Source organism: Halorussus vallis (assembly GCF_024138165.1).
Lineage (GTDB): Archaea > Halobacteriota > Halobacteria > Halobacteriales > Haladaptataceae > Halorussus > Halorussus vallis.
The window spans coordinates 2889450-2945488 of sequence record NZ_CP100000.1; the positions used below are offsets into that span (position 1 = coordinate 2889450).

Annotated in this window: 54 protein-coding genes and 2 tRNA genes (2 of these 56 cut by a window edge); 31 read left to right on the forward strand and 25 right to left on the reverse strand. The window is 64.7% G+C overall.

The annotated features are described in order from the left end of the window. Window positions 1-432 carry the 3' portion of a helix-turn-helix domain-containing protein gene (locus tag NGM07_RS14580; RefSeq protein ID WP_253512869.1) on the forward strand. The gene continues 246 nt to the left of window position 1, outside the view, so only the last 432 of its 678 coding nucleotides appear in the window; the start codon falls outside the window, past its left edge; its stop codon occupies window positions 430-432. Window positions 433-495: 63 nt separating this feature from the next. Here NGM07_RS14580 and NGM07_RS14585 read toward each other — a convergent pair whose 3' ends face one another. Further along, on the reverse strand, window positions 496-3945 hold the full coding sequence (locus NGM07_RS14585; RefSeq protein ID WP_253512870.1) for a M14 family zinc carboxypeptidase: 3450 nt from the start codon (window positions 3943-3945) through the stop codon (window positions 496-498). A gap of 140 nt (window positions 3946-4085) precedes the next feature. Further along, entirely contained in the window at window positions 4086-6917 is a 2832-nt protein-coding gene (locus NGM07_RS14590; protein ID WP_253512872.1) for a S8 family serine peptidase, read from the reverse strand. Between the two features lie 162 nt (window positions 6918-7079). Between NGM07_RS14590 and NGM07_RS14595 the strand changes: the two genes are divergently transcribed. Then, window positions 7080-8540: a winged helix-turn-helix transcriptional regulator gene (locus NGM07_RS14595; protein WP_253512874.1), complete on the forward strand. Its 1461-nt coding sequence runs from the start codon at window positions 7080-7082 to the stop codon at window positions 8538-8540. Between the two features lie 40 nt (window positions 8541-8580). Here the strand turns inward: NGM07_RS14595 and trpB are convergent, their stop codons facing one another. Next, window positions 8581-9744, reverse strand: coding sequence for a tryptophan synthase subunit beta (gene trpB / locus NGM07_RS14600; protein ID WP_253512876.1), 1164 nt, complete (start codon window positions 9742-9744; stop codon window positions 8581-8583). A gap of 254 nt (window positions 9745-9998) precedes the next feature. Between trpB and NGM07_RS14605 the strand changes: the two genes are divergently transcribed. Continuing rightward, window positions 9999-11468, forward strand: a complete 1470-nt coding sequence (locus NGM07_RS14605; RefSeq protein WP_253512878.1) for a hypothetical protein — start codon at window positions 9999-10001, stop codon at window positions 11466-11468. A gap of 30 nt (window positions 11469-11498) precedes the next feature. On the opposite strand, the gene NGM07_RS14610 is transcribed toward NGM07_RS14605, so the two are convergent. Then, window positions 11499-12656: an NAD(P)/FAD-dependent oxidoreductase gene (locus tag NGM07_RS14610; RefSeq protein ID WP_253512880.1), complete on the reverse strand. Its 1158-nt coding sequence runs from the start codon at window positions 12654-12656 to the stop codon at window positions 11499-11501. Between the two features lie 520 nt (window positions 12657-13176). Between NGM07_RS14610 and NGM07_RS14615 the strand changes: the two genes are divergently transcribed. From NGM07_RS14615 to NGM07_RS14630, 4 genes are all read left to right on the forward strand, one after another. Continuing rightward, complete coding sequence (locus NGM07_RS14615) at window positions 13177-14724, forward strand: alpha,alpha-trehalose-phosphate synthase (UDP-forming) (protein WP_253512882.1); 1548 nt, start codon at window positions 13177-13179, stop codon at window positions 14722-14724. Window positions 14725-14795: 71 nt separating this feature from the next. Next, on the forward strand, window positions 14796-15701 hold the full coding sequence (gene otsB, locus NGM07_RS14620; RefSeq protein WP_253512884.1) for a trehalose-phosphatase: 906 nt from the start codon (window positions 14796-14798) through the stop codon (window positions 15699-15701). A 216-nt stretch (window positions 15702-15917) separates the two neighbouring features. Next, complete coding sequence (locus NGM07_RS14625) at window positions 15918-16820, forward strand: hypothetical protein (RefSeq protein ID WP_253512886.1); 903 nt, start codon at window positions 15918-15920, stop codon at window positions 16818-16820. A gap of 122 nt (window positions 16821-16942) precedes the next feature. Next, a complete protein-coding gene (locus NGM07_RS14630; RefSeq protein ID WP_253512888.1) occupies window positions 16943-17239 on the forward strand; it encodes a hypothetical protein in 297 nt (98 codons plus the stop codon). Between the two features lie 74 nt (window positions 17240-17313). On the opposite strand, the gene NGM07_RS14635 is transcribed toward NGM07_RS14630, so the two are convergent. Further along, a complete protein-coding gene (locus NGM07_RS14635; protein WP_253512890.1) occupies window positions 17314-19269 on the reverse strand; it encodes an ABC transporter ATP-binding protein in 1956 nt (651 codons plus the stop codon). Window positions 19270-19424: 155 nt separating this feature from the next. Then, entirely contained in the window at window positions 19425-19694 is a 270-nt protein-coding gene (locus tag NGM07_RS14640; RefSeq protein WP_253512892.1) for a DUF7538 family protein, read from the reverse strand. 93 nt (window positions 19695-19787) lie between these two features. Here NGM07_RS14640 and NGM07_RS14645 point away from each other — a divergent pair. The 4 genes from NGM07_RS14645 (at window position 19788) to lipP1 (ending at window position 23521) form a co-directional block, all read left to right on the forward strand. Continuing rightward, a tRNA-Val gene (locus tag NGM07_RS14645) sits at window positions 19788-19861 on the forward strand. A gap of 343 nt (window positions 19862-20204) precedes the next feature. Next, window positions 20205-21686 carry a glycoside hydrolase family 43 protein gene (locus NGM07_RS14650; RefSeq protein WP_253512894.1) on the forward strand — a complete coding sequence of 494 codons (1482 nt, stop codon included), beginning with the start codon at window positions 20205-20207 and terminating at the stop codon, window positions 21684-21686. A 136-nt stretch (window positions 21687-21822) separates the two neighbouring features. Continuing rightward, the gene (locus NGM07_RS14655) at window positions 21823-22479 is read left to right on the forward strand and encodes a dihydrofolate reductase family protein (protein ID WP_253512896.1); all 657 of its coding nucleotides are present in this window, start codon (window positions 21823-21825) and stop codon (window positions 22477-22479) included. Between the two features lie 94 nt (window positions 22480-22573). Beyond that, the gene (lipP1, locus tag NGM07_RS14660) at window positions 22574-23521 is read left to right on the forward strand and encodes a LipP1 family hormone-sensitive lipase (protein WP_253512898.1); all 948 of its coding nucleotides are present in this window, start codon (window positions 22574-22576) and stop codon (window positions 23519-23521) included. 90 nt (window positions 23522-23611) lie between these two features. On the opposite strand, the gene NGM07_RS14665 is transcribed toward lipP1, so the two are convergent. Together NGM07_RS14665 and NGM07_RS14670 are read right to left on the reverse strand one after the other, a co-directional pair. Then, the gene (locus tag NGM07_RS14665; RefSeq protein ID WP_253512900.1) at window positions 23612-24640 is read right to left on the reverse strand and encodes an NADP-dependent oxidoreductase; all 1029 of its coding nucleotides are present in this window, start codon (window positions 24638-24640) and stop codon (window positions 23612-23614) included. Window positions 24641-24756: 116 nt separating this feature from the next. Next, a complete protein-coding gene (locus NGM07_RS14670) occupies window positions 24757-25551 on the reverse strand; it encodes a helix-turn-helix transcriptional regulator (RefSeq protein ID WP_253512902.1) in 795 nt (264 codons plus the stop codon). Between the two features lie 222 nt (window positions 25552-25773). On the opposite strand from NGM07_RS14670, the gene NGM07_RS14675 reads away from it, so the two are divergent. From NGM07_RS14675 to NGM07_RS14685, 3 genes are all read left to right on the forward strand, one after another. Then, on the forward strand, window positions 25774-26757 hold the full coding sequence (locus tag NGM07_RS14675; RefSeq protein WP_253512904.1) for a DMT family transporter: 984 nt from the start codon (window positions 25774-25776) through the stop codon (window positions 26755-26757). 71 nt (window positions 26758-26828) lie between these two features. Further along, window positions 26829-28064 carry an ornithine cyclodeaminase, nickel-pincer nucleotide-dependent gene (locus NGM07_RS14680; RefSeq protein ID WP_253512906.1) on the forward strand — a complete coding sequence of 412 codons (1236 nt, stop codon included), beginning with the start codon at window positions 26829-26831 and terminating at the stop codon, window positions 28062-28064. Window positions 28065-28149: 85 nt separating this feature from the next. Beyond that, window positions 28150-28941: an HpcH/HpaI aldolase family protein gene (locus tag NGM07_RS14685; protein WP_253512908.1), complete on the forward strand. Its 792-nt coding sequence runs from the start codon at window positions 28150-28152 to the stop codon at window positions 28939-28941. A gap of 40 nt (window positions 28942-28981) precedes the next feature. Here NGM07_RS14685 and NGM07_RS14690 read toward each other — a convergent pair whose 3' ends face one another. The 4 genes from NGM07_RS14690 to NGM07_RS14705 all read right to left on the reverse strand — a co-directional run bounded on the left by NGM07_RS14690 (window position 28982) and on the right by NGM07_RS14705 (window position 32534). Beyond that, complete coding sequence (locus tag NGM07_RS14690) at window positions 28982-29359, reverse strand: hypothetical protein (RefSeq protein ID WP_253512910.1); 378 nt, start codon at window positions 29357-29359, stop codon at window positions 28982-28984. Between the two features lie 86 nt (window positions 29360-29445). Then, the gene (locus NGM07_RS14695) at window positions 29446-29802 is read right to left on the reverse strand and encodes a hypothetical protein (RefSeq protein WP_253512912.1); all 357 of its coding nucleotides are present in this window, start codon (window positions 29800-29802) and stop codon (window positions 29446-29448) included. Between the two features lie 122 nt (window positions 29803-29924). Beyond that, on the reverse strand, window positions 29925-30659 hold the full coding sequence (locus NGM07_RS14700; protein ID WP_253512914.1) for a sensor histidine kinase: 735 nt from the start codon (window positions 30657-30659) through the stop codon (window positions 29925-29927). Between the two features lie 39 nt (window positions 30660-30698). Then, window positions 30699-32534 (reverse strand): PAS domain S-box protein, encoded by a 1836-nt coding sequence (locus NGM07_RS14705; protein WP_253512916.1) that lies wholly within the window; start codon window positions 32532-32534, stop codon window positions 30699-30701. Window positions 32535-32708: 174 nt separating this feature from the next. Here NGM07_RS14705 and NGM07_RS14710 point away from each other — a divergent pair, with 174 nt between their 5' ends. Both NGM07_RS14710 and NGM07_RS14715 read left to right on the forward strand, forming a co-directional pair. Continuing rightward, on the forward strand, window positions 32709-33308 hold the full coding sequence (locus NGM07_RS14710; protein ID WP_253512918.1) for a hypothetical protein: 600 nt from the start codon (window positions 32709-32711) through the stop codon (window positions 33306-33308). 203 nt (window positions 33309-33511) lie between these two features. Further along, a tRNA-Phe gene (locus tag NGM07_RS14715) sits at window positions 33512-33585 on the forward strand. 358 nt (window positions 33586-33943) lie between these two features. Here NGM07_RS14715 and NGM07_RS14720 read toward each other — a convergent pair. Further along, window positions 33944-34735 carry a hypothetical protein gene (locus NGM07_RS14720; RefSeq protein ID WP_253512920.1) on the reverse strand — a complete coding sequence of 264 codons (792 nt, stop codon included), beginning with the start codon at window positions 34733-34735 and terminating at the stop codon, window positions 33944-33946. 234 nt (window positions 34736-34969) lie between these two features. Between NGM07_RS14720 and NGM07_RS14725 the strand changes: the two genes are divergently transcribed. From NGM07_RS14725 to NGM07_RS14735, 3 genes are all read left to right on the forward strand, one after another. Continuing rightward, a complete protein-coding gene (locus NGM07_RS14725; RefSeq protein ID WP_253512922.1) occupies window positions 34970-35437 on the forward strand; it encodes a hypothetical protein in 468 nt (155 codons plus the stop codon). Window positions 35438-35694: 257 nt separating this feature from the next. Beyond that, window positions 35695-35958: a hypothetical protein gene (locus tag NGM07_RS14730; protein WP_253512924.1), complete on the forward strand. Its 264-nt coding sequence runs from the start codon at window positions 35695-35697 to the stop codon at window positions 35956-35958. A 108-nt stretch (window positions 35959-36066) separates the two neighbouring features. Further along, on the forward strand, window positions 36067-37854 hold the full coding sequence (locus NGM07_RS14735) for a hypothetical protein (RefSeq protein ID WP_253512925.1): 1788 nt from the start codon (window positions 36067-36069) through the stop codon (window positions 37852-37854). Between the two features lie 354 nt (window positions 37855-38208). Here NGM07_RS14735 and NGM07_RS14740 read toward each other — a convergent pair whose 3' ends face one another. Next, window positions 38209-39756, reverse strand: coding sequence for an outer membrane protein assembly factor BamB family protein (locus NGM07_RS14740; RefSeq protein ID WP_253512927.1), 1548 nt, complete (start codon window positions 39754-39756; stop codon window positions 38209-38211). Between the two features lie 313 nt (window positions 39757-40069). Here NGM07_RS14740 and NGM07_RS14745 point away from each other — a divergent pair, with 313 nt between their 5' ends. Beyond that, the gene (locus NGM07_RS14745; protein WP_253512929.1) at window positions 40070-40711 is read left to right on the forward strand and encodes a hypothetical protein; all 642 of its coding nucleotides are present in this window, start codon (window positions 40070-40072) and stop codon (window positions 40709-40711) included. Between the two features lie 199 nt (window positions 40712-40910). Here NGM07_RS14745 and NGM07_RS14750 read toward each other — a convergent pair whose 3' ends face one another. Then, window positions 40911-41936 (reverse strand): tyrosine-type recombinase/integrase, encoded by a 1026-nt coding sequence (locus tag NGM07_RS14750; protein ID WP_253512931.1) that lies wholly within the window; start codon window positions 41934-41936, stop codon window positions 40911-40913. A gap of 116 nt (window positions 41937-42052) precedes the next feature. Between NGM07_RS14750 and NGM07_RS14755 the strand changes: the two genes are divergently transcribed. Then, on the forward strand, window positions 42053-42391 hold the full coding sequence (locus NGM07_RS14755) for a hypothetical protein (protein ID WP_253512933.1): 339 nt from the start codon (window positions 42053-42055) through the stop codon (window positions 42389-42391). 82 nt (window positions 42392-42473) lie between these two features. Here the strand turns inward: NGM07_RS14755 and NGM07_RS14760 are convergent, their stop codons facing one another. From NGM07_RS14760 to NGM07_RS14775, 4 genes are all read right to left on the reverse strand, one after another. Beyond that, complete coding sequence (locus tag NGM07_RS14760; RefSeq protein WP_253512935.1) at window positions 42474-43124, reverse strand: hypothetical protein; 651 nt, start codon at window positions 43122-43124, stop codon at window positions 42474-42476. A gap of 169 nt (window positions 43125-43293) precedes the next feature. Next, complete coding sequence (locus NGM07_RS14765; RefSeq protein WP_253512937.1) at window positions 43294-43659, reverse strand: SH3 domain-containing protein; 366 nt, start codon at window positions 43657-43659, stop codon at window positions 43294-43296. A 230-nt stretch (window positions 43660-43889) separates the two neighbouring features. Then, window positions 43890-44291 carry a DUF2892 domain-containing protein gene (locus NGM07_RS14770; RefSeq protein WP_253512939.1) on the reverse strand — a complete coding sequence of 134 codons (402 nt, stop codon included), beginning with the start codon at window positions 44289-44291 and terminating at the stop codon, window positions 43890-43892. Between the two features lie 115 nt (window positions 44292-44406). After that, a complete protein-coding gene (locus tag NGM07_RS14775) occupies window positions 44407-44985 on the reverse strand; it encodes a hypothetical protein (RefSeq protein ID WP_253512941.1) in 579 nt (192 codons plus the stop codon). Between the two features lie 158 nt (window positions 44986-45143). On the opposite strand from NGM07_RS14775, the gene fer reads away from it, so the two are divergent. Then, window positions 45144-45890: a ferredoxin Fer gene (gene fer / locus NGM07_RS14780; RefSeq protein ID WP_253512943.1), complete on the forward strand. Its 747-nt coding sequence runs from the start codon at window positions 45144-45146 to the stop codon at window positions 45888-45890. A 42-nt stretch (window positions 45891-45932) separates the two neighbouring features. Here the strand turns inward: fer and NGM07_RS14785 are convergent, their stop codons facing one another. Continuing rightward, the gene (locus NGM07_RS14785) at window positions 45933-46382 is read right to left on the reverse strand and encodes an RDD family protein (protein ID WP_253512945.1); all 450 of its coding nucleotides are present in this window, start codon (window positions 46380-46382) and stop codon (window positions 45933-45935) included. Between the two features lie 122 nt (window positions 46383-46504). Between NGM07_RS14785 and NGM07_RS14790 the strand changes: the two genes are divergently transcribed. Continuing rightward, a complete protein-coding gene (locus tag NGM07_RS14790) occupies window positions 46505-46900 on the forward strand; it encodes a hypothetical protein (protein WP_253512946.1) in 396 nt (131 codons plus the stop codon). A gap of 78 nt (window positions 46901-46978) precedes the next feature. Here NGM07_RS14790 and NGM07_RS14795 read toward each other — a convergent pair whose 3' ends face one another. After that, the gene (locus NGM07_RS14795) at window positions 46979-47149 is read right to left on the reverse strand and encodes a hypothetical protein (RefSeq protein WP_253512948.1); all 171 of its coding nucleotides are present in this window, start codon (window positions 47147-47149) and stop codon (window positions 46979-46981) included. Between the two features lie 165 nt (window positions 47150-47314). On the opposite strand from NGM07_RS14795, the gene NGM07_RS14800 reads away from it, so the two are divergent. The 5 genes from NGM07_RS14800 to NGM07_RS14820 all read left to right on the forward strand — a co-directional run bounded on the left by NGM07_RS14800 (window position 47315) and on the right by NGM07_RS14820 (window position 51769). Continuing rightward, the gene (locus tag NGM07_RS14800) at window positions 47315-48760 is read left to right on the forward strand and encodes an MATE family efflux transporter (protein WP_253512950.1); all 1446 of its coding nucleotides are present in this window, start codon (window positions 47315-47317) and stop codon (window positions 48758-48760) included. A gap of 278 nt (window positions 48761-49038) precedes the next feature. Further along, on the forward strand, window positions 49039-49233 hold the full coding sequence (locus NGM07_RS14805) for a cold-shock protein (RefSeq protein ID WP_253512952.1): 195 nt from the start codon (window positions 49039-49041) through the stop codon (window positions 49231-49233). Between the two features lie 193 nt (window positions 49234-49426). Then, a complete protein-coding gene (locus tag NGM07_RS14810; RefSeq protein ID WP_253512954.1) occupies window positions 49427-50095 on the forward strand; it encodes a hypothetical protein in 669 nt (222 codons plus the stop codon). A gap of 113 nt (window positions 50096-50208) precedes the next feature. Then, a complete protein-coding gene (locus NGM07_RS14815) occupies window positions 50209-50997 on the forward strand; it encodes a creatininase family protein (protein WP_253512956.1) in 789 nt (262 codons plus the stop codon). 76 nt (window positions 50998-51073) lie between these two features. Next, entirely contained in the window at window positions 51074-51769 is a 696-nt protein-coding gene (locus tag NGM07_RS14820) for a carbonic anhydrase (RefSeq protein ID WP_253512958.1), read from the forward strand. Between the two features lie 206 nt (window positions 51770-51975). Here the strand turns inward: NGM07_RS14820 and NGM07_RS14825 are convergent, their stop codons facing one another. Further along, window positions 51976-52206, reverse strand: coding sequence for a HalOD1 output domain-containing protein (locus NGM07_RS14825; protein ID WP_253512960.1), 231 nt, complete (start codon window positions 52204-52206; stop codon window positions 51976-51978). A gap of 167 nt (window positions 52207-52373) precedes the next feature. Next, on the reverse strand, window positions 52374-53051 hold the full coding sequence (locus NGM07_RS14830) for a helix-turn-helix domain-containing protein (protein ID WP_253512962.1): 678 nt from the start codon (window positions 53049-53051) through the stop codon (window positions 52374-52376). Between the two features lie 238 nt (window positions 53052-53289). Here NGM07_RS14830 and NGM07_RS14835 point away from each other — a divergent pair, with 238 nt between their 5' ends. Next, window positions 53290-53484 carry a cold-shock protein gene (locus tag NGM07_RS14835; RefSeq protein WP_253512964.1) on the forward strand — a complete coding sequence of 65 codons (195 nt, stop codon included), beginning with the start codon at window positions 53290-53292 and terminating at the stop codon, window positions 53482-53484. 157 nt (window positions 53485-53641) lie between these two features. Beyond that, on the forward strand, window positions 53642-54310 hold the full coding sequence (locus NGM07_RS14840) for a TIGR00266 family protein (protein WP_253512966.1): 669 nt from the start codon (window positions 53642-53644) through the stop codon (window positions 54308-54310). An 82-nt stretch (window positions 54311-54392) separates the two neighbouring features. Here the strand turns inward: NGM07_RS14840 and NGM07_RS14845 are convergent, their stop codons facing one another. Together NGM07_RS14845 and NGM07_RS14850 are read right to left on the reverse strand one after the other, a co-directional pair. Next, window positions 54393-54869: a hypothetical protein gene (locus tag NGM07_RS14845; RefSeq protein ID WP_253512967.1), complete on the reverse strand. Its 477-nt coding sequence runs from the start codon at window positions 54867-54869 to the stop codon at window positions 54393-54395. A gap of 118 nt (window positions 54870-54987) precedes the next feature. After that, on the reverse strand, window positions 54988-55827 hold the full coding sequence (locus tag NGM07_RS14850) for an aldo/keto reductase (RefSeq protein ID WP_253512969.1): 840 nt from the start codon (window positions 55825-55827) through the stop codon (window positions 54988-54990). A gap of 141 nt (window positions 55828-55968) precedes the next feature. On the opposite strand from NGM07_RS14850, the gene NGM07_RS14855 reads away from it, so the two are divergent. After that, window positions 55969-56039, forward strand: the 5' end (the start) of a protein-coding gene (locus NGM07_RS14855; RefSeq protein WP_253512971.1) for a hypothetical protein. It continues 808 nt past the right edge of the window; 71 of the gene's 879 nt are visible here — the first part of the coding sequence; the start codon lies at window positions 55969-55971; its stop codon lies off the right edge, out of view.

The following is a 56039-nucleotide window of genomic DNA, read 5'->3' on the forward strand; positions in this document are numbered from 1 at the left end:
CGCTGGGTCGAGACGGTCGCCGAACTCGTCGACGAGATCGTCGACCAGCACGGCACCGTGCTGGAGGCCTCGGCGGCCGGCGGTTCGTGGTACTTCGAGATTCGGTTCACCGAGCAGTCGCAGGTCGAAGGGTTCAGCGAGCACTTCGACGAGAAGGGCGTCCGGTTCGAACTCCAGCAGTTGAGCCGACCGGAGGACCCCCGACAGGCGACCTACGGTCTGACCGAAGAGCAGCGCGAGACGCTCGTCAAGGCGCAGGAGGAGGGCTACTACCGCATCCCGCGGGAGGTCTCGGTCGCCGAACTCGCCGACTACTTCGGCATCTCCTCGAACTCCGTCTCCCAGCGACTCCGCCGCGGGTGCGACTCGCTCATCAAGGAGACGCTCGTCTTCAGTAGTAGCGACGCCGACGCGGACAGCGACGAGGACTGAGGTTTGGAGCCGAGAGCGCCGCCCGTCACCGCCGACCGCCGTCGATGACTCTCGTTCGGGGAGTCACAGCCCCGTGTCGGCCGCCAGCACGTTGTTTCGGTCCGTCGTCGCCGGAATCTCGACCCAGTTGTCGCCCCCGTCGAGACTGTACTCGACGGGACCGAACTCGTAGGAGTTCGTCCCCGTCAGCGAGGTCGGCGCCTCCGCGAAGTACGTCCGAGCGCCGTCCTCGACCGGGTTCTCGAACTCCACGTACCTGACGTCGCCGTCGGTGTACACCGTCCGAGGGTCGCCGCCCGCGACCGACCACTCGGCGGGCAGGCGGTCGCGGACGAGCGCCTCCGCGTTGCCCGCGACCGATATCTCGACCCGATTCGTCTGCCCGGCGGTGAACAGGTCGCCGTCGTCCGAGCGAGTCGCGGTCACCGACGGGGCCACGTCGAACGACCCCGCGTCGCCGAACGTCCCCACGAGGTCGCCGTTCACGTAGCGGTTCTGCTGGTAGCCCAGCGCGTTCGTCAGCAGGGTGTGGCCGAAGAAGGCGACCGTGTAGTCGAGCAGGCCGAACGGGTGGAGGTTGCCCTGGTAGGCCGGCGGGAGGAGGCTGCCGACGACGTGGACGCCCGTCCCGTCGTCGCGGCCCGCCGTCAGCGACCCGACGCTGACCTTCCCGGCGGTCTCGCCCGCGACGGTGCCGCCCGCCGCGTCGAAGGCGTCGTGGTCCACGAGGGTCATCGGCGCCTGGTCGCTGGTCGAGTAGCCGAGCGGCGTTATCTTCCAGAGCTCACGCTGGATGGGCCGGGTGCCCTCCATCAGTTCGTGGCCGGGATACTTCTGCTCGACGTTGGCGATGTAGAAGGTGTCCTCGGTCACGTGCCCGTGGTCGATGCCCGCGGCGAACTCGTTGTCTATCGGCCCGAGCAGTCGAAGCCCCGAGTCGGTCAGCACGAGGTTGCCACCGTCGGCGACGAACGAGTCGACCGCGTCGACGTAGTCGGCGTCGCTGACGGCGTCGTCGTGGATGACCACGAGGTTGTCGTAGTCGGCGGCCGCGCCCGCCTTCACGTCGGCCACGGTGAGCGCGTCTATCGGCGCGTCGGCGTACGCCGCGTAGTCCTCGAAGTACGCGAACGGCGACACCTCGTAGGAGCGCTGTTCGTAGCCCAGCGCCGCCTTCGGGTCGGGGTTGCGCTCGTCGCTCTGGAGCGTACCGAACCGGACCGCGACCGCGCCGTCCTTCGCGTCCATCAGGCTGGTCGCCTCGACGGTCCACTCGCCCGGTTCGGGGTCGTCGACCGTCCACTCGGGCGTCCCGACGACGCCGTTCGTGCCGCCCTCGCCGTCGGTCGGGTCGTGGCGCCTGACGACGTTTCCGTTCGGATTCTTCAGTTTGAACGCGTGGAGCGTATTCGGCTGGGAGTGGACCGCCACCGAGAGGCTGTCGACCTCCTCGCGGACGCTCCGGTAGAGCTCCGTCACCTCGCCCGGACCGAGCGTCGCCGACTGCTCGGTGGTGTCCCGCGAAGTGGACTTCTCGCGGTAGTCGTAGTACGTCGCGTCGACCGTGTAGTCGGCCGCCGCGTTGACGTACGTCTCGACCACGAACGCGTACGTCTCGCCGGCCGTCACGCCCGCGCTTAGCGTCTCGGGGTTGTCGGCCGTCGCCGAGGTGGCGACGCGGTCGCCGTCGGCGTCTTCGAGGTGGAACTCCAGGTCCTGGCCCGGCGGCGTCCACGACAGCGTCGCCTCGACCCTGTCGGCGTCGGCGTCGACGGTGAACTCGTGGCGCTTCGTCGCGGGCGTCGCGGGCGTACCGGGACCGATGGTGCCCGAGAACTGCTCGCCCGCGTCCATCTCGACGAACCCGGTGCCCGGATTCTCGACGAACGAGAGGTCCGACGACGACCGGGTGAGCGAGTCGGTCGCGACGTACGCGGTCGAGCGCCCGTCGGTTTCTATCTCGGCGGTCGTGTTCTCGGTCGCGTACCGCGCGACGGTCTTGATGGCGGTGTCGTAGCCCACCACCTGCATGTTCACGAGTTCGGGGTCGTAGACGTTCGACCCCACCATGTGGGAGTAGGCCATCTCGAAGTCCATCGTCGTCATGTCGAGGCCGCCGAGTTCCTCGGGCTGAGCCATCCAGTCGAGCCAGCCGCCCGAGACGGTGTAGCCGATGGTGTCCCAGATGCCCGCGTAGTCGAACGCCTCCTCGGGAAGCGTCTCGAAGCCCAGCGCCTTCGGGTTGAGCTCGCCCGTCAGCGTCCGCTGGGCGTCCGCGAGCGTGGTCCACTTCGACAGCGCGTCCTCCAGGGTGGCGTCGATGCTGCGGTTGAACTCGTAGAGTTCGTGGAGTTGGCCGTGGTCGAACTGGTCCTGGCTGATAAGGCCCAGCACGAACTTCGAGGAGGTGAGCGCGCCGTGGAGGTCGACGCCGTATTCGAGGTTCTCGTAGCCCCGGAAGTGCTCGGCGATGGCGAGCAGGTCAGGCACCCGCTCGCTCGCGTAGTCGGGGACGTCGGAGTCCACGCCGGGTTCGTCGTCGGCGAGGTTCGCGCCGAGCGGTTCGGCCGGGTAGTGGCCGGGGTCGATCCAACCCACGGAGGGCGCCTGGCGGTTGGTGTCGAACACGCCGTCGTTGCCGCGCTCGTAGAACGGCACGACGGGCGCGCCGCCGTCCGGACCCATGAGCTGCCACCCGCTCTCGTACTGGGGGTGCTTGGCGACCCAGCCGTCGGCGTTCGCGTAGACGAACACGACGACGAGGTCGTCGAGCAGGTCGGCTATCTCGCCGTCCTCACCGGTCAGCACGTCCTCGACGAACCGCGAGCCCGCTTCGGCGCCCGCCCGTTCGAGTCCGTGGAGCGAGAGGCTGAACATCACCTTCTGCTTCTCGCGGAAGGCGGCCTCGTCGTTCACGTCGTTGGTCAGTTCGGCGACGTAGATGTCCTTCGGGTCGTCCTCGCCGGTGACGTAGTTGTAGTGGCCGGGGCTCTCGCCGATGGAGTAGAACTTGAGCCGGTCGGGGTGCTGGGATTCGAGGTGCTTCATCCCGTCGACCATCTGCTCGTAGTCGATGAAGCCCGTGCTCCGTCGGGGTTCGGGGAAGACGCCGTCGGGGTACAGTCCCAGCCGCCAGAACGGGTTCGACCCCGGCGAGTGGCTCAGTCGCTCGGCGACCGCGAGGTCGAGCACGTCGCCGACCTCCCCGGTCGTGAGTTTCGCGTGGGCGTGGGGCTTGCCGGAGGCGGTCGTGCTCCGGTAGTCGACGCCGAGCGCGTCGAGTTCCGCGAATCCGGTTTCGTCGGCGAACCGTATCAGGGTCGCCGCCGCGTGGTCGTCGGCGGTGTGGTTGACCACGAACTCGTAGCGTTTCGTCATCTTGCTCGACGCGAGTTTCGTCTTCGCGCCGGCCGCGCCCGGCAGCGAGAGCGCGCCGGCGGTGGCAGCGGTGAGCCGGGCGAAGTCCCGGCGGGTGATGTCGGTACTATCGGGGGAGTCGTTTCGGTCTGTCATGGCTGTCGTTCGGTCTGTCGTCGCTGTCGTCCGGACGTCGTTGCGGTCGTCCGACGCCGTCGCAGCGGTCGCGTTTTGGAGTGCGTTTCGCACGGACGGGGAAGGGGAAACACAAGGGGATGGAGGGGGTGACGGACGTCTCAGGTTTCCGTGTCGGTCCCGGCGACGACGTTCGTGTCGCTGGTGCCCGAGAGCTGGACCCACGTCTCTCCGTCGGTCGAAACCTGCACCGGGCCGAAGCTGTAGGCGTTGCTCTGTTCGGTCGAAGCCGGCGCCTCCGCAAAGTAAGTCGCCGATACGTCGCTCGCCTCACCGAGGTAGACGTACTGGACGTCGCCCGCCTGCTCGACGCGCTCGACGTCTTCGCTGTAGCTTTCGAGGACGTCCCACTCCGGCGGCACCGCGTCGCGGACCCGCACCGACTCGCTGGCGGTGACCGAGACATCGACCTGGTCGGTCTGGCCGCCGGTGAAGGCGTCGCCGTCGTCGCTCCGCGTCCCCGACGCCGTGAACCCCTGGACGGTGGCGGTCGAGAGGTCGAAGTGGACCTGAACGTCGTCGCCGTTGACGACGCCCGGCACGTTCACCAGCTTCGCGACGACGTAGTGGACGCCGCCGTCGGTGGTGAACGTCGCCGAAGCGTCGCCCTGTAGGCCCTGGGCCCGGGCCACGACGTTCGGCTCGCCGTTCTTCGCGGGGTTCTCGGCGTCGTAGACGAACAGGTCGACGTGGGGCGAGCCTTCGGCCGCGCCCTTGTCGCCGCCCGAGAGGTGGCTGAAGGTGACCGAAACCTCGTAGGTGCCCGCGCCCGCGTCGAGGTAGCCCGCGGCGGCCCGCTCGTCGTCGGGGACGTTCAGGCCGACCTCCTCGCCGGTGGTGGCTCCGGGCGCGAGTTCGCGCGTCACGGCGTCGATGGCCGGCCCGGGGTTCACCCGGCCGTAGCCCTCGAAGGGGTCGCGGCCGCCGAAGTCGTAGGTCGGGGCCTTCGCGCGGTGGTACGGCGCGGCGGTGAGCGCGGTTTCGGTCGCGGTGGCGAGCAGCACCTGCTTCAGCCGCATCACGTCGCCGAACTTCGAGTCGTCGGGCGCAGGCAGCGCGATGGCGTCGGGGGCGTCCTCCTCCATGGCCTGAGCGACCAGTCCGGAGACGCCCGTGGCGTAGGGCGAGGCCATCGAGGTGCCGGCCTTGCCGGTGTAGTCCCGAATCGCCGGCTGTTCGTCCTCGGGAGTGTCGGCCTGCCCGGCCTTCGCGGCGTTGGCGAGGTCGGTCAGCGTGCCGCCCGGCGCGGTGACGTCGGGTTTCATGTACGCGCCCCCCTCGTCCTCGTCTACCGCCCCGATGCCGCCCGAGGAGTAGCCCGAGATACCGTCGAGTGGGCCGGTCGCCACCACGGAGACGGCCTCGTCGGCGACCGCCGGCGAGCCGTTACCGTTCGCCGGCGTCGCGGCGTTGCCCGCCGCGGCGCAGGTCAGGATGCCGGCCTCGGCGATGTCCTTGATGACGCCCGGAATCCGGTCGAGGGTGCCTGCGGCAGCGCCCAGGGGCAGGCCGCCGACGTAGCCCCACGACATGTTGACCGTCCGCATCTCGAAGAGGTCGGCGAACTCCTGGGCGTGCCGACCGAGGTCCTCGGTCGGCGCCGAGAGCCCCTGCAGGCACACGATGCTCTGGTCGGGTGCGAGTCCGGTGTGGAGGCCGACCTCGCCGCCCGCACTGCGGTCGGCGACCGTCTCGTCCGGGTCGCGGAACGCGCCGACGGTGACCGTCTCGACGTAGGCCGCCGTCGCCTTCTCGCCCTCCGCGGTCTGGACGTAGACGGTGTAGGTCCCCGACCGCTCGGCGGGCGCCTCCACCACGTTGTTGTCCCACTCGCTGGCGTCGCTGGTCGCGGTCGAACTGTCGAGGGTCCGGCCGTCTGGTCCCTCGATACGCATCTCGATGAGGTCGCCGTAGGCCGACCCGAAGACGCCCGTTCCCGCCTCCGCCTCGACCTCGTAGCTCAGGTAGTTACCCGTCACCGCCGACAGCGCCGACCGCGGCGCGTCCGATTGGACGCTGTCGGAGTCGACGGCGCTCGCCCGACCCGTCCCGGCCATGATGGACGAGCAGTGGCTCCCGTGGCCGTCGGGGTCGCGCGGTCGCTTCCGCAGGCCGTAGCGGGAATTCGGGTCGTACCAGCCGACCGCCTTGGGGGTGTCGGGCGTCGGTTCGTCGCCGGTTCCCTCGAAGACGACGCTCGGGTCGTAGGTCTTCACCGTCCCCTCGATCTCGTAGTAAGTGCCCGAAATCTCGTAGTTCGTCGTCGTGTTGATGTACGCCTCGACCGCGAACCGGTACGTCCGCCCGGCTTCGACCGGTGCGGAGAGTTTCTCGGGCATGCTGGCCGTCGCGGCCCGGGCGGCCGTCTCCCATCGCCCGTCGACGCGCTCGTCCAGTCGGAACTCCAGGTCGTTCGACGCGTCGACGTTCGGCGACCACGACAGTTCGGCGTCGAGTTCCTCGACGCCCGAAGGTGCGGTGAACTCGTGGTACGTCTCCTCGCCGGTGGCGAAGGTTCCCGGCCCCATGGTGCCCGAGAACGATTCCGTGTCGCCGGTCTTCGTCCGGGTGACGTCGTTCTCGTCGGGCTTGGTCAGTTTCACCTGGCCGTCCTCGACGAACGCCCGGACGCCGTTCCACGGCCCGAGGTCGGGGTGGCGCACGTCCTGTCCGCTGTCGGTCAGCGCGAGCGTCCGGTCGGGGCGCCCCCGATAGCCGCGGTCCCAGGCGTGCTGGGCCTCCCGCGCCCGCCAGTTCCGGAACCGGCCGTCGAACGCGTCGCCGGCCGCCGCGCCTCGCCCGACCCCGAGTCCGAGCAGACTCGCCGCGCTCGCGGTTCCGCTCGCCTGCAGAAACGTACGCCGGGTGACGCCGTCGTAGTTCGCTTTCTCGTCGTCGGCTTCGCCGTCGTTGGTCCGGTCGTCCCCTGTCATGTGTTGGTTCGTAACACCGTACTATTACAATCTAGATACTGGGAAAATGGCTTTTGGCAAAACCGTCCAAACGTCTTGACTCAACGGAACTTTCCACAACAGTACCGACAGCTACCCTACTATTTTTGGTCGTTCCCCGCGTGGTACCGAACGGTTGGTGTGATGGCACGATGTACCATGCGAGTCGCGCTGGCGGTCGTCCTCCTCGTCGCGGTCTGGTCCGCGCTGGCGGCGGCCGCGCCGAACGCACCGGAACGCCTCGACGCGACCGGCGTCCGGTCGAACGATTCAGTCGACGTCGACGCGACCGACGACGCGACGACGCTACTCGGCACGACGACCGCCGAGCCATCGCTCTCGCCGGGGACGGAAACGCCGACTTCGGAGACGACGGTCCTCGATACGACGGTTTCGGAGACGACCGTTTCCGACACGACCGTCCTCGACGCGACCACGACGGTTCTCTCCTCACCTACGAACGACACCGAGACGACGCTGCCCTCGACCTCCTCGCTCGCGGACTCGACGAACTCGACTCTCGCCGACCCGTCGCTCTCGACCCCGACCGGACCGAGTACCCTGTCGACCGAATCGTCCGGGTCCGCCGACGCCGACCTCACCGCCGGGACGAACCTCCTTGCCGGTCGACTCGACGGTGGGGAGTTCGACAGCGGGAACCTCGACAGCGGGAACCTCGACGGGTCGACTCCCGTCGGTGGCGAGACGGTCACCCTCGGCGACCGTCTCGCCACCGACGCGGCGGGCGAAGACGAACGAGGCGCCGAAACCGCCGGGTCCGAAGGGAGCGACGCCGGGAACCAGGACTCGGCGGACCACACTGTGAGCGCCGGAGTCGACGCGGGTGTAGTTGCAGATAGGCCCGACGAACCGGCCGCCCCGCGCTCGGCCGAGCGCGAGGCGGCCGACGGCGACGGGACGCCGATTCCGGCCATCTCCCCGCGGACGGGCGGTGCGGTCGGCGTCGGCGCGCTCGGGGCGGCCGCGCTGACCGCGTACCTCTCCGACGGCGTCGGAACCGTCTCGGGGGCGACGTCGGGCGCACGTCCCGCGGTCGAGGCCGCTCGCGCCGGGTTCGGCCGGTTCCGGCGACTGGTCGCGCCGTTCCGGTACAGCCGACACGACGACTCCGACCCGCTCGAAAACGAGACTCGGGCCGCGCTCTACGAGACCGTCGAACGCTCGCCCGGAACGTACCTCTCCGCGATTTCGGAGCGCGCCGACGTGTCGCTTTCGACCGCGCGTCACCACCTCGACGTCCTCGAATCGGAGGGGTTCGTGACGGGCGCCAAGGTCCGGGGAAAACGCCGGTTCTATCCCGCGGACGTCGACGACGCGGAACTCGCCGCGGCGCTCGAAGACGAGGGCACCGCGCCGGTCCTCCGGGCGCTCGCCCGTCTCGGCCCCTCCCACGGCGGTCGCCTGGCCGACGACCTCCGGAAGGACCCGAGCACGGTGTCCCACCACCTCTCGCGTCTCGAAGCGGCGGGACTGGTCGAGCGCGAACGCGACGGTCGGGCGGTCGTCAACCGCCTGACTCCCGAAGTTCGGGCGGCGCTCGGCGGGGACGAATCGGACGCCGACTCGCGGACCGTCGCCGACTGAGGGGACGACTCGACCGTCCGAGCCGGATTTTCGCGACCGACTACCCGAGGTCGAACATCTCCGCGGCCTGCTCCATGTCCTTGTCGCCCCGGCCGCTGAGGTTGACCAGAACCACGTCGTCCTTGTCCATCCCGGCGGCGACCTCCTTCGCGAGCGCGACGGCGTGGCTCGACTCCAGCGCGGGGATGACGCCTTCGAGTTCGCTCAGTTCGCGGAACGCCGCCAGCGCGGCGTCATCGTCGACTGCCCGGTAGTCGCAGCGCCCCACGGCCCGGAACATGGCGTGTTCCGGCCCGACCGCGGGGTAGTCGAGGCCCGCCGACACCGAGTGGACCTCGGTGTCCTCGTTCAGCGTCCGGGTCTTCATCCCGTGCATCACGCCGTCCTCGCCCTCCGAGAGCGGCGCGGCGTGCCTACCCGACCCCTCACCCTCGCCGCCGCCCTCCGCGCCGTAGAAGTCGACGTCGTCGTCGCGGAACGCGTGGAACAGTCCGATGGCGTTCGACCCGCCGCCGACGCAGGCGACGGCGGCGTCGGGGAGTTTGCCGGCCTGCTCGCGAATCTGGTCGCGGGCCTCTCGGCCGATGACCGACTGGAACTCCCGGACCATCCGCGGGAACGGGTCCGGGCCGACGGCCGACCCCACGAGGTAGTGGGTGTCCTCGACGTTCCCCGCGAAGTCTTCGAGGGCGGCGTCGACGGCGTCGGCGAGGCCCGAACCGCCGCGGGTGACCTCGTTGACCTCCGCGCCCAGCAGGCGCATCCGGAAGACGTTCATCTCCTGGCGGCGGGCGTCCTTCTCGCCCATGTAAATCTCGGTGTCCAGGTCGAGGAGCGCCCCGACCATCGCGGTGGCGACGCCGTGCTGGCCCGCCCCGGTTTCGGCGATGAGGCGGGTCTTGCCGGCCTCCTCGGCCAGCAGTCCCTGGCCGAGGCAGTTGTTTATCTTGTGGGCGCCGCCGTGGAGCAGGTCCTCGCGCTTGAGGTAGATCTGAGCGCCGTACTCCTCGGAGAGTCGCTCGGCGTGGAACACCGGGGTCGGGCGACCCGCGAAGTCCCGTAGGAGGCCCCGGAACCGCTCCCGGAAGGCGTCGGTGTCGTGAATCTCGTCGAACGCCCGCGCGAGCCCTTCGAGGGGTTCTTCGAGGGGTTCGGGGACGTGGCGGCCGCCGAACTCGCCGAACTGAGCGTCGTCGTGGGGCATGTTCCGTCTTTGAGCGTCCCACGGATATAAATGTACGACTATGGGTATCAGCCGACGTAATTGGGGGCCGATAGTGGAGTATCCGAAAACCGGTCGACGAGCGGTCCGATGACGGTAGCCTACCGACATTCTATCGGGTGCTGATCGGATACCGTTTCGATTGGCCGCCTCGACCCAGTCGCTCGTTCGGTAGCGCCGGCGTCACCGACGAACGTGCGCCAAAGCTTATACTATCTCGGTCACTTCGCGAGGTTGTGAGAAAGCCCTCCACGACGCGTCGACGACTCCTCGCGGGCATCGCCGGCGCCGGCGTCGGTTCGCTCGCGGGTTGCACGTGTCCCGGCGTGAACTTCGACGTTCAGCTACGGGTGGACGTCGTCGAGATAGAGCGATCCGGCGACGGATACGTCGGTCGCGCTGAGGTCCGGACTCCTCCTCGCCCGTGGGACGAGGAGGACGCGAACGAGTACGGAGCGTCGTACGACGACGTCACGTTTCTGGGCTACGACCCGGTTGGCAACGAGACCGTCCGGGTTTCTTTCGGCGAATTCGACCCCGGAACGACCAAACGCCGAACGTTCCGCTCCGCGAGTTTCCCTCTTGTCGTCACCGCGGCGGCCGCGGACGCCAGCACCTCGTCCACTGAGTGTACCTTCGTCGTTACGGGTGCGCAGGTGTGCGGATACCTCGGCTACTTCGACGGGGACGGTCGGGCCGCCGAACGAAGCGGTCACGTCTGGGAGACGCTCCGCCGAAGGGAACTCGACACCCCGCTTCCACCGGATGACCGTGTGTTCGAACGACTGAAATGCAAACACCGCGTCGCGATCCAACCGCATCCACCTCGCCCGCTCGCGAACGGGTCCGACGAGGGCCCGAATCCGGACCTCTCGCTGGTGCCGAACGCCGACTCGTGGGCGGGTCGTCGAATCCCGTTTCCGACGGTTCGCGAGACGTACGAGTTCGGTGCTGGCCGTCGGGCGAACGACGAAGAACTGAGACAGTACGAGGAGTGGGACGCGACGGTTCCGTTCGAGCGCTGTCCGACGGCGATTCGAGAGGCGATACGCGACCACCGACCGATCGGATGGGTGGCCGAATCGGAGTTCTTCGACGGCGTTAGCCGGTTAGAGGGCGAGACGGTCGACGGCCCTGGTCGGTTGCCGACCTGCAACGAGGAGAACGTCTCTTGCGGCGACAATCGGCGAGCAGACTGTCGCGACGGACCGCAGTTCAGGGGCCGATACTTTAGACACCTCCGATATTTCACCGAGTTCGAAGGCGAGGCGTATCCGGTCACCGCTACGTACCAAAAGCGCTGGTTGTCACCGGACGCCCCCGACGACCTCCCGCCCTGCACCGAACGGCGGGAGGAGCAGTTCGAACTCGAAATCGTGCCCGGCTTGAAAGTCCGGGACGAACTCGAAGCGGCCGTGGTTCCGGACTGGATTCGGGGGCACATTCGGAACTACGACGGGATAGGTCGATACTCGGTGCCCCGGGAGAAATGGGAACGAGCGATTTCCATACTACAGGGCCGGTCGGAACCTCAGTTACCGGGGTGTCGGTGGTCGAACGTTCACTGTAACGCCGATTCGAAGGTTCACTGCGGCGAAGGGTTTCGGGAGGCCATCTACTGGACGGCCATCGACGAGGTCCACTGGAGCCTCACGCTGACCTACGAGTGGCGAAACCTTCCGAAGGAGACGGCGAGCGACGAGTGACCGGCAGTCACCGCTCGGGTCCGTTTGCAGTCACGCCACGTTCCGCTCTTCCAGCAGGTCGTCGTCCTCGAAGCGCTCGCTTCCCAGCCCCGAGACGTCGACCAGCGACGCCTCGCCGTCCAGCACCAGTTCGGCCACTATCCGCCCCGTCGCGGGCGCGTGCTGGAAGCCGTGGCCCGAGAACCCCACGGCCTGCACGAACCCCGGCACCGTCTCTTCGAGAATCGGGTGGTGGTCAGGCGTCACCGCGTAGAGGCCGGCCCACCCGCGCCGAATCCGGGTTTCGGGGCCGAAGTAGGTCGCGCAGTCGCCCGCCCGCTCGACGGCCTCGGCCGCCCAGTCGAGGTCCAGTTTGCGCTCGAAGGCGTCGGGGTTCCGGTCGGCGTCTTCCTCCTCGCTCGAGAAGTGGCCGCCGACCAGCGCCGCGCCCTCGCGCTCGGGCCGGAAGTACGACCCCGTGTCGAGGTCGATAGTCAGCGGCACGTCCTCCGGGAGAGGCGTCTCGGGGTCGGCGACGAGCATCTGCCTGCGTCGCGGCGCGACGGGAATCTCGACGCCCGCCGACTCGGCGACCCGCCGTGCCCACGGTCCGGCGGCGTTGACCACGAAGTCGGTTTCGAGGCGGTCGCCGCCCGCCGTCACGCCGACGACCGCGCCGTCGCCGTCTCGCCGTATCCCGGTCACGGGGGTCTTCGTTCGAATCTCGGCACCGGCCTCGCGGGCGGCCTCGGCGAACCCCTGGAGGGCGAGGTGCGGGTCGGCGAAGCCGTCGGTCGGTGAGTACGTCGTGGCGACGAACGCCTCGGCCCGGAGTTCCGGGCAGTGTTCGCGGGCCTCTTCGGGCGAGAGGAGTTCGCTCGGCACCCCGCGGTCGTTCTGCATCGCCACGTTCGCCTCGAAGGCCTCGGCGGTTTCGGGGTCGCGGGCGACGAAGAGGTAGCCCGGTCGCCGGTACTCGATGCTCGTGCCGAACCGCTCCTCGAAGCGCTCCCAGACCGCCACGCTCGCCCGCGAGAGGTCGACGTTGACCGGCGTCGAGAACTGCGAGCGGATGCCGCCGGCCGACCGCTCGGTGCTCCCGCCGCCCAGCGACCCCTTCTCGAAGACGGTCACGTCGGCGCCCCGGTCGGCGAGGAAGTACGCGCTCGCCAGCCCCACGATTCCGCCGCCCACTACCGCGACACGCATCGACCGCCCTCCTGGCACATGAGTCACGGTACCCCCCGGCGAGGATTAACGCTTGCCCCGGTCGCCGGGTTCCGTCCCGCGTTTACGCCCCGTTTAACCGAAACCGCGTGCTCCTCGGACACGACGGATTACCGACCGTTCACCCGGTTCATGCCGTTGTTGCGTGCGCTCTCCCCGTGCGGCGACGGTTCGGCGCGGAGTTCCAGTGTCGGTCGGTACCCGGCCGCCTCGTCTTCGCCGCCGTGTCCGCACGCCACCCCCTCAGCGTTCGCTCACTGTCCCCGGCACGTCGGGCGTCTCTCCGCGCATATGCGCGGAACGTTTCGCTCTTCGACTCGTTCGACGTAAGGGCCGATTACCCCGGGACAAAGACCCCCTAAACGCAGGACGGAACCGTTCCGTCGGCTAAACGATCCTGAACGGACGACTACGTTATCACGCTGACTACGTAACCGATAACAGCGAGAACCGACGCCGGGCCGCGGTCCGTCGCGGGTCGGCGTGGGAGAACTACTACAGAATGAACACAGACACTACAGGGGCAACCGCCGAATCCGCAGCGGCGACCGTCGAAGCCGTACTCGACGGTCGGGAACTCGTCGTGGTTTCGAACCGCGAACCGTACAGCCACTGCCGCGAGGACGGGGAGGTTTCCGTCGACCGCCCCGCGGGTGGGTTGACCGCCGCGCTCGACCCGGTGATGCAGGCCGTCGAGGGGACGTGGGTCGCGTGGGGCGACGGCGACGCCGACCAAGAGGTCGTCGACGAGAACGACCGCGTGGCCGTGCCGCCCGAAGACCCGTCCTACGACCTCCGACGGGTCTGGCTCGACGACGAGCAGGTCGAAGGCTACTACCGCGGATACAGCAACCAGGTGCTCTGGCCGGTGTGCCACTACGACACCGCCAAGATGGAACCGGAGCCGGAGTTCTGGCGCCAGTACCGTGAGACGAACGTCGACTTCGCCGAGGCTGTCGTCGAGGAGGTTCCCGAAGACGGCGTCGTCTGGTTCCAGGACTACCATCTCGGACTCGCGCCCCGACTCGTCCGCGAGGAGCGCCCGGAGGCGTTCCTCGCGCACTTCTGGCACATCCCGTGGCCGTCGTGGGACACGTTCCACGCCTGCCCGCAGTACGAACGACTGCTCGACGGTCTGCTGGCCAACGACGTCGTCGGCTTCCACACCGAGTCGTACGCCCGCAACTTCCTCGACTGCGTCGAGCACGCGACCGACGCGACCGTCGACAGAGGGTCCCGGAGCATCTCCTACCGCGGCCGGCGCACCTACGTCCGGTCGTTCCCCCTGGGCATCGACGCGGCCCGCTACGCCGAACTCTCGACCGACCCGGCCGCCGACGACTACTGGGAGAAGTTCCGCGAGGAGTACGGCGTCACCGACGACACCCGCCTCGCCATCGGCGTCGAGCGCCTCGACTACACCAAGGGCATCGAGCGCCGACTCGCCGCGCTCGAACGCCTCTGGGCGGAGTACCCCGAGTGGCGCGGTCGGTTCACCTACGTCCAGAAGGGGACCGAGAGTCGGAGCAACATCGACGAGTACAGCCAACTTCAGGACCGGGTGGCCGACGCCATCGAGCGGATCAACGACCGGTTCGCCACCGACGACTGGACGCCGGTCGTCTCGCTGACCGACTACGTGCCCGAGGCGGGGCTGGCCGCCCTCTACCGGGAGTCCGACCTCGCGCTCGTCACGCCGGTTCGCGACGGCATGAACCTGGTCGCCAAGGAGTACGTCGCCGCCCAGACCGGCGACCCCGGCGTGCTGATACTGAGCGAACTCGCGGGCGCGAGCGAGCAACTCGGCGACGAGTCCGTGCTCGTCCACCCCTTCGACGAGACGGCGTTCGCCGACGCCGTCGCCGACTCGCTGGAGATGCCCGAGGGCGAGCGCCACCGACGGATGGCCGACCTTCAGCGGGCGGTCCACGCCGAGGACGTCTACGCGTGGCTCGAAGCCCAGTTCGAGACGGTCGCGGCGGTCGAGCGAGGGCGCGGCCCCCGCCGACCCGACGCCAGACCGACCGGCGAGCGCCCCCTCAACCGCTGAGAGAGCGGCAGTCCCGGTTCGACGACCACCCCGACGAACCCCACTAACCTACACGAACTCCGAATCCGACGATGACCGGACACCAGCAGTCGACTCCGACCGACTCGACTTCCGGAGAACCGGACGACGAACCAGCGATTTCCGACGACGTGCCGCCGCTGTTGCGCGAGAACCTCCACGCACTCGTGGAGAAACTCGCGGCCCGCGACGGCCTGCTCGTGTTGCTCGACTTCGACGGGACGCTGGCGAGCATCGAGCGCCGCCCGGACGAGGCGTCGCTGCCCGACCCGACCCGGACGGCGGTCGAACGGCTCACGACCATCGACGACGTGGAGGTCGCCGTCGTCAGCGGTCGGGGCCTGTCGGACCTGCGCGAGCGGGTCGACATCCCCGGCCTCTCGTACGCGGGCAACCACGGCCTCGAACTCCGGGCCGGCGGCGAAACCGAGATCCACCCCGAGGCCCGCGAGGCCGAGGACACCATCGACGAGATTTGCGACGTCCTGGCCCGGGAACTCGCCGACATCGACGGCGCGTTCGTCGAGCATAAGGGCGTCACCGCGACGGTCCACACCCGACTGGTGGCGGACGACCTCGTCCCCACCGTCGAGAACCTCGTGGAGGAACTGGTGGCCGCCCACGACGACGTGCGGCTGACGACCGGCAAGGACGTGCTCGAACTCCGGCCGCGGGTCGAGTGGGACAAGGGCGAGGCCGTCCGGTGGCTCTACGACGAACTCGTCCCCGACGGCGAGCGGTGGTTCCCGATATACCTCGGCGACGACACCACCGACGAGGCGGCGTTCCGCGTCCTCGCCGACGAGGGCGTCGGCATCAAGGTCGGCGACCACCCGCCGACCGACGCGCCCTACCGAGTGAGCGACCCCGAGGCCGTCCGGGAGATGCTGTCGTGGCTCGCCACCTACGGCGTGGAGTTCCTCCACGCCGACTCCGACCGTCTGCCGGTCGGCGCGTGAGGCGTCGACTCCGGTCGGGCGCGCCGGTCGGCGGCAATCGTCGGCGACCGGCGCGGACCGCTGGAGCGGCCGAGCGCGCCGCTCGCGAGCGGCGCGCTCGGCCGTCCGAACCGGCGTAACGCGCCGTTGAATCCGGGAAAGAGTCGGCGAAACGCGACGAACCGTCTGAACGGTCGGTTCAGTTTATCGGCCGAATCGGCCAATCTCCGTACCGACATGGCGACAGACGACGCCGACAGCGAACGCGACGAGGAGCGAGCGTCGGGCGACTCGGAGCGACCGCGCCGACCGCGACGGTTCGGCGCGTCGTCCGACCGGGAGTCGGTCGACACCTACGACAACGGCGGCCGGGAATCGACGGCTGGCGGCCCGCCGTCGGGTCGTTCGGAGGCCGGCGCCCCGAGCGCCGACCGAGCGCCGACCGACCCGAACTCGGGTCGGTCGGCACCGCCCGGGTCCCGTCAGCAGGAGTGGAACGCGGGGAGCGAGACGCCGACCGGCGGCCCGCGCCGGTACGGCTCTCGGCGCGAAGAGCCGCAACCGAGCCAGCACCGGTACGGCTCTCGGCCACCGAACGGGACCGGTAGCCGGCCGCCGGCACAGCGAGGCGGTCAACCGCCTGCACAGCAGGGCGGCCGGCCACAGGCCGAACAGGGTGGCCAGCAACCCGCCGAGCGGGGCGGTCGGCCGTCCGCCGAATCGGGCCGACCGACGGCGTCCGGACCGACCGCCGGTTCGGGTCGGCCCTCGGAGTCGGCTCAGCCGCCGGAGTCGAGTCGGCCACCGGAATCGCGTCGACCACCGGAGTCCGGCGGCCCGCCGGGCTCCGGCCGGAGCGAGGCGGAACGTCCCGACCGGACGGTCGGCGAACCGGCCAAGCGGACCCGTCCGATTCGAGAACCCTCTCGGCCGACCGAGGAGGGCGACCGAGCGGACGAGCAGGGGGCCGACTCCCGGCCGGAGCGCTACGGCGGTCCCCGGGAGACGGTCCGGTGGCGGGGGTCGATTCGCCGCCAGCGCTCTCAACGCCGCTACGAGCAGGAGACGGACCGCCAGTGGGAGCGCCAGCGAGACCTCCAGCGCGACAAGAGCGGTGGCGGGTTCCGCCGCGGTCGGTAGTCGCTCGGCCGATTCGTCGCACCCGTCGGACCCGTCGAACCTGCCGGATTCGTCGGGGTATCCCGAGATTCGTCGGGGCGTCCGTTGGTACGTTTAATACCGACGGAGGCGACCTTTCGTTCATGGCTCCCGGTCAAGGTAGAAGGCGCCGCTGGCTCTCGTTACACAACGCCACGCTCGACGTCGGACGGTTCACGTTCGACGTTGAGGACTCGCCGGTCGGTGGTACCGTCGTGGTCCCGCGGGACGAGTTGCACAACGTCTTCGAAGCGGAGCGAGGGGAGACGTACTCCGTGTCCGTCGCCGCCGACGATTTCGGTCCGAAGGAGTACGAGTGGGAGGTCGCAGACGGGACCGAGTCCTTGGTCGCGGAGTTGACCGAGGAAGGGGTTACGTTCAAAGAGATGAACCTGCTGTAGCACGTCCCGCAACCGTCGCGTCGAAACCCTCGACCGACCGGAGGTGTCGAACGGTGTTTCGGCGCTTTCGAGCCTCAGTCGGTGGTTTCGGTCCGGGCGGTCCGCCTGGCCGCGCGCTCGATGAACTCCTGGGGGAGTTCGTCGATTTCGCCGGCCTGGACGCCCCAGAGGTGGGCGTAGAGGCCATCCTCGGCAAGCAGGTCGTCGTGGGTGCCGCGCTCGACGATGCGGCCGCCTTCGAGGACGACGATCTGGTCGGCGTCCTTGATGGTCGAGAGGCGGTGGGCGATGGCGAACGTCGTGCGGTCCTCTGTGAGTTCGTTCAGACTGCGCTGGATGAGCATCTCCGTCTCGGTGTCGACGTCGCTGGTCGCCTCGTCCAGGATCAGGATTTCGGGGTCCTTGAGCACCGCGCGGGCGATGGAGATGCGCTGGCGCTGACCGCCGGAGAGTTTCACGCCGCGCTCGCCGACCTCGGTGTCGTAGCCCTCCGGGAGATTCTGGATGAAGTCGTGGGCCTCGGCGGCCTTCGCCGCCTCGATTACCTCCTCGCGGTCGGCGTCGAAGGTGCCGTAGGCGATGTTCTCGGCGACCGTCCCGTAGAACAGGAACGTGTTCTGGGAGACGTAGCCCACGTTCTGCCGGATGCTCGGCAGGCTCACGTCCCGGAGGTCGGTGCCGTCGATGCGGATGGCGCCCTCGTTGACGTCGTACATCCGGAGCAGGAGTTTGAGGACCGTCGACTTGCCCGCGCCGGTCGGGCCGACCAGCGCGAGGGTGTCGCCGCCCTCGACCTCGAAGGAGACGTCCTCGACGATGGTTTCCTCCTCGTCGTAGCCGAAGGTCACGTCTTCGTAGACGACCTCGCCCTCCTCGACCACGAGGTCCTCGGCGTCGGGTTCCTCGCGGATTCGGCTCGGCTCGTCCATCAGCCCGAAGATACGGGCGCTGGAGGCGTAGGCGCGCTGGTACATGTTGATGATGGAGCCGAACTGCGCCATCGGCCAGATGAACCGCTGGGTCAGCATGATGAACGTGACGAACTCGCCGCGCGAGAGGTCGCCGCTGAACAGCCACGGACCTTGTCCGTTGAACACCCAGAGGCCGCCGACCACGAACGTCAGCGCGAAGCCGAGTCCGGAGAGAATCTGGAGCGACGGGAAGAACTTGATGCGAGTGATGATGGCGTCCCAGTTCGCGCCGAAGTAGTCGTTCGAGACGTCCTCGACGCGGTCGGACTCGTAGGGCTCGGTGTTGGACGTCTTGATGACCTGGATGCCCCCGAGGTTGTTCTCCAGGCGGGAGTTGACCTTGCCGACCGACGAGCGCACCTCGGCGTACTTGGGCTGGATGGTCTGGACGAACTTGTAGGTGAACACCGCGATGAGCGGCACCGGCACCATCGCCACGAGCGCGAGTTGCCAGTTGATGGCGAACAGCACCGCCGCGATGGCCGCGACCATCACGCCCAGACGGAACGCCGAGTTCATCCCGTCGTTGAGGAACCGCTCCAGGCGGTTGACGTCGTTCGAGAGGACCGACATCATCTCGCCGGTCTGCTTGTCGGCGAAGAAGTCCATGTCGAGGCGCTGCATCTTGTCGTAGGTGTCGGTCCGGATCTCGTGCTGGATGTTCTGGGCGAAGGAGTTCCAACCCCAGTTGCGACCCCAGTGGAACGCCGCGCCGAACCCGAACGCGCAGGCGATGACCACGACCGAGAACCAGAACTGCGCCTCCTGGGTCGCCGGGACGATGTCGGCCGCCAGTTGCGAGGTCATCCCGGGTATCTGTCCGGCGAGCGCCTCGGGGTACGGAATCGTGCTGCCCGGCGAGAAGAAGGCGTCGATGGCGACGCCGAGGATGATGGGCGGCAGGAGATTGAGAATCCGGGCGAAGAAACTCGACAGGACCCCGACGACGAACGCGAATCGGTTCTCGGACCCGTACTCGAAGAACAGCCGTTTCATGGGGTTCTCGGCCTGCTCTCGCTGTTCTTCGAACGGGTCGTCGTCTTCGTCAGTGATTCCCATTATCACTCAGGAAAGGTTGGGCTCTTGAAAGTGTTTCCTTCGAATCGAAATGGTCGCACCTGCGGGCGTGCATCGGGTTCATAGGATAAGGAAACGGTACCCTTAGCGCTGACGGTCGTTTGCGAGTGTCTGCCAAGGAGGGGTTGGACGCGCCGCTACAGCGTCCGCTCCTCGATTTCGGGGTCCACGTCCGCCTCGGCCAAATCCTGGCGGATGCGCTGGCGCAGAGGGTCGGGCACCGTGTTCCGGCCGACCGGCACCGCGACCTCGCCGTCGCCTTTCACCTTCCAGTAGACGACGCACTCGCTGGGCGCGTAGAACTCGATGCTGTAGTAGTCGTCGCCGCCTTGGTAGTGGACCCGCGCCGCGAACCCCTCGGCCTGCCAGCCGTCTTGCTCGGCCAGCGCCTCGACTCGTTCGTCCATACGGGACCTCTCGGGTGGGACGTGTGGTAGGGGTTACGGAAGCCGGTTCGAAAGACAAACGTTATTTTCGGCGAGCGATTCCTTCCCGGTATCGGGTCCGTGGTCTAGTCGGTTATGACGCGGCCTTTACAAGGCTGAGGTCGGTGGTTCGAATCCGCCCGGACCCATCCTGCGACGAACGAAGTGAGGAGCGGACGGTCCGGCGGTTCGAACCCTGCCAGTCACACGCCCGGAAGCGCAGCAAAGCGAGCATCCCGGAACGTCTCGCTCCGGTGAGAATCCGCCCGAATTCATCGATTCTACCTGCTCACTTCGCAATCAGTATGCTGACGGTCCGGACTTCGACCCCGGGGCCTGGAAAAACGTACAGATGTCGAGTTCGCGTTCCCGTACGGGCTCGGGCACGGCACGACCTTCCGAGCACGATAGCGGAGTGCGACCGCCCGAAAACGTGCGAGAAAGACCCGTCTGAACGATAGAGTGAAATGACTCTCGCGGAACGGTACGGCCATGCGCTACGAGAATCCCGTTCTTCCGGGCTTCCACCCCGACCCGACGATTTGCCGGGGCGAGGACGCGTTCTACCTCGCCGTCAGCTCCTTCGAATACGTTCCGGGCGTTCCGCTCTACCGGAGCGAGAACCTCGCCGACTGGAAGCCTATCGGCCACGCGCTCACCCGGAAATCCCAGCTCACCGTCGATAACGCCGGCGCGTCGGGAGGCGTCTTCGCGCCGACGCTTCGCTACCACGACGGCACCTACTACCTCGTCACCACGAACGTCAGCGGCGACGGCCACTTCTTCGTCACCGCAGACGACCCGGCCGGCGAGTGGTCCGACCCGACGCGGGTATACGCCCCGGGCATCGACCCGGACCTCTTTTTCGAGGACGGTACCTGCTATTTCTCCTATCACTCCACCGACCCCGAAGCCCCGATCGAACAGGCCGAACTCGACGTGGAGACGGGCGAACTCGGCGAGTCACACGCGATCTGGACCGGCTTCCGCGACCCCTACGCAGAGGCGCCCCACATCTACGAGCGCGACGGCACCTATCACCTGATACTCGCCGAAGGAGGGACTCACGCCGGGCACATGGTCGTGGCGGCGCGCGCCGACGATCCGACCGGCCCGTACGAGGGCCATCCCGACAATCCCGTCCTCACCCACTGGGGTCGCCCGCGCGACGAAATCCAGGCCGTCGGACACGCCGACTTCGTGGAGGACGGGAACGGGAACTGGTGGCTCGTCTGTCTCGGTATCCGCCAGCACGGCACGTGGCCGCGCTACCACCACCTCGGCCGCGAAACGTTCCTCGCACCCGTCACGTGGGGGGACGGCTGGCCCGTCGTAAACGGCGGCGAGCCGCTCACGACCGAGATGGAGGGGCCGCTCCCCGGAGAGAGAAACACCGAGTCGACGGCCGTCCAGCGAACTGACACGACGTTCGAGGACGGACTCGGCGTCGAGTGGCAGTTCCGCCGCCATCCCGACCGCGAGCGCTACGGGACGGACGGCGAGGGGCTCGAACTCCGCGGCGGTCCACAGGCTCTCGACGAGCCGGGTGCCACGTTCGTCGGGCGGCGACAGACCGCCTTCGAGTGCCGTGCCGAGATGACGCTCGCGTTCGACCCCTCTGACGGCGAGGAAGCTGGCCTCGCGCTGTTGGTGGACGAGGACCACCACTACCAGGTCGGCGTGACGCGCAGCGACGGCCGCCGGGAGGCCCTCGTGCGCCTCAGTATCGGCGACGCCACGGACGTGATCGCCCGAACGGCTGTCGGCGCGACGGCGGACCTCGCCGTCGAAGCCGACGCTAGGACGTACCGGTTCCTCGTGGACGGCGAGCAAGTGGCCGACGCCTCGACGCGCTACCTGGCCACGGAGGTGACGGGCGGGTTCACGGGCGTCGTCATCGGCCCGTATGCGACCGGGCGCGGGACGACCTGCGAGGCGGATGCGGTAGTCGAGCGCTTCGTCTACGAGTCCTAGCCTGGGTCAGTTTCGCCGGACCCGCTTCTGACGGCGCAATACGACGAGTTCTACGAGACAGCAGTGCGTGTCCGCCGCTCGCAACCTCGTTCGGCCGGAACAGCCATGCCCGAATGCGGCGATACGATTGCCGACGATGAGCGAAACCGACGCGGACGAAACGACCGGGAGGCTCGTGGTGGGGACGTTCCTGACGCTCGACGGGGTGATGCAGGCACCGGGCGGTCCCGAGGAGGACCGGGAGGGCGGGTTCGAACACGGCGGCTGGTCGGTGAACTACTGGGACGAGCGGATGGGCGAGGTCATCGACGAGCAGTTCGCCGACGTCGACGCGCTGTTGCTCGGCCGGAAGACGTACGAAATCTTCGCCGCCCACTGGCCGAACGTCGACGACCCGGACGACCCTGTGGCGACGAAGCTGAACAGCATGCCCAAGTACGTCGCCTCCCGGACGCTCGACGACGTGACGTGGAACAACTCCTCGCTCCTCTCGGGGGACGTCGCCGAGAGCGTCGCGGACCTCAAGGAGGACCGAGGCGACACGATTCTGGTGCAGGGCAGCCAGGGCCTGATCCAGACGCTGCTCGCGAACGACCTCGTCGACGAGTTCTGGCTCTGGATATTCCCCCTGGTACTCGGGGACGGAAAGCGGCTGTTCGGAGACGGGACCGTCCCCGCGGCGCTCGAACTGACCGAGGCGGAGACGTCGAGTACGGGGGTCCAGATGCTCCGATACGAGCGGTCGGGCGAGATAGAGTACGGCTCGTTCGCGCTGGACGACGCGACGGAGTGACGCTACCGGGGCGACGGAGTCACAGTCACGGGTTTCGAACTCCCGGTTCGCCGCCTCCTCCACACTTTTATCAGTTGACACCATACCACCGGCCATGGCAGACCGACCGAGCGACGACGTGCGCGCCGTCCTCGACGCGCTCGAGGCGATGGGAGCACCGAAGGTCAGCGACCTCGAACCCCGGGAGGCCCGCGAGGTGGTGGACGGGACGTTCGCTGGCGCGGAACCGGTCGAGGAGGTCGGCGCGGTCGAGGACCGCACGATTCCCGGTCCGGCGGGCGAGATTCCCGTGCGGGTCTACCGACCCGAGGGCGACGGCCCGCACCCAGTGGTCGTCTTCTTCCACGGCGGCGGGTTCGTACTGGGGGACCTCGACGGTCACGACGCGCCGTGTCGCATCCTCACGAACGCCGTCGAGGCCGTGGTGGTGTCGGTCGACTACCGACTCGCGCCCGAACACCCCTTCCCGGCGGCGGTCGAGGACGCCTACGCCGCGACCGAGTGGATCGCCGAGCACGCCGCCGAAATCGACGGCGATGCGGAACGAATCGCCGTCGCGGGCGACTCCGCGGGCGGGAATCTGGCCGCCGTGGTCGCGCTCGCCGCCCGCGAGCGCGGCGGTCCCGACCTCGCCTATCAGGCGCTGTTCTACCCCGCGGTCGACTTCGGTGAGGGCGACTACCCCTCGCGCGAGGAGAACGCCGAGGGCTACTTCCTCAGCGCCGACGAGATGGCCTACTTCGGCGACCACTACGTCCCCTCGTGGGCGCATATGCCCAATCCCTACCTCGCGCCCATCGAGGCCGAGAGCCACGCCGACCTCCCGCCAGCCACGGTCGTCACCTGTGGGTTCGACCCGCTCCGCGACGAGGGCCGGGCGTACGCCGAAACCCTCGAAGCCGACGGCGTCGCGGTCATCCACCGCGAGTACGACGACCTCATCCACGGCGTCGTCAACATGGTCCAGGAACCGATGGATGTCACCGGAGGTCACGAGATGCTCTCGAACGTGGCCGGGGACCTCCACGACGCGCTTCACTGACTCTCAGGCGGCAGAATCAGTTGTCGGCCGGGCGGCGACCCCGCGGGGTCGCCGCCCGGCCGCCGGTCTTCGGTCGCCGGAACCGGGTTCTCACTCCCCGCGCTCGCCGACCTTCACGAGTTGCTTTCCGATGTTCTCGCCCTCGAACAGGCCCAGGAACGCGTTCGGGGCGTTCTCCAGGCCTTCTGTGACCGTCTCGCGGTACCGAACCTCGTCGTCGGCGACCCACTCGCCGAGTTTCCGGGTCGCCTCCTCGAACCGCGGTGCGAAGTCCGAAACGAGGAAGCCCTCGACCCGCGCCCGCTTCTCGATGAGCGTCGGGAGCTTTCGCGGTCCCGTGGGCACCTCCTGGGCGTTGTACAGCGATATCTGGCCGCAGATTGCCACGCGAGCGTCGACGTTCAGTTTCGAGAAGACGGCGTCGGTGATGGGACCGCCGACGTTGTCGAAGTAGCAGTCGACGCCGTCCGGAGCGGCCGAGTCGAGCGCCGACCGGTAGTCGTCGGTTTCGGCGTAGTTGATGCCGACGTCGAAACCGAGTTCGTCTTCGAGGAACGCGACCTTCTCGTCGGACCCGGCGAACCCGACCGTCCGGGCGCCCGAGAGCCGCGCTATCTGGCCCGCGACCGACCCGACCGCGCCGGCCGCGCCGGTGACGACGAACGTGTCGCCGGCCTTCGGTTGGGCGACCTCGCGCGTGCCGAAGTAGGCGGTCCGGCCCGGCATGCCGAGGACGCCCAGCGCGGTCGAAATCGGTCCCCGTTCGGGGTCGACCGACCGGAGTCGTCCGGCGCGAGCGGTGGCGTAGTCGGCCCACTGGAGGTCGCCGGTCACCACGTCGCCGGCCTCGAAGTCGGTCCCGTTCGATTCGACGACTTCGCCGACGACGCCGCCCCGGAGCGGTTCGCCGACGGTCCACGGTTCGGCGTAGGACTCGCCGGCGTCCATCCGACCCCGCATGTAGGGGTCGACCGAGAGGTAGAGGGTGCGGACGAGCACCTCACCGGGGCCGGGTTCCGGCGCGTCCTCCTCGACCAGTTCGAACGTCTCGGAGTCGGGTCGTCCGTCGGGTCGCTCGGCGAGCAGGAACTTCCGGTTGGTCCGGTCCGTTTCGGGCATGGACCGACCCACGTGCTCGGGTCGGAAGGCTACTGGGGTAGCGGAAGTCGGTCGAGCGAAGCGAGGGGTCTCGGCGCAGGTCGCCGGAGTCCGGCGACCTGCGCCGAGCCTCCGACTCAGGGAGAGAATTCCTCGGCGTCCAGCGGCGCGGCCGTCCGCCAGTAGTGGTCGAAGGTGTCCTGGGCCCACGACCGGACCGCCCGGTCGTCGGTGTCGACCGACGCCCGGAGGACGCCGTTCTCGTCGCGAAGCAAGAGATGGACCGCGTCGTCGGCCACCGTCACCGCGAGCGGGACGCCCTCCTCGTGGACCCTGACCGCCGCGCCCTCGGCGTCGAGGAGCGCGGCGAGTCGCTCACGGAGGCCGGAGTCGTCGGCCAGCGCGTCGATGGCGGTCCGCGAGAAGACGCCCCGGAACGTCTGGTCGCCGGCGGCCACCCGCCGCTGGATTACCGTGAGGCTCTGTTCGTTGAACGCGTGGGAGAACACCCGGACTTCGTCGGCGTCTTCGAGCAGGCCGAGGACGCGCTGGACCGGCGCGTTCGGCCTCGTCTGGCTCGGATGGGTGACCGTCGCGTCGGCGAGTCGCCGGAGGTCGAAGTCCATCGCGTGGGTCGGGAGGTACCGCACGACGCCCCGGAGCTTTCCCTCGGTTTCGAGGATTTCGAGCAGGTCGCCGAACCCCTTCGCGACGAGTCGCCCGGTCGCCGTCGCGACGTACTCGCCCTCCTCGCGCCGAATCCACGACCGCTCCTCGAAGTCGTGCAGGATTCGGCCGAGCGTCGCCTGCGACGCGCCGGTGGCCTCCGCGAGGTCGCTCCGGGAGCGGCGGTCGTCGGCGAGGAGTCCGAGCACTTCGACCCGGTTCGACGAGAGCGCGAGAAACTCTATCTCCGCCAGCGCGGGCTCCATACTTCGTCTGGGACCCGTCGCGGTAAACCGTTTTCGCACCGTGAAATCGTTTCGCGCCGCGAACGACTCTCGGGGTACCGCATGGTTTCTTACCGCGAAAATATTTCCGAACAGAACCTTAAGCCCGGCGCCCCTAGTACCGAGTAAGATGATTCGTACGCTCGACGTTCTTCTCTCCGTCGCACCGCTCGCCGAACGACCCGACGAGGTGAGGCCGTAATCGTGGTCGAACGCCGCACTCTCGTCGCCTTCGTCGCCGCGGCCGTCCTCTTCGGCGGCACGTTCGTCGCCGCGAAGGCCGGCCTCGCCTACTTCCCGCCCCTGCTGTTCGTCGCGCTGCGCTTCGACGTCGCGGCCGTCGCGCTCGCCGGATTCGCGGTCCTGACCGCGTCGCGAGACGAACTGCTCCCGCGGACCCGGGACGACGCCGTCGGCATCCTCGCGACCGGCCTGCTCTCGGTCGGCCTCTCGAACGCGCTCCTGTTCGTCGGCCAGCAGCACGTCACCAGCGCCGTCGCCTCCATCGTCTTCAGCCTCAACCCCATCCTCACGCCGGTGTTCGCCGCGGTCCTGCTCTCGGACGAACGCCTCTCGTCCCGCGGCGGGGTCGGGATGGCGCTGGGTCTCGTCGGCGTCGCCCTCGTGGTCGGCCTCGACCCCGCGAACCTGCTGGGCGGCGACGCGGCCCACAAGGCCGTCCTGTTCGCCGGCGCGGTGGCCGGCGCGCTCGGGAGCGTCCTCATCCGACGGGCCGACGGCACGCTGTCGAGCACGGTCCGAACCGCCTGGGGCCTCCCCTTCGGCGCGCTCCTCTGCCACCTGTTGAGCATCTCTGCGGGCGAGTCGGTCGCGGCGATCACCTGGACGCCGAAAGCGCTGGCGGCGCTCGCGTACGTCGGCCTGTTCGCCGGCGCGATGGCGTACATCGCCTACTTCGGCCTCCTCGACGCGACCGGCGCGATTCGGGCGAACCTGGTCTTCTACGTCGTCCCGGTCGTGACGACCCTCGGCGGGTGGGCGCTGCTCGGCGAGACGGTTTCGGCGCTCGCGGTCGTCGGCTTCCTCACCATCTTCGCCGGATTCGCGGTCATCGGCAGCGAGTCGGTCGACTTCCGGACCTGGCTCCCCGACGCGGTCGCCGACCGCGCCGACGCCGAAGAGGGGCTGCTCGTCGGGCAGGAATCGGTGGGGTACGAGTCCGACTGATTCGCCTCCACTCCGAGCGCGACCCGCCCCGCGTGGGAACGCTGATGTGAGAGCCGACTCTTTGACGAAGTATGACTGCCGCGCAGACGGTCGAACTCGAAGGGCACATCATCGACTCGGGGATGATGCAGCGGTGTTTCGGCGTGGTGATGGAACTCGACGGCGACTTCGACGTGGAGGTCTTCGACGTCGGGAAGCACAAGGACGAGGAGTCCTACTGCCGGATGACCGTCGAGGCCGACGACGAGGAAAAACTCCGCGAGATTCTCCACGAACTCCACCAGAACGGCGCGTCGCTGCCCGACCCGCCGGACGCCACGCTGAAGCCCGCGCCGGAAGACCGGGTGGTCCCCCACGGCTTCTACTCCACGACGAACCACCCGACCGAGGTGCGCTACGACGGCGAGTGGCTCCCCGTCGAGAACATCGAGATGGACTGCGCCGTCGTGGTCGACCCAGACGCCGCGGGCGGCGCGCGCGCGCACACCAAGGTCCTGAACGCCATCGAGGGCGGCGACCTCGTGGTCACCGACGAGGCCGGCGTCCGGGTCGACCCGCCCGAGCGCCCCCGGGGGTCGAGCGGCCCGTTCGGCTTCATGCAGGGCGGCGTCTCCTCCGAGCGCCCCTCCGAGTCGCTCATCCGCGAAGTCGCCGACGCCATCGAGGCGACCGAGGAGGAGGGCGGGTCGATTCTCGCGGTCGCCGGCCCGGCGCTGATTCACTCGGGCGCGGGCGATGCGCTGGCCCGCCTCGTCCGCGAAGGGTACGTCGACATGCTGTCGGCGGGCAACGGCTTCGCGGTCCACGACCTCGAACACGCCAGCTACGGCACCTCGCTCGGGATGGACGTCGAGACGCTCGAGAACCCCCGGAAGGGCCACAAGCACCACATCTACACCATCAGCGAGGTGGTCCGGGCGGGCGGCATCGCGGAGGCCGTCGAGCAGGGACTGGTCGAAGACGGCGTGATGTACGAGTGCGTCACCAACGACGTCCCCTTCGTGCTCGCGGGGTCCATCCGCGACGACGGTCCGTTGCCCGACACCATCACCGACGCCGTCGAGGCTCAGAACGCCATCCGCGAGCAGGCCCGCGAGGCCGACATGGTGCTGATGCTCTCGACGCTGCTCCACTCGGTCGCGGTCGGCAACTGCCTGCCCTCGACCACCCGGGTCGTCTGCGTCGACATCAACCCCGCCACCGTGACCCAACTGCTCGACCGCGGGAGCGCCCAGGCCATCGGGATGGTCACCGACATCGGGACGTTCGTGCCGGCGCTCGCGGAGACGATTCTCGACGAGGAGTGAACGCCCCGGTTCTCGGCGACGGGGGAGCGCCCCGTGCCGTCGCCCGGGAGCAGACTTATTGAACTACCTGCCGTCGCTCCGTCGCATGACGGAATCATCGCGGACCAACGAACTGCGGCGCACGCTCGAAGACGGGGACGCGGCGCTCGGCGTCCTCGACAACACCTACAGTCCGACGCTCGTGGAGTTCTACGCCGAACTCGGACTCGACTTCGTCTGGCTCGATTTGGAGCACGCCGGGCCGAGTCCTTGGGACGGCGAGCGACTCGACGACCTGCTCCGGGCGGCCGACGGGACCGAGACGGAACTGCTGGTCCGGTTGCCCGAAGCCGACCCCGCGCTGGTGCGGAAGGCCCTCGACGCCGGGGTCCGGAACGCGTTCGTCTCGCGGGTCGAGACGGCCGAGGACGCCCGGCGGGCGGTCCGGGCCTCGCGGTTCCGGTACGACGGCGGTCCTGGCGACCGAGGGTTCGCCAACCCGCGGGCGAGTCGCTGGGGGCAGGCCGACGACTACGTCGCGACCGAGGACGAGGAGACGCTGGTCGGTGCGACGATAGAGAGCCAAACTGCGGTCGAGAACCTCGACGAGATTCTCGACGTGCCCGAACTCGGCTTCGTCTTCGTCGGCCCGCTGGATTTGGCGGTATCGCTCGGCCACCCCGGCGAACCGACCCACTCCGACGTCCAGGACGCCGTCGAGGAGATACGCGAGGCCAGCCTCGACGCCGACGTGCCCGTCGGGGGACTCGGCTTTGGGATGGACGACGTGAACGAGAAGGTCGAGGCCGGCTACCAGATTCTCAACCTCGGAAGCACGACCGGTGCCGTCGCCCAGACGGTCGAGTCGTGGTTCGACGGGTACCAAGCGGACGAGTAACCGACCGCGCCGTCTCGGGCCCTCTTCTGCCCTCGTCCCGTTATGCCGACCTATCTTCGCCGTCGGCGTCCTCGTCCTTCTCCCCACTCTCGACGTCGATGCGGAGCGCCTCGCTCTGGCCGGACTCGCGCTCGCCGCCGCCCATGAGTTTGGTCCGGAGGTCGTCGGCGACCGACTGGACCTGGTCGCGGAGGGTGGAAACCTCCTGTTCGAACTCCTCGACCGTCCGCTCGACGTAGTGGACGCGCTGGAGCGGAACCCGCCGGACCGTGTCGCGGCCCCGGTCGTCCTCGCCCGTCTTGATTATCCAGTGGTCCTGGAAGTAGGCGACGTGTTCGTTCGGGACCGTCTCCTCGATGGTCCCCTCGTCGGGGTCGTCGTAGACGATAGTCGCCTCGCCGAGATCTTCTTCGACCATGCGGAACCGTACGCGATTGAGACGGGTAGTCACTGTGGCCGTTCGGGCCACCGTCGCGGTCGCTCCGCTCCGGCCCGCGGCCGGGGTCAGAACCCGAGCGTGCGTCGGATGCGGGCCACGAAACCGTCCTCGGTCGGGAGTTCGCGGGCGAGGGCGTCGAGTTCGTCGTCGCCGAAGCGGTCGTCGCGGCGGGCCTCCCGGAGCCACTGCTCCCACTCGTTCGGCGTCAGCACACCCCGCGACCCCTCGCCCCACTGCTCGTAGAGGGCGTCCCGGTCGCGGAACGGGACGTCCATCTCGCCGCCGCCCCAGTAGAGCGGCGAGAGTTCGAACTCGTACGTCTCGTCGTCGACGAACGAGACGCGGTAGGGGTACTCGTTGTAGAGGAACACGTCGTCGGGGGTCACGACGTCGCTGTTCGGGAGTTCGAGCGTCTCGGACATTCGCCTACGAGTCGGTAGCACTCGCTCCCTTTTGAGGATTCGCCCCGTTCGAAGGCCCTGCGCGTTCGAAGGAACTCCGCGTTCGCGTCGCCCGCCGGGCGACGCGAACGCGGACTCGCCTTCTACTCCGCCGTCTCGACGTTCGTCCGGAACTCGAAGCGCGCGCCGCCCGTCTCGCTCTCGGTGACCGTCCGCTCCCAGCCGTACGCCTCGGCCAGTTGGGCGACGAACGTCAGTCCGAGGCCGATGCCGTCGGCCGCGGTCGTGTAGCCCGCGTCGAAGACGGTCGCTCGCTCAGCCTCGGGGATGCCCGGTCCGTCGTCCTCGACGTAGAACCCTCCCGGCACGGCGTCCGGCGACACGTCGCCGGACGCCGTGCCGAGCGCGCCGACGCGGACGGTCGTGCGCCTGCCGTCGGCGTCGGGCGCGTTTCCAGCGGCGCCGTGTTCGACCGAGTTCGAAAAGAGGTTCTCCAGCAGGTTCCGGAGGTGGTGCGGTTCGACGTTCACCACGAGGTCCGTCTCGATTTCGAGGTCGGCGTCGTCGGTCCCGACGTTCGCCCACACGTCGGCGGCGAGGTCCGCCAGATCGACCGGTTCGGGTTCGACCACCGAGTCGCCGCCGCGGGTCATCACCAGCAGGACGTCGATCATCTCCTCGATGCGGTCGAGTGCGGTTTCGACCTCCCCGGCCGCGTTCTCGTCGCCGGTCCTGGCGGTCTGGAGGTATATCTGGGCGATAGAGAGCGGATTGCGGAGTTCGTGGGCGAGCATGCTCGCGAACGATTCGAGGCGCTCGTTCTGGCGCTTCAGTTCCTCCTCGCGGCGCTTGCGCTCGGTCACGTCCCGGAAGTACACCGACAACCCCGTCTCGGAGGGGTAGACGTGGACCTCGAATCAGGATTCGAGCGGCGCGTAGTACTCCTCGTAGGTGACCGGTTCGAGGGTTTCGCGGGCCCGCTCGCCGGCCCGGTGGCCCTCCGAACCCTCCGCCTCGGGGAAGACGTCCCAGATGGTCCGACCCAGCAGGTCGGCCTCCGTGCGGTCGAGCAGTCGCTCGGCGCGCTCGTTGACGTAGGTGAATCGCCACTCGTCGTCGAGCGCGTAGACGGCGTCGTCGACCCGCTGGAACACGCCTTCCAGTTCGTCTTTGAGTTCGTCGCGCTCGCGCTGTAGCTGGCGGGCCTGCTCTTCGAGTCGGGTCACGTCGGAAACCGTGGCGACGACGGCGGACGCGTCGTCGCCGCCGTCGCCGAGCGGCGCGGCGTTGACCGAGACCCACCGGGTCCGGCCGTCGGGCGTCTCGATTCGGAGCTTTCGGTCGTACACTGGTCGGCCGGATTCGAGCGCCTCGACGACCGGGTTGGACTCCCGCGGGAGCGGTTCGCCGTCGGGGTCGAGGAGTTCGCGCTCGCCGACGACGTACCCCTCGCGCTCGTCCTCGGTCAGGCCGAGCATCTCGACGCTCCGCTCGTTGGCCATCGTCAACCGGCCGTCGGCGTCGAAGACGGCGATGCCGGTCGGACTCGTCTCGAGTATCCTGTCGGTGAGTTCCTTCTCGCGGGCGAGCGCGGCCTCGGTCTGGCGGCGGACCACCAGGTCGCCGAGTTCGGCGCCGACGCCCTCGACGAGCGCGACGAGTCGGTCGTCGGTTTCCCGGGCGTCGGTCATGGCGAACAGCAGGACCGCGACCACCTCGTCGTCGGTCGTCACCGGCACGCCGAGCGCCGCCCGGATGCCGTACTCGCTGGCCTCGTTCACCCGGGTCGAGTGCGACTTCGGGGCGTTCGCGGCGTCGAACATCCACTCCGTCTCGCCCGACGCCCACGTCCGGCCCGGCAGTCCCTGGCCGCGCTCGAAGCGGTAGTCCCGCGAGAGCGCCGCGAACGTCCGGAGGTCGTCGGTGGCGGCGTAGTCGGCCGACGCCCGTTGGAGTTCGTCGCCGTCGGGCATCCAGGCCTCGCCGTACTGCCAGTCGGTCGCCTCGCACACGTGTTCGAGGGCGGCCCGCAGGCCGTCCTCGAACGTCTCGGCCGCCGCAATGGCGCGGGTGGTCGAGTACAGTAGGGTGCGCTCGGCCTCGACGTACTTCGCCTCGGTCATGTCGCGGGTCACCTTCGCGTACCCTTCGAGAGCGCCGTCGGCGTCGCGGACGGGCGAGAGGGTCACGTCGGCCCAGAATCGCGACCCGTCGGCCCGCACGCGCCACCCCTCGTCCTCGACGGTTCCTTCGACGGCTCCCCGGAGGTTACGGTCGGGGACGCCGGCTTCGCGGTCCTCGTCGGTATAGAACGTCGAGACGTGCTCGCCGAGTATCTCCTCGGGTTCGTAGCCCTTGATGGCCTGCGCGCCCTCGTTCCAGCTGGCGACGCGTCCCTCCGTGTCGAGCATGAAGATGGCGTAGTCGTCGACCGCCTCCACCAGCGACCGGAACTGCTGGTCGCGCTCGGTGGGCGACTCCGGGTGGTCGTCCGCGGACCGGGCGTCGAGCGACTCGGGGTCGGCCTCGGCGTCCCGGGGCCGCCACCACACTCGCTCGGACTCGCCGACCGCCTTGGCGTCGAGTTCGCCGCGCTCGACCAGTACTTCTAGTCGCCGACGAGTCTCGGAGGATGAGCGACCGAGCGCGTCGGCGACTTCGCCGGCCGTCAGCGGAACGCCCGGCGAGGGCGACTCCTCGAAGACGGCGAGCGTCTCGCGGAGACGCTCGCCCGAAGGCCCCGTCGAATCCATTGCGTGAGCAGTGACGCCGGAGGGAGATTAAGACTCCGACAGCCCCGCCGGACGGTCGGCGGAACCGCCGACCGCCTCGACCCCGGCCGGCGCGCCGCGGCCACCAGAACTATATAGGGGCGGCGGAAACGCCCGCCCGATGCGCTGGCACGCGAATCGAGAGCGGGTGGTAACGTGAAACGGGCGGTCGGGGTGACCGCACTGGTGGTCCTGGTGGCGGTCGCGGGGGCGACCGCGCTGTTCGTCGGCGGGAATCCGCTCGGCGGGCAGGCGTCGGACGCGACCGACGCGGCGGACGCGAACGCGACGACCACGCCCGGTGGTGCGGGCGAGGACGGCGCCGACGCGGGCGGAAGTGACTCGGGCGGGTCCGACGGGTCCGGCGACCGACAGGCCGACGCCACGGGCGACGCCGACGGTTCGGGCGGCGCGAAGGACGCCGGGTCGGCCTTCCGGCTCCGAATCACGTCGGTCGAGAAGTGCGGCAGCACCTGTCGGGACGTGACGGCCACGCTGAAGAACCGCCGCGAGGCCGACCGCCACGACGTCCGCGTTGAGACGAAGGTGTACGCCGACGACGACCTACTGTGGTCGGGCGAGGAAACCGTCGGCACGCTCGCGGGCAAGGACACCCACACTACGACCAAGCGCGTGAAGGTGGGCTTCTCCGGCGCGATGAAGATAAAGTCCAACGGCGGCTACGTGACCATCGTCACCGTCATCCGGTCCGACGTCGGCACGACGAAGTTCTCGAAGCGCCGGAAGGTCGCCTGAGCTACTCCAGGTCGGCCCCGCAGTCGGGGCACTCCTCGTCGGCGATGGTCACCTGGGCGTCGCACTCCGAACAGAACTCCAGGTAGCACGCGGGGTCGCCCATGACGTTCGTGGGATACGTTGGCCCGGATCAAAGTTCTTTGGCCGACGCCGTCGCCGTGTTTCGAAACTCTTTTCTCCGTCATGCGCCTCGTTGCGAATGCGCCGCCTTAGCTCAGACTGGGAGAGCACTCGACTGAAGATCGAGCTGTCCCCCGTTCAAATCGGGGAGGCGGCATGGCCTTTCTACTCGGACAATATTCGACAGAGAGCGCCGCTTTCCGGCGATTCTCTCGCGCATAGCCCGATTAGATTTGACTATGATTTCACTCGCGCCCCGACGCCTTCGGGCACTCCATCCTACATTTGACTCGTGAAGCCCTTGTAGTTACTCGTACTCACTCGCCACTCTCGAAACTCGGAGAAAGCGAATTCATGACCTTGCCTCTCGGTCAGAATCTTATCAGCGGCTCAAGATTGCCGTGAGAGCGATTTCTGCCAGAGGACTGAGAAAGGTCAGTGAGTCCCTGAATTGGCATCTCGCGCCGCTCACTGAGTTTTAGAATCCCGAGTCCTATGACAGATTCTCAACTTGGCTATATCTTTCTACCACGGACATAGTCATCAGTGTCCTCTAAGAGACGCTTGACATCCTCGGATTCAGGGTCTTCTTCGTTCGCATGAGCGCAATCAGCTCGAATATCTGCTAAGTGCTGAAGATGCTTTTCAGGCGTAGAGTCAATCTCGTCCGCCTCGAATAGCTTCTGAGCCAAAGTCGAAATTCCGTCGTTGTAGTTGTAGTTGATTTCTGAACTGGCATTTTTGCACTTCATCAAAAGGTATCTTTCTAATGCAACCCCTGCAACGACTCCACTAGCGCGGACTTCATCATCAAATAGCCTTCTCGCAGTCTCTAACTCATCTTGAGACACTTCCTCGGAAATCTGTCGTCGAACTCTTACCTCCTCAATTCGAACCTTTGATGGGATGGAACGGAGAATACTCTGTTGAGAATCAAAATCAGAATTTTGAGCATTCAGCACTTTCTGAATATTTGAACGTGCCTTTTTGTCAAGCTGTAGCCTCTCTTTGAATTCCCTATAGTGCTCTTCGAAGTCGTCTTGGCGATTCGGAAGGTATTCTGCAATCAGAGGTGTGGCGGAGTTATACCAGACTTCGTAATTCCGAAGCGCCTCTCGCTGAAGTTCCTCCAATTCATCAGATGGCGTATCCCAAAATACGCCGGGTATCGTTACCATGCTACCAGAACTACCGGACGAATGGGTTTCTATCCGATTAAAAAATTCCGTATACAGGTCTTCTATTTCTTCTGCATCTTCCTCAAGTCGGTCGAGTTCCTCCTCAACAGCATCACTAAGAGCGGTCATGCAATATTCTCTGTGAGATGTTTGTTTAATTCTTGCTGAACATATAGACTTCCCCGGATGCTCGGTATTACCTCATATCGATAAATGGCTACCTTCGCTCCTCCAAGCAATTCCAGAACTGTCGAGCAGAAGACGATTGGTTGCTACTGAATCGCTCTCTCATCGCACTTAGTGAACCTTGGGGCTCGTCTCCCTCTCGTAGATTATTAGGTAGCTCACCTAATTCTGATAACAATGCCCGCTAATTCGACAGCAGTACAGGCAGGTACGACGATAGAAACGGGGACGCTTCTATTGGCGGCGGCGACTTTCTTCGGTGCTATGGTCGGCGCTTTGACTCAGATAGGGTTAGGCTGGTGGAACAGACGACGCTCAAGAAAGAACCTTCGACTCGCACTCCGAAGTGAAATCCAGAGTCAAATGGCGCTGGATATGGATGACCCTGGTGACCTCACCGCTTATGATGATTTGAGCGAGGTCTTTCCGTCACCTGTCTACGAGTCTAACACACAGGAAATAGGACAACTATCCAACGAAGAAGCTCAAAAGATTTCTCAATTCTATACTGCTCTAATGGCTCATAGAGGGATGACTGGTCAGCAATCCTCAGGAGAGGAAAATGAGGAAGCCACGGAGGAGATGACTGAGTCCGTTGAAGGGCTCCGCACCCGAGCAATCGACGCGATAAACGACAACCTTTGAAATTTAGTTCTATGGCGTTCCTATCGAGATAGAAGGGACCTATGGTTCTGGCATTGTATTCAAAGCGATTTCTTTGGAGCAGGCTTGGACGTCCTCTTTATATACTTTAAACGGCCGGATTCTATGGTGCTGTTATGAATTATTATAGTTAACACATCCGAAAATAGGGGTTTTATTATCTGGACGTACGTAGTGGAGTTCAGGTAGAAAAGAAATGAATCGAGGGCTCAGATACATCCGACAACAAAGAATATGCAATGATGAAAAAGAAATCCGATTACGTGAATTGGGAGACCATCCCACTCGAACAGTATCTCAAACAGCCGGACGGCGATGAGACGACTGCGCTAAAATACGACCTCCAGAAGCGCATTGCTTCTAGGGAAGATGTTTCTCGGGCGAAAGCAAAGCAACTAATCAAGAAAGCCGTTTTCGACGGTTTTCTGGAGTTTGATGGGGATTTTGTATATCTTTCTGACTCATTCAATTGGGTCTTGGAGCACGGTTCAGAACCGAGTTGAGTGAGACGCATCAAGCCAGTTTTTTCGAGAGAAACTGGCCTCTAATCACAATGAATTGCACAACTGCTTCGCAGTATAAGTGAACGCTTGAGAAGGAACGGAATGAACATGAACAAGAACACTAATCGACCAAATAAATCTGTTGAGGAACCGCTCAAGACGGATGGCGACATCCAAATGGAAACGATTCGAGACGAGACTGAAGAGCGAATTGAATATGCTCTCAGTTCTAAGAAGTCGGTTTTAATTGACTCACCACCAAACAGTGGCAAGACCACATCAACTTTCAAAGTCGCTAAACAGACTGATACTCCGATTACGTATCTGACCGCCCGTAACGACCTCTATGACCAAGCAATCAGTATTTGCAAGGAACTTGGTCTTTCACCGAAGCAAGTACCTAGTCCACATCGGGATTGCCCTTCCTTTAGAGGCGACGAAGGAAGCCAGGTGGAAAAGAAGGCAAAAGAACTCTATCAGTTGGGGGTGAGCGCAAAAAGAATTCATTCGGAACTGAATCTCCCTTGTTCTCCGGACTGCAAGTATCTGGAGATGCGGTCAGACCTCGATTCTGAATCTGCTCAGGTCATCATTGGCAACTATAAACATGCCTATATCGAGTCGATTCTCGAAAATCGAGTCGTCGTTATGGATGAGTTCCCCGGGGATGCTTTTGAGACCGAATTTAGTCAGGTTTCTAAGACCATATCACAATTCTTGGAGGAGAAAGAAGGTTTGCCTTACGATGAATTCACCGACCTAATAGAGACAAGAGATGGAACTGACGAAACTCAAAAGGCCTTATCTTGGTTTTTTAATTATGGAGCAGATGAAGACGTTACTTCTGTTCTTAATAAAGAGGAGTACAATCGATATCACACGTTAGCACCTTTCCTTTGTTTCGCCTTGCTCAGAATGAAGAATCTCGGGAATGGATTTGAAGCGACAGGAACTGAGAAGTTCGAGGATTATGGTATCGAGCGTAAGCGTATTGCAGTTCATAATCGAAAGGAAGGGTGGATGACAGTTCTCACGCCACCTGATTTTTCTTCTGCTCTCGGCCTTGTTTGTCTTGATGGCACTCCCACAACCGAACTTTGGGAATTAGTGACGGATGAGGAGTTAGATATCTGGACAATTCTTGACGATGCTGACAAAGATTCATATATCAAGGATGCAATGGGAGTGACCATCAAACAAGCAGGCCAAGGAACCAAGCCCTACTCCGGTGGGAATATCGCCGCTAATAGGGACGCTGGCTTATTTATGAAGATTGAGGTCGAAGAAGGGCAGAGTCCCGCTTTAATCACTCCAAAGAAGGCGCTAAAGAAGTATGAGAAAAATGGGATTGTAGAACAGAACCAACGCACTAAGAACTTTGCAGAAATACACAGCTCAAATGATTTCGCCAATGAACCATTAGGCGTTATTTCCGGTTCTCCTCATCCTAGAAGGGCTATCCTCCAAAAGTGGGCCGCGTATTTCGGAGAAGGAATAGAACCGGAGGGGAGAGGGACAAAGAAGAGTTTTGGCGAACTTGGTAATAAGATATACCGTCACTTCTCTCATCATCAAGTCCTGCAAGCGATTCTTCGATTCGGTCGAGGGGATGCTGAAGCAACAGTCTATCTCAATACTCTCGCTCTTCCGAATTGGTTGACCCCTGATTCTCATGTCGACGTTCAACCCTTTAATAGCGAGAACAGGCGTCAGGTGAGTCAGATATTGCAGGAGCGAGGTCAAAACGGGGCGAAGAAAGAATTACTGGAAAAAGAAGTTGGCTGCTCGAAACGAACTATAACGAAGATTTTGAGAGATTTTGAGGATGATAATATTGTTAAAAAGCATGAAGGGATAGGACGCCACGGCGCAAATATTTACGTGTGGGATATATAACCATGGTAATAGAATCAATCACCACGAAAAATCTCTATAAATTCTTATTGGGGAAGCTTCGGGGTATTTGAGTCCATTGTCATGGCAGGCGTTAGCACATTCGAAATTGGTGCCAATCAATTGCTTCTCTTGAGGAAGCACGGTGAATTCCTGGCCGCTGAGACTGCCGGAGATTGCTTCCTAACCAATTCTGTTAGTGAGTTGATGTTCTCCTCGGTGTTCATTGGGAATCAGCATAGGACTGAATCTGGGGCCGAAGAATAGAAATGAGTGAGGAGACGGTGTTTTGATGGTCGCTAAGTCGTAGTGGGTCTCATCCTCCATTCATTTCTACAATTGATGTCTAATTCTGATTTATTCCTTGTATTCTTCCAATGAATACAGAGAATCGCCAGTACTTCCAACGTAAATGAAATTCTCTCTGACAATTGGTGCTGCTTCAACAGAACCACCTATTGCATACTCTCTCATTCTGTTTCCGGCTTGAGCGTCAATGACGTGAACATTACCGTTATGACTGCCGAGATAGAGTCTGTTTTTAGATACTACGGCACCTGAAACGCTTCCAGTAGACTGGAACTTCCATTTTTCACTTCCATCATTTGCATTCAGGGCAAAGAGCGACCAACTACTAGGAACAAGTATGGTATCATCAACAACGGTTATCAAATTATTATAAACTCCATTTTTTAAGCTTGTACGCCACCTCTGGGTACCATTCTCTGAATTAACTGCATAGAATTTATCAGACGTAGTCCCAAAGTACACGGTACTCTCAGTTACTGCAGGAGAGCATTGAACTTGGTCATAAACTTTAAATTGCCACTTCTCACTTCCGTCTTTTGTATCAACGGCATAGAATGTATCGCCTAAACTTCCGAAGTAAATAACCCCATTTTTCACAATAGGTGTTGAAATAATTCCGCCTTTAGCTTTATAACTCCATCTCTTTCTCCCATTTTCTGCATTTAATGCATACATTGTATCACCAATGCTCCCTACGTAAATTGCGTCTTTATGGACTACCGGAGCTGTCCCTCCATACCCGTTCGTTTTGAAAGACCAACGTTTCTTGCCGTTATTAGCATTTAGCGCGTAAACATTTAAGCCACCTGTGTTCACATATATAGTATCTTTTCTAATTCCGAGAGACGTTTCAATAGGTTCTTCTGTATCAAATTCCCATTTCTTCTCTCCATTATGTCTATTGATAGAATAAACTCTGCCATCTTTGCTTCCGATATAAATATAATCTTCAGAAACAACAGGGGATGCTACAATATCATGATTGGTTTCAAATGACCACTGCTTCCGAATTTGAAAGCCGTCTTCATTATTTGAATTGCTTGAAAGAGCCCCCAGAGCAGCGACAGCCGTTAACCCTACGGCTCCGTATTTTAGTGGCTTTCTAAGAAAGTCTCTTCTTGAATCAGATTGTTCATTATCTTCGGGAGTCTCCTCAGCTACTCTTTCTTTTGCTGTTTCGGATGAATCCGAGTCAAATCCATTATCAAAAATGGCCTCAGATGACGTTGTCTTGTGGACTAAATTCTGAAGTCCGTGCTTCTGAAGAAATGTTCGGAGACGACTTTCATTTACGCATTTCACTCCTGTTTCCTTAGCAATTTGAATAGCTTTATCCTCAAAGCCGCCAGTAGAAACGCAATACGCGGCGTTGAATCCTTTTCTCTTCGCCATCTTAGAAAGGGTCTTTAATCCCTCAGCAGAGACAATCTTTGTCCTGACCCAGACTAACTCCTTTTTTGAGTTTTGTCTGTCCTTCTTTGCGAGAACAAAGGTTTCAGAACCTTGCTTGGAGATTTTAGTTTGATAACCTCTCTCTTCCCAGAGCCTCATGACGATACCAGCTAGCCCTTCTTTTTTCACTTTCTCAATGCCCATCAGTCAATTTGCTATTCAAATTGGGATGACAAATATTTTTCTAGGTAGTATCGGTATCAGATAGAGAAACGAACTAATCCATTTAACCGGCTTAGTCCAATCGAGGAGAGAAGACCCAGAGTGAGTCTCCGGCGTGGAGGCGGGTCCTGAGCGGCTTGAGGATTGACCCGATGTAATCCCAGTCAACTTAATCAATTAGAGGAGAACACCACCTACTTGTTCTCCGGTGAGCTAAGGCTTCATTCTGGTCTAAAATACTCTGTTTGTAGGAAAATGGATAAAGTATTTACATCCACAACCGTTTGAAGTGAGTATGCCGAAGGCAAAGTTCAGATTCGGGGAGTTAGAGGCTGATGAGGGGATTCCATCTATGGATGCAATCGCTGAGGTGGTAGAAGGGAATGGAATTTTCGGCCCGACTGGCGACCAACGCGGTGTCCAACTTCGCACTGATTCTGACGAATACGTAGTCGGTGATGACTATATCTTCATTCGCTTTGTAAAGGAAGTTACCGAAGAGCGAAAAGAGATAGATGGCAACGAGGTGACTATCGGTGACAGTCACATTGCAAGGATTATGCGATTTCTCTTGACCCGCGACGGGTCATACGCCTTCGAGACGACGTCTGGCGTGTACGATAAGGATGCAATTGACTATCTGATTGGTGAGGACTCGGATGAGTTCGGAATCGACTTCCAATGCGACCAGTATAATCGATTTACTCGGGAACAAATGAGAGAGTTCTACGAACAGTCGTTCCGAGTTCGTGGTCTAAAGTTAGAAGACATCGGTGAACGCGACTCTGAAGAAACCTCTGTCGAAGAGGATATCGCAGACCATGTGGACCGTGCTGGTGAAAATGCCGTTCGAGCGCGGTGTTCAGCACCGGTTCACAGGACAACAATCTCAGTGGCCCTGGTATCATCGACGGGTTCGCTCGCCTCTCCGAGGTAAAGTACATCCGTATGAAGGACTCGGAAGGACAAATCCGAGAGGCCAACCGAAACGGTCGTTACACCTTCTCGTATCCTGCCGACCTTGACTTAGCGGACCAGGCTCAGCGCGTTCGGGATATCCTCTCGACTGTCACCGATGGAATGGTTCACGAAGACGAAGAAGAACCGGAGGAGGCGGCTCCGGCACCGGCAACCGATTAGATGTTGTCGAGGTAGCCCCGTCGCTGTTCGACTTTCACCTCCTCATCTCGTTTGTCGTAGTGCTTATCCAAAACATCTTGCCCAACATTCATTCGGTCGCTGACAACTTTCTCAGGCACGTCCTCAGTAAGAAAATGAGTAATCGAACCGCGTCGAATCGCATGCGGTGAAACGTTGACCGGGCATTTGCAATAGCCGGGATACTTCCCGGCCTCACAGTCATCTGGTTCACGTCCCTTCGGGCATTCATCCCCGTAGTAGCAGGGACGAGTGACCATGTAGACGGCATCCCGTATGCTTGACCGATTCATCCGCCCATTCCGGCTTGTTAGGAGTGGTTTGCGCCCATAGTCATCCTCCACATCATGGCGATGATTCTCATCCCAGTCTTCGATAGCCCGACAGACCTCGGCATTCAGCGCAACCATTCTTTCTCCTTCTTTTCCGTTCTTCAGGGGTGTCCCTGTTTTTGGACGGTGGTGAAGTGCCAAGCGTTCAGCCTCCCCGTCATAATCATCGATATCAAGGGAGTAGAGAGCGCCAAGACGTATCCCCGTGTGCCAAAGAATTTCTAAGATAACGTGAGAGCGAGAAGCGTACTCGAACTTCCTAAGATATTCAAGAAGAGCCTCGGCATCGCCTGCATTGAGAATAGTTTCGCTCTGTTCGTCATTCTTACTGAGTGTCGGCATAAGGGCCTCGAACTTCTCGTGAAGCCCCTGTTCGACTGCGTCGATAGATTCACACCACCGAATGAAGACTCGAAGCGCATCAAGTTGGCCCTCAAGCGTAATTGGTTTCAAATCACCGTCATCCCGACGCCATGTTTTGAACTTCTGGAGCTTGCGTCCAGAGAGGTTATTCATGTTCTCAATTCCCTCAAACCCCTGACACCACCGGATGAAATGTTTGAGTCGGTAGTGATATCCGTCAAGCGTTGACTGTGAGACCTCGTTCTTTCGCGCGTTAAGATACATCTCCTTCGCTTCTGCCGGCGAAATTGGTTGAAGTCCGGAGGTCATGTCGAGTATATGACTTTCTTAGCCTTCAAATTACTGGTAGTAATTAGAGCCATGAGGTATAGAACCGTCCTGCTGTAGAAGGCACGGAGAGCCCGTAGAAGAGGGTGGTTCTCGATATGGATGAATGCCGTTCTGATTCAATAAGAGTTCAGGAGGAGCCATTCTCCGCCGTCTCCGAGCAGGTGAATACTATCGAACCCCTTGATGAAGTTCTAAATCGGGATTGCCCAAAAAGACCGGGAGAGCACTTTCTTGCAAATGAGCTGTCCCCGGTTCAAATCCGGGAGGCGGCATACCTTTTCCGCGACGCTATTTCGCCGAGCGGAAGGTCTGTCACCCGACCCGATTTGAGCCTGGAAGTCGCAGTCCCGGAACGGCTCTTCACGCCGCACGCCCGGAACGTCTTTCTCCGTTCAAATCGGGGAGGCGGCATACTTTCTGCCGACGCCACGTGAGAGCGTAGCGAACCCGTCTCACCGGTTCGACGAGGACCGTTCTGCCGGACGAGAGGAACAGAACGGTTTCGTCACCCAACCGTCATCGAAACCGCAGACCGACGCTCGTCGAACGCTCGACGTTTCGATATCCGAAGTGCTCCAACACCCGACGCTCGTACCTGGCGTTGAGCACCGAGAACAGGAGTCCCGTCACTCGCTCTCGCTCGTCGTAGCTCGTCGTCTCGACCCGCGTTCCCGCCTCGCTCGGCCGTATCGATAGTTCTACCGTCCCGTCGAGGGCGTCGTCCCCGAAGCGTATCAGAATCGCGCTCTCGCCGTCGCGACTCACGTGGAGCCGATACTCGTGAGCGAACAGCCTCAGGAACGTGCCTTCGAGAACGACGTCGGCGCTCCCGTCGTCCGCCTCGCATTTGCGAATCTCGTCGGCCCAGCCGAACGCGAACGCGGTCATCGGGTTGACCGCGTTTTCGAACTCCGCGCGGACGGTTTCCGGGGACTTGCTCGTTTCGAGCACGCCCTCGGTGCGCAGGTCGAACAGGGGAACGAACCCGACGATGGCGACGAGAAGCAACCCCAGGCCTGCGGCCACGCTGGTCGCGGGGTCCTCCGACCGGAAACCGTACGCGCCCGCTCCGATGCAGAGTCCGAACCCTGCGAGGTAGACGACTTCGGCGAGTCGATAGTACCGCCTCACGACCGCTTCGACCGGACCGTCGAGTCGGGGATTCATCTCTCGTAACTGGCAGGGAAGCCGACCACCACCATAATATCACCTGTTTGGAACTATTGGACCGTCGGTACCGATGCGGAGGACCGCGGCGAGTGCGAACCCGCGGTTTCGGTCGAAATCGGGGGCGGCGGTACTTTCCTGCGAACGACCGAGGGAGCGAAGCGACTCCTCACAGCTCACGACCCGAAACCGGACGCAGGTTCTCCGACGGCACCCAACCTGTCTCGCCGGTCGACTTCTCGCACCACTCCCAGCCGGCGATCGCGGTGCGAGACGTGAGCGTCTCTCCGCGTTCGACGGTGAGTTCTCTCGCCACGTAGTCTTCGAGACTGACCCACCGTCCGTCCCGGCGCTCGACGTACGCGTCCGGTATCCAGCCCTCTCGCCCGGAGCCGTCGATACACCACGACCACCCGTCCCATTTCGTCGCACGCTCTTCGATGGTGAGTTCGTCGCCCTCGCTCACACGTATCGGCTCCGGGTACGCCGACGCGTACGCTTCGACGACCCGACGGTTCGACGTAGTGGAATCCATCGATATCGCCAGTACTCGTCGACGGCGGCAGATAATCCTACCGTACGCGCTCGACGATGATGTTTGCGGGAGCGGCGCCGGATATCGGACTGAATTGCTGGGACGCGTACGGGTTCCTCCCGCCCGAACCGCGGCCAACGGTGTACTTGTCGGTCCATCCGCTGGCCGTAGAGACACGTTCTCGGCGTCTGGCCGGCGGTTCAGCGGAAACCTGATCGGACTGCTTCCAACTACTGGGCCGCTTCCTTGCAGGCGTCGTGGACGATGTCGCCGTTCTCGTCCGGTCCTCGGCGCTCGCCCGACCGAATCGGCTCGCCGCAGATGGCACAGCGCAGTCCGCCCTTCTCGCTCGTGTCGACGCCGAGCGTCTCCTTCACTTCCTGGGTCGCGGTTTCGGTGTCGATGTCGAGCGCTTTCCCTACGCCGCCGGACTCGTTTCTAGCACCGGCCCCGAGCGCGATTGCGCCCGCGCCGGCGAGCACCCCGCGCAATCGCTTGCCCTTGCGGAGCGAACTGACCGCGAGGACCGCCAGAACGACGGCGAGGAGGCCCCGGGCGACTCGCCCGCGGAGGCCACTGGCCGCGTCGATTTCCGGACTCTCGCTCGATTCGAGGGTTTTCCTCAGCTCCATACGTCGAAATCGGGCCGTGTGCCCTTGTATTTCATCCCCGACGAGACGGAACGTGGCGACGGTGTGCGGAAACCCGTCGCTCCGCTCATCTGGGAGTACATGCTCGAACGTGCACCTATCGGAGGTGTTCAAGGATCTGCAGGATACGGAACCCCAGTTCGCCGTAGTCTTTCTCGGTTTCGGCTGCGACTGCCCTGAGCGCGTCTACCCGCTTGGTGTACCGCTCGTTGATGACCAACTCCAATTCGCTGTCAGTTTCCTCCTCGAAGTCGCGGGCCAACTTCGACAGTCCGCCCAGGAGATACTCCTCGTCGGACCGCCCGGGGACAATGGGACTCCAGAGTTGGAAGACGTAGGAGTCGGCGGAGTCGAACAACTCCCGCACGTGCTCACTGTCGGAGGTGAACTTTCGCCACAGTCGGTCCAATGTGTGCTGGTAGTCCTCGTTGCCGTATTGGTCCCATCTGTCGTCGCTCGGCGTTCCGGAGTAGTGCAGGCCGTTTAGGTGCGTCACCACCTCGCAGGTGTAGACGATTCGCTCGCCGCTTTTCTGGGTCTTCACGCCGATCACGTCTATCTCCATCTGCTCACCTTCCTCGGGCGAGTGCTGGTTGTAGGTCACCAGGTCGCAACCCGCGACCAATCGTAAATACGACCCGACGAGTAGTTCCCCGGATTCAGGCTGTATGGTCATACGCGTACGTTCCGGTAGCCGGTAAAGAACGTTGGCACTCCCTGTTGTCCGTGCCAACGGCGTCAATTTCGTCTCGCCACTCGCCCAATACCCCGCCGCCGAACCTGACGCCGACCCCGAGAGAAGACTTTTCCTTGCGTTTTCGCTAGCAGGTGTTGATGGAGTCCCCGTTCGAGGTGTTGGGCATCGACGCCGAGGCCGACGAGGAACGAATCGAGGAGGCGTACAGGGAACGGGTCAAACGCGCCCACCCCGACCGGGGCGGGTCGGTCGAGGAGTTCATCGCGGTCCGGGAGGCCTACGAGAAAATCAAAGCGGGCTACGAGGAGACGCCGGAACTGACCGGCGACGACGCCGAGGCCGGCGAGGGTCCTGGCCGGCCGTCGTCGACCGAAGCGCAGACGGACCGGAAGCGCTCGGACCGCGAGCGCGCCGCCCGCCCGGGGTCGGAACCGGACCGCGAGGTTTCCCGCGAGCGGGTCACCTCCGAGGTCACCTACCTCAACTACGACGTGCTCGCCGACTTTGGCTGGGACGCCGCCGACGACGGACTCTTCCGGAAGGCGGCCGACGCCGACCTCGGCGAAATCGACTACGGGCGATTCGAGGTCGAACCCGGCGAGTCGCTGCTCGAAGCCGCCGAGGACCGCGGCTACGCCTGGCCGTTCGCCTGCCGCGGCGGCGCGTGCGCGAACTGTGCCATCATCCTCCGGGACGGCGAACTGTCGATGCCGGCCAGCCACGTGCTCCCCGCGGACCTGATGGACCGGGGCTTTCGGCTGTCGTGCAACGGGATGCCCATCACGGCCGAACTGAAGGTCATCTACAACGTCAAGCACATGCCCGAACTCGACGACCTGCTGTTGCCGCCCCGACCGTTCGAGCAGGCGTATCCGAACGACTAGGCGTCTCGGCGACCGACGGCGGAGTCGGCGGTCCTACGGGTCCTACGTGTGGACGACGACCGTGTCGCCGGCGATGTCCCCGACGCGCTGGTTGCCGTCCGTCACGGACGCGGCGACGATGCCGACGAGGTAGAAGAGGGGGAGCGCGTCCACGAAGCGGAGGACGTTCCTGACGGCCGCCGCGCCCCACGTGATGTGCGAACCGTCGGCTTTCACGACGACGATTCCCCGGTAGTGCTTCCCGATCGTCTGACCGTAGTACCCCTCGAAGGCGGCCTGGTACGCGACGAGGCCGAGCGGGGCGCCGAACTGGAGCGCGAGGAGGGTCCCCCCGAGGGCTCCGACCGTCCCGCCGACCAGCAGGAGTCCTGCGACGTATCCGAGAATCCCGACGACGACGCTTACGAGCAACGCGTCGATGAGGAGCGCTTCGAACCGACGGTCTAACACTCCCGCGTACGCGTCCATGTCCGGTGACGGAAACTTCTCCATTTGTACGCCGAGGTGCCAGGTCACTTCGTTTATACTTTTACATCAAACACGTTGTTATCAAAATTGATACCCCGCCGGTCGACGGCGGTAACGTCTAACTGTCGGACCAGAGTACCGAACGCATGAGCGATTCCGAAGCGAAGGCGTTCGACGAGTTGACCGAGGAGGAGCGAGTCGCGGTCGAGGAGGTCGAACGGGGGTTAGAGCAGTTCTATCGCGCTCACGGGGCGCTCGTGGAGTTCCACCACGCGGTCGGCAGGGCGATGGAGCACTTCGACGCCGCCGAGGAGAATCTCCGCGGGGAACACGGCGACATCGCCGACCGACTCGAGGACGACGTTCTCCCGGCGGGCGTGACCGCCGACGGGAAGCTAACCTACCAGGTCGTCGCCGAGTTCGAGGAGGGACTGCTCGGGGAGGTCGAGTCGGTCGCCGACGAGGCGTTCGAGGAACTCGCCGACGGCAGGCGCTACCCGATAGAGCGCGCCGGACGCGGCGGGCGGTCGAACGACTCGTAGCCCTGTACGGTTCGCGGGTCGGCGACTTGAGAGTCGCCGACCCACGACCCGGTTCGTCGCCCTCGCCGGTTCACCGCCCTACTCGTTTCCGACGAACACCGTCTTCAACCGGTTTCCGCAGTTTGGACAGCAGAGCGTCTGCCACTTGGCCGGGTCGAGGTTCCCCATCGTCTGCGTCCGGCGCGCGTCCTCGAACGCCGCGACGGTACCGCACGTCCCGCACTCGTAGGTGTCTCGCTCGTTCGCCATCGTTCGTCGGTAGGGCCGCCGCGGTATTCGAACCTCGGTGCCAGCGATGACCGATTGCCCTCCGCGCCGACCCCGTCCCGCGGTTTCGGGCGCGATTCGACCCTGGACGTCTCCGTTCGCCGATACGTAAAGGACTTTAGTTTCGATTCGAAATACCCACTCGTAGTGCCTCGCTTCCCGAACCCCGTCCGCCTGCTCATCCTCCTCATCGGCCTCGCGCTCGCCCGCGTCGGCCTCGTCGAACCGAAACACGTCCGCCGGACCACTGACCTCGCGTGGCCGCGCATCGTCACCGGCCTCGCGCGGATGTCGAAGAACGCCGTCGACGTGGCGTTCGTCGGCATCGCCGTCGGCCCGGTGGCCATCGCGGGCGTCGGGTTCGCGACGCCGTACTGGGGCGTCGCGTTTTCGCTCGGCGGGGGCATCGCCGGCGGCACCATCGCGCTCGTCTCCCAGCGGTTCGGCGCGGAGGCGTTCGACGAACTCGGCGTGGCGGTGCGGTCGAGCGTCGCGCTCGTCGTCGCGGTGACCCTCCCCGTCGCGGCCGTCTTCTGGCTGTTTCCGGCCGACCTCGTCGGCGTGATGACCGACGACGGCGAGGTGATTCGGCTGGGCGCAACCTACCTCCGAATCCTGGCGCTCGGCGTCCCCTTCGCGGGGCTGAACCTCATCGGGAGTCGCATCTACATCGGCGCCGACGACGCGTGGACGCCGATGCTCGTCCGGTCCGGCGGCGCGATATCGAACATCGTGCTGAGCGGCGCGTTCATCTTCGGCCTCGGCATGGGCGTCGCGGGCGCGGCGTTCGGGACGGTGCTGGCCAACGTCTTCGTGACCGTCGCGTTCGCCGCCGGACTCGTCGCGGGTCGACTCCCCGTGGTCGGCGCGCTCCCCGTGCAGATCAGTCCGCTGTCCTCGTACGTCGACGTCGAGACGATGCGCGACCTGGTGCGAATCGGCCTGCCGGTCGTCGGCCGCAACCTGGTGTGGACCGTCGCGAAGTTCCCGATGCTGGCCATCGTCGGCCTGTTCGGGCCGAGCGTGGTCGCCGCCTACGTCATCTCCCGGCGCATCTGGGGGCTGATGAACACCCCAGGCTGGGGCTTCGGACTGGCATCCAGCAGCCTCGTCGGCCAGGCGCTCGGCGACGGCGACGAACTCACCGCCGAGTCCTACGCCCGCGACATCGTCGCCTTCTCGGTGGCGACGTACGTCGTCGCCGCCGTCATCGTGGCCGCGCTGGCCGAACCCATCGTCCTCTCGTTCGTCAAGGACGCCGCAGATCCCTCGGTGCCCGTGGCGGTGGCGCTCGTCTACGCAGCGTGCGTCGCCACCGTCGCTCAGGGCGTCAAGGCGGCGGCCGCCGGCCCGCTCGACGCCAGCGGCGACACGCGCTGGCCGTTCTACAGCCAGGCCATCGGGATGTTCCTCTGTGCGATTCCGGTCGCCTACCTCGGCGCGACCACCGCGTTCGGCATCGCGGGACTCTACCTGTCGTTCCTCGCGGAGACGACGGTCCCCGCCGCCATCAACTACCGCCGGTTCTCGACCGGCAAGTGGAAGGCCATCAGCCGGGAGTTCCGCCCAGAATCGCCGGTCGCCGACGACTGAGCGACTCAGAACGACGACCGGGCGGCCTTGACGACCCGGCTGGGAATCCCCGGTTTCGCCCGACGGCGCCCCGACGCTCCGCCCGGACGAGAACTGTCGAATCCACCGGAACGACGCCCAAAGGTGTCGAATCCGGCGACGATTCGACGCTCGCGCGACTGTACGTTTTCATTCACCCACCGAACGAGGAGTTTCGGAGAAAAATATCCAAAAATTACCTCTGTGACACCACGTATATCACAAGTCTTATCCGTGTACTGGCACTGTGTTTAGATGCAATGGCGAAAGGAAACGTTGATTTCTTCAACGACACTGGCGGCTACGGTTTCATCGAGACTGAGGACGCGGACGACGACGTATTCTTCCACATGGAGGACGTTGGCGGGCCGGACCTCGAAGAGGGAACGGAGATCGAATTCGACATCGAGCAGGCCCCCAAGGGCCCGCGCGCAACCAACGTCACCCGTCTGTAAGCTAGCGCTTCACCCTTCGGGGTGACGGACGAGACGTCTATTACTACAACATTTTAACGCGACGCTACTCACCGAGAGCGACGGCCAGCGCGCCGTGACGCGAGATTAACAGGCCGAGGAGACGCTCCGCTAGCCTCGCCCGCGGAGACGATTCGGGAAGCGTTAACTACCGGCGCTCGGAACCGGCGCGTACATGAAAGCAGGCGTCATCGGCGTCGTCGACGGTGACTTCGACGTCGTCGGTTCGTTTTCGGACGCGGTCGTCGAGGGCGACCGCGAACTCGCGCGCAGACTCGACGTGGGCCGGGTGTTCTCGCTGTCGGACGGCACCGTCGCGTTCGAGGGCCGGGCCGCGGCCGAGCGACTCGTCGACGGCGAGGCGGCCCGGATAGACTCCGGGGCGGTCGCGTTCGAGGAGACGACCCGGACCGAGACCCGCGCGACCGAACTCGCGGGCGTGCCCGGCGAGTTCGTCGTCGCCGAGAGCGGTGCGGGCGCGTTCGCCTTCGAGATGGTCGGCCTCGACACCGCGACGTCGGTCGAGCGCGCGACTCTCGACCTGAACGCGTTCCTCGACGCCCAGGCCGGCGCGACCGCCTGGAAGGCCGGTTTCTACGGCGAGGACGGCAACGCCGAGAACGGCGTGCTCCACGGTGAGGACCTGCTGGCCGACGAGGAGTTCGGCGGCGTCCTCGGTCGCGCGCGGTTGAACCAACTCGGCATCGAGGGGACCTACCGCGACCGCCCGTTGAAACTGACCGCCGCCCGGAGCGGCTACGTCGAGGTGTACCGGCCTAGCGACTTCGACGTCGGGGACTTCCTGGAGTACGTCCGCGACGAGGTCGTCCCGCACCTGGAGTGAGCGTTTCTGGCCGGCGCGTCGGCAGTCGCCGACGCGCCGGCCCGAAGCGAACGAGTACGTCACCGGTCGAACCCGGAGTCGGTACTATGTGACCGCAGATACAACGCGAGGACATGACCGAGACGGCCGAGACGACGGGGTACCGCGTCGCAGAGATGACGTGGCAGGAGCTAGAGGACGCGCTGGCCGAAACCAGGACGCTGTTGGTCCCGGTCGGGAGCACCGAACAGCACGGCCACCATCTTCCCCTGGGTGTGGACGTCTACATGCCCGAGGCCATCGGTGAGCGGGTCGCCGCAAAGAGTCCGGCCCTGCTCGCACCCCCAATCTGGTACGGCGTGAGCCCCCACCACACGTTCAAGCCGGGAACGTTCACCGTCTCGACGGAGACGTTCCAGCGATACGTCTTCGACATCTGTGAGTCCGCGACCGAGTGGGGAATCGAACACGTCCTCCTGCTCAACGGCCACTACCTCGCACAGGACCCCGAACTCGAAATCGTCGTCCGGCGACTGCGAAACGAACTCGACGTAGAGGCGTTCCACGTCCCACTGGTCGAACTGTTCGCCGACGTCGCCGCGGAGATCCGCACCGGGGACGTGTCGTTTCACGCGTCGGAGTTCGAGACGAGTATCATGCTCGAACTGTTCCCGGACATGGTCGACATGGACCGGGCGAAGGACGTCCCACCGCCCGAGGAGTCGTTGCCGCTGACCGATTACGACGCGCTCGGCGAGAACAAGGTCGGATGGGCGCTCAGCGCGGGCGACATGGAAGCGCTGACGCCGACCGGCAACATCGGTGATCCGACCGTCGCGACGCGACGGAAGGGTGCGAAACTGGTCGAGTCGGCGGTGTCCGACATCCGCCTGCTCGTCGACGCGCTCGAATCGCCGGAGTGACCGCGGTCGGTCGGGACGACTCCGTCGCCGACCGATTCCGTCGGCGTTTATTGTCCGTCGGCGCGACGTTCCGCGTATGTCCGACTCGACGCTATTCGAACTGCTCTCGGGCAACCAGGCCCACGTCGAATCGCTCGCCGACGACCACTTCGCCGACGTCCAGGACGGCCAGCGCCCGCCGGTCGTCTCCATCTGTTGTTCGGACTCGCGGGTTTCCCAAGAGGGGATGTGGAACGTCACCGAACCCGGCTGGCTGTTCACGCCGAGCAACGTCGGCAACCAGGCGTGGGACGACTACGACGGCGAGCGGGTCGTCAACGGCAACCTGCTCTACCCCATCGCCCACGCCGGAACCGAGACGATCGCGGTCGTCGGCCACACCGGATGCGGCGCCGTCACCGCCGCCTACGGGGCCGTCACGAAGGGCGAAACTCTCGAACACGCCGGCATCGAGAAGTGGGTCGAGTCGCTCGTTCCCGTCGTCGAGGCGGGACTGGCGAGCGACGAGGTGGACGCCGACACGTCCGACGAGGCGGTCGTGAACCAACTGGTGGAGTTCAACGTCCACCGGCAGGTCGAGTTCCTCCGCGATTCGGACGAGGTGCCGGACTCGACGGCGACGTACGGCTTCGTCTACGACTTCCAGCAGGTCTACGGCGACGCGTCCGGCCGCGCGTACCTGGTGAACGTCGACGGCGAAACCGACCCCGAGGCCATCGCCGCCGACGTCCCCGAGTCCCACCGGTCGGCGGTTCGGAGCCTGTTGTACTGAATTCGCCCGAATCGTTCGACGATTCGGCTGGCGGCACGCGAAACGCGGAGCGACGGCGGTCGAAAGTGGTCGGGACGGCCGAGAGTGGCCAGCCCGGCCGAAGACTATCGAGACGGCCAAAAACGGTCGGAATGGTCGAAAATAGGCGACGACCGTCCGACGCGCGGAGAAACGACCCTCTTCGCGAGCGTCCAGCGTCGGTCGTCCTAGTCGGTGACCGTGACCGCGCCGTCCGGTCCGACCGTGACGTCCATCCCCTCGTAGGTGAACTCGACCACGAGGTCGCCGCGCGAGGCGGCGAAGAGGTCGTTGAGCGCGTCGGGGTCGACGGAGTAGTAGAGCGGTTCGAGTTCCCCGACGTCCTTCTCGGTCGCCGCCGCCACCGCCGTCACGACGCGCTGGCTGGCCTCCGCGTCCGTTCGTTCGTCCCGAGACAATACCACAGGTTCGGCGTCGCTAGTCGGCTCTGAATCTATCGTGCCTGTCATAGTTGGACGAGGACTCTCTCGGGGGTCGACCGCGAGGAGCCGTCTTTCCGACGTCCGTGATACGGAGGCGGCGTCCCTGAGCGCATCGCCTATCACGATAGGTCGGTGAGACGGCGCTACGATTCGAAGAATCGGGTCAGGATCTTCTCGAGTCCGAGATAGAGGTGCTGGCTGAACGTCGGCTGAGAGACGCCGAGCGAGGCCGCACACTCCTCGGCCGTGCTGGTCCGCGGCCACGAGAGGTAGCCCTCCGCGAACGCGGTCTTGACGGCGCGACGTTGTTTTTCGGTCAGCGTTTCGGGGAGCGCCATCCCGCGGTCGGGCGACGACAGGAGGGCCGTCCCGCTCCGCTTGGCCGTCAGCCTCGCGTCGTGGGCGTCGACGAACGCCTCCACGACGGTTCGGACGTCGGTGGTCGGCGGGACGCCGACCACCACGGTACCGACGCCGTCGGTGGCGTCGGCGCGTTTCAGGACCGCCTCGGCGTCGGCCAGCGTCGTGGCCACGCAGTCGGACGAAACCACGACCTTGTAGAGGAACTCGTCGCCGTCGCGACGGACCGTCCGGCCTCGCTCGACGGTCGACGAGTCGGCCGCCACCGCCGCTATCTCGGCAGGGTCGGCGTCCCGAATCCGAAGGAACTCGAGGAGTCGGCCGTCGGCCCGCCGAATCACCTCCTCGCCGACGACATCGCACGTCGCGCGCTCGGACGCCTCGACGAAGAAGCTACTCTGGTCCGTCGTCTCGAACGTGAGTTCGACCGAGTTGGCGTCCACGCCACGCTCGTTCTCCATTCGCCTCCACGTAGGCGGTCGAATGGGATAGGGACTCTGCGTTACGTGTAAGGCGTAGCCCGGTTCGGGCCTCTCCGTCTCGAATTCGTCTCGGTAGAGTCCGCTCCGCCCGGACCGGGTCGGCCCACCTGACTCGGGTTCGGGGCCGGCACCTCCCGTTTTCCCGCCACGTCTTCGGTTCCGTGCTAATCGGTCACTCGGAAGTCTTATCCGTCAGCCGCCACTCTCGTTAGATGCAATGGCGAAAGGTAAGGTCGACTTCTTCAACGACACTGGCGGCTACGGTTTCATCGAGACTGAGGACGCGGACGAGGACGTTTTCTTCCACATGGAGGACGTTGGCGGCCCTGACCTCGAAGAGGGACAGGAGATCGAATTCGACATCGAGCAGGCCCCCAAGGGCCCGCGCGCGACCAACGTCGAGCGCCTCTAAGTCGGTTCGGACTTTCAGTACGAACGACCCCGATTTTCCTTTATTCGCGCCAGCGAGCCGCGGCTGTGGCCGAAGTCGACCTAACCCGTGACCGTCCGGTCCGGCGGGCCAGTCACGTAACTGAGACTTTATGTGGGATGCCGACCGACGGATTGGCATGCGCTACGACATCCGCAAGCGCCCGAGCAACGCCGTCCTGGACGTGACGCTGGACGAGGACGAGCGAATCGACGCCAAACCCGGCGCGATGGTTTCCCGGAGCGCGACCGTCACCGCCGACACCGAAATCGCGGGCGGCGAGGGAGTCACCGGGATGCTCTCGCGGGCCATCTCCGACGAGCGCGAGATGACCTCCAACGCGTTCGTCGCCGAAGCGGACGGCGGCCACGTCCTGCTCGCGCCCGACGCGCCGGGCGACGTGACGCCCATCGACCTCACGGAGACGGGCCGCATCAAGGTCCAGTCCGGGTCGCCGCTCGCGTGGACCGAGGGCGTCGAGAAGTCGACCGCGATGAACGAGTCGCGGAACTTCTTCTCGTCGGGCGAACTCACCGTCCTCGCCATGGAGGGCGACGGCACCGCCTTCCTCTCGGCCTACGGCGCGGTGGTCGAGCGCGAGATTTCGGCCGACGACCCGGTCATCGTCGACGAGGACCACCTCGTCGCCTGGACCGACGGCCTGGACCTCTCCCGCGAGCGAGACGGCTCCATCAAGTCGGCGCTACTCGGCGGCGAGGGCTACGTGACCCGGTTCTCGGGGTCGGGCACCGTCTGGCTCCAGACCCGCGACCCGCTGGTGTTCGTCCGGTCGACCGGCGGGAACTGAGTTGGGTCGGTATCCGGCGATTCGGCGGCGCGACCGCGCCGCCGAATCGCCATCGACCGCCGGAACGGTGGCATCTACCCACCTACACCACGGCGGTTTCCGCGACGATTCGTTCGACGTCGCGGGCCTTCTCCTCGGTGAGCGGGCCGGGCGCCTGCCAGACCACCTCGCCCGCCGCGTCGACCAGCAGGGCGTAGACGGTTTCGTCGGTCGGCAGGTCGAGTTCGTCCCGGAACGACTGGGTGTCCAGATAGAGCGTCACGGTCCGCTGGCGGGTTTCGCGGTCGGGGATGCCCGCCCGCATCCGGCGGGCGACGACGCCCCGAACCGGCGAGTACCACTGCGCGATGGTCGGCAGTTCGTAGTACTCGAAACAGCCGAATCGACCGTCGAGTTCGGCGGCGAACGGGAGCCACGTCTCGACCATCGGCCGCTGGCGGCGCTCGAACGCCAGCAGGGCGAGGTTCAACTCGCCCTCGAAGTCGGCGGGTAGCCGCAACTCCTCGGCCTCCAGATTCTGTCCCGTCACCGTCGGAAACCGCGTCTCCGAGTCCCCCATTCTTCGAATCCTCCCCTGCTCCGTGGCGGCCGGTCCGGTTAACCGTTGCCCCCGCTTTCGATTTCGCCGCTCGTCCCTTCGATGCCCGCACTCGGGCTTCGCCCTCGTGCGCGCATCGCTACTCACTAAACCGGTTCATCTCGTCCTCGGACAGTTCGAGTTCCGAAGCCCCGACGTTCTCTTCGAGGTGGTCGACGCTGGAGGTGCCGGGAATCGGTAGCGTCACCGGCGAGTGCTGGAGGAGCCACGCTAGCGCGACCTGCCGGGCGCTCGCGTCGTGGTTCTCCGCCACGTCTTCGAGCACCTCGCCCGTTTCGCCGAGGTCGCCGCCCCCGATGGGGAAGTAGGGGATGAACCCGATACCGGCGTCCTCGCAGGCCTCCAGGACGTCCTCGTGCTCGCGGTTGCCGACGTTGTACTCGTTCTGGACCGTCGCGACTTCCACCTCGTCGCGAGCCTCGTCGAGTTCGTCGACGTCGACGTTGCTCACGCCCACGTGGTCGACCAGTCCCTCGTCCTTGAGTTCGCCGAACGTCGCCATCACGTCCGCTAGCGGTGCGTCGACGTCGGGCGTGTGAAGCTGGTAGAGGTCGATGCTGTCGACGCCCAGACGGTCGAGGCTACAGAGCACCTGGTTGCGGACGTAGTCGGGGCCTCCGTGGGGAATCCAGTCGCCGCTCCGGTTGCGGAGCAGGCCCGCCTTCGTCGCAACCACGGCGTCGTCGGCGTTGAGCGTCTCGCCGATGATGCGCTCGCTGACCCCCGGCCCGTAGGAGTCGGCGGTGTCGACGAAGTCCACGTCGAGTTCGACCGCCCGCCGGAGCACGTCGCGGGCCGCCTCCTCGTCGTCCGGCCGGCCGACGATGTCCTCGCCGGTGAGTCGCATCGCCCCGTACCCGAGGCGGTGGACCGTCTCCTCGCCGCCGATGTCGAAGGTGTCGCTCTGGTTCTCGACCATACGTGGCGTCCGGTCGCGCGCTCAATAGTCGTTCTGGCAAGCGGTTCTGCGGGCGAGCGATTCGACGGTACCGTACGCGGCAGTTCTGACGGCGAGCCGTCATCCGCAGGGGTTTAACTACGGGGTGGAGAACCCCGAACTATGCCGCCCTCCGACGCTCCCTCCACGAAGAAACGGGCACTCCTCGCGGCCCTCCAGTGGGGGTTAGTCCA

Coding starts and splice junctions, on each gene's coding strand:
- NGM07_RS14585 (WP_253512870.1), bottom strand. CDS start 3,945: ATGACAGACCGAAACGACTCCCCCGATAGTACCGACATCACCCGCCGG.
- NGM07_RS14590 (WP_253512872.1), bottom strand. CDS start 6,917: ATGACAGGGGACGACCGGACCAACGACGGCGAAGCCGACGACGAGAAA.
- NGM07_RS14595 (WP_253512874.1), top strand. CDS start 7,080: ATGGCACGATGTACCATGCGAGTCGCGCTGGCGGTCGTCCTCCTCGTC.
- trpB (WP_253512876.1), bottom strand. CDS start 9,744: ATGCCCCACGACGACGCTCAGTTCGGCGAGTTCGGCGGCCGCCACGTC.
- NGM07_RS14610 (WP_253512880.1), bottom strand. CDS start 12,656: ATGCGTGTCGCGGTAGTGGGCGGCGGAATCGTGGGGCTGGCGAGCGCG.
- NGM07_RS14615 (WP_253512882.1), top strand. CDS start 13,177: ATGAACACAGACACTACAGGGGCAACCGCCGAATCCGCAGCGGCGACC.
- otsB (WP_253512884.1), top strand. CDS start 14,796: ATGACCGGACACCAGCAGTCGACTCCGACCGACTCGACTTCCGGAGAA.
- NGM07_RS14625 (WP_253512886.1), top strand. CDS start 15,918: ATGGCGACAGACGACGCCGACAGCGAACGCGACGAGGAGCGAGCGTCG.
- NGM07_RS14630 (WP_253512888.1), top strand. CDS start 16,943: ATGGCTCCCGGTCAAGGTAGAAGGCGCCGCTGGCTCTCGTTACACAAC.
- NGM07_RS14635 (WP_253512890.1), bottom strand. CDS start 19,269: ATGGGAATCACTGACGAAGACGACGACCCGTTCGAAGAACAGCGAGAG.
- NGM07_RS14640 (WP_253512892.1), bottom strand. CDS start 19,694: ATGGACGAACGAGTCGAGGCGCTGGCCGAGCAAGACGGCTGGCAGGCC.
- NGM07_RS14650 (WP_253512894.1), top strand. CDS start 20,205: ATGCGCTACGAGAATCCCGTTCTTCCGGGCTTCCACCCCGACCCGACG.
- NGM07_RS14655 (WP_253512896.1), top strand. CDS start 21,823: ATGAGCGAAACCGACGCGGACGAAACGACCGGGAGGCTCGTGGTGGGG.
- lipP1 (WP_253512898.1), top strand. CDS start 22,574: ATGGCAGACCGACCGAGCGACGACGTGCGCGCCGTCCTCGACGCGCTC.
- NGM07_RS14665 (WP_253512900.1), bottom strand. CDS start 24,640: ATGCCCGAAACGGACCGGACCAACCGGAAGTTCCTGCTCGCCGAGCGA.
- NGM07_RS14670 (WP_253512902.1), bottom strand. CDS start 25,551: ATGGAGCCCGCGCTGGCGGAGATAGAGTTTCTCGCGCTCTCGTCGAAC.
- NGM07_RS14680 (WP_253512906.1), top strand. CDS start 26,829: ATGACTGCCGCGCAGACGGTCGAACTCGAAGGGCACATCATCGACTCG.
- NGM07_RS14685 (WP_253512908.1), top strand. CDS start 28,150: ATGACGGAATCATCGCGGACCAACGAACTGCGGCGCACGCTCGAAGAC.
- NGM07_RS14690 (WP_253512910.1), bottom strand. CDS start 29,359: ATGGTCGAAGAAGATCTCGGCGAGGCGACTATCGTCTACGACGACCCC.
- NGM07_RS14695 (WP_253512912.1), bottom strand. CDS start 29,802: ATGTCCGAGACGCTCGAACTCCCGAACAGCGACGTCGTGACCCCCGAC.
- NGM07_RS14705 (WP_253512916.1), bottom strand. CDS start 32,534: ATGGATTCGACGGGGCCTTCGGGCGAGCGTCTCCGCGAGACGCTCGCC.
- NGM07_RS14720 (WP_253512920.1), bottom strand. CDS start 34,735: ATGACCGCTCTTAGTGATGCTGTTGAGGAGGAACTCGACCGACTTGAG.
- NGM07_RS14725 (WP_253512922.1), top strand. CDS start 34,970: ATGCCCGCTAATTCGACAGCAGTACAGGCAGGTACGACGATAGAAACG.
- NGM07_RS14730 (WP_253512924.1), top strand. CDS start 35,695: ATGATGAAAAAGAAATCCGATTACGTGAATTGGGAGACCATCCCACTC.
- NGM07_RS14735 (WP_253512925.1), top strand. CDS start 36,067: ATGAACAAGAACACTAATCGACCAAATAAATCTGTTGAGGAACCGCTC.
- NGM07_RS14740 (WP_253512927.1), bottom strand. CDS start 39,756: ATGGGCATTGAGAAAGTGAAAAAAGAAGGGCTAGCTGGTATCGTCATG.
- NGM07_RS14745 (WP_253512929.1), top strand. CDS start 40,070: ATGCCGAAGGCAAAGTTCAGATTCGGGGAGTTAGAGGCTGATGAGGGG.
- NGM07_RS14750 (WP_253512931.1), bottom strand. CDS start 41,936: ATGACCTCCGGACTTCAACCAATTTCGCCGGCAGAAGCGAAGGAGATG.
- NGM07_RS14755 (WP_253512933.1), top strand. CDS start 42,053: ATGGATGAATGCCGTTCTGATTCAATAAGAGTTCAGGAGGAGCCATTC.
- NGM07_RS14760 (WP_253512935.1), bottom strand. CDS start 43,124: ATGAATCCCCGACTCGACGGTCCGGTCGAAGCGGTCGTGAGGCGGTAC.
- NGM07_RS14765 (WP_253512937.1), bottom strand. CDS start 43,659: ATGGATTCCACTACGTCGAACCGTCGGGTCGTCGAAGCGTACGCGTCG.
- NGM07_RS14770 (WP_253512939.1), bottom strand. CDS start 44,291: ATGGAGCTGAGGAAAACCCTCGAATCGAGCGAGAGTCCGGAAATCGAC.
- NGM07_RS14775 (WP_253512941.1), bottom strand. CDS start 44,985: ATGACCATACAGCCTGAATCCGGGGAACTACTCGTCGGGTCGTATTTA.
- fer (WP_253512943.1), top strand. CDS start 45,144: ATGGAGTCCCCGTTCGAGGTGTTGGGCATCGACGCCGAGGCCGACGAG.
- NGM07_RS14785 (WP_253512945.1), bottom strand. CDS start 46,382: ATGGAGAAGTTTCCGTCACCGGACATGGACGCGTACGCGGGAGTGTTA.
- NGM07_RS14790 (WP_253512946.1), top strand. CDS start 46,505: ATGAGCGATTCCGAAGCGAAGGCGTTCGACGAGTTGACCGAGGAGGAG.
- NGM07_RS14795 (WP_253512948.1), bottom strand. CDS start 47,149: ATGGCGAACGAGCGAGACACCTACGAGTGCGGGACGTGCGGTACCGTC.
- NGM07_RS14805 (WP_253512952.1), top strand. CDS start 49,039: ATGGCGAAAGGAAACGTTGATTTCTTCAACGACACTGGCGGCTACGGT.
- NGM07_RS14810 (WP_253512954.1), top strand. CDS start 49,427: ATGAAAGCAGGCGTCATCGGCGTCGTCGACGGTGACTTCGACGTCGTC.
- NGM07_RS14815 (WP_253512956.1), top strand. CDS start 50,209: ATGACCGAGACGGCCGAGACGACGGGGTACCGCGTCGCAGAGATGACG.
- NGM07_RS14820 (WP_253512958.1), top strand. CDS start 51,074: ATGTCCGACTCGACGCTATTCGAACTGCTCTCGGGCAACCAGGCCCAC.
- NGM07_RS14830 (WP_253512962.1), bottom strand. CDS start 53,051: ATGGAGAACGAGCGTGGCGTGGACGCCAACTCGGTCGAACTCACGTTC.
- NGM07_RS14835 (WP_253512964.1), top strand. CDS start 53,290: ATGGCGAAAGGTAAGGTCGACTTCTTCAACGACACTGGCGGCTACGGT.
- NGM07_RS14840 (WP_253512966.1), top strand. CDS start 53,642: ATGCGCTACGACATCCGCAAGCGCCCGAGCAACGCCGTCCTGGACGTG.
- NGM07_RS14845 (WP_253512967.1), bottom strand. CDS start 54,869: ATGGGGGACTCGGAGACGCGGTTTCCGACGGTGACGGGACAGAATCTG.
- NGM07_RS14850 (WP_253512969.1), bottom strand. CDS start 55,827: ATGGTCGAGAACCAGAGCGACACCTTCGACATCGGCGGCGAGGAGACG.